Annotated in this window: 53 protein-coding genes and 1 tRNA gene (1 of these 54 running past the window's edge); 28 read left to right on the top strand and 26 right to left on the bottom strand. The window is 69.1% G+C overall.

Translation table 11 applies throughout. The features are described from left to right. From ABIN76_RS04120 to ABIN76_RS04105, 4 genes are all read right to left on the bottom strand, one after another. Positions 1–1,900: the 5' portion of a glycosyl hydrolase family 65 protein gene (locus ABIN76_RS04120; protein WP_346958450.1), read on the bottom strand. It extends 431 nt beyond the left edge of the window; the window shows 1,900 of its 2,331 coding nt (coding positions 1–1,900); the start codon lies at positions 1,898–1,900; its stop codon lies off the left edge, out of view. A gap of 53 nt (positions 1,901–1,953) precedes the next feature. Then, positions 1,954–2,700, bottom strand: coding sequence for an HAD-IA family hydrolase (locus ABIN76_RS04115; protein ID WP_346958449.1), 747 nt, complete (start codon positions 2,698–2,700; stop codon positions 1,954–1,956). Positions 2,701–2,806: 106 nt separating this feature from the next. Then, entirely contained in the window at positions 2,807–3,817 is a 1,011-nt protein-coding gene (locus ABIN76_RS04110; RefSeq protein ID WP_346958448.1) for a LacI family DNA-binding transcriptional regulator, read from the bottom strand. 207 nt (positions 3,818–4,024) lie between these two features. Continuing rightward, entirely contained in the window at positions 4,025–4,642 is a 618-nt protein-coding gene (locus ABIN76_RS04105) for a phospholipase (protein WP_346958447.1), read from the bottom strand. A 355-nt stretch (positions 4,643–4,997) separates the two neighbouring features. Between ABIN76_RS04105 and ABIN76_RS04100 the strand changes: the two genes are divergently transcribed. From ABIN76_RS04100 to ABIN76_RS04070, 7 genes are all read left to right on the top strand, one after another. Continuing rightward, the gene (locus tag ABIN76_RS04100) at positions 4,998–5,261 is read left to right on the top strand and encodes a DUF6458 family protein (protein ID WP_346958446.1); all 264 of its coding nucleotides are present in this window, start codon (positions 4,998–5,000) and stop codon (positions 5,259–5,261) included. Between the two features lie 553 nt (positions 5,262–5,814). Continuing rightward, entirely contained in the window at positions 5,815–6,639 is an 825-nt protein-coding gene (locus ABIN76_RS04095) for a DeoR/GlpR family DNA-binding transcription regulator (RefSeq protein WP_346958445.1), read from the top strand. Beyond that, a complete protein-coding gene (locus ABIN76_RS04090; RefSeq protein ID WP_346958444.1) occupies positions 6,636–7,622 on the top strand; it encodes a 1-phosphofructokinase family hexose kinase in 987 nt (328 codons plus the stop codon). Before ABIN76_RS04095 ends, ABIN76_RS04090 begins: the two co-directional genes overlap by 4 nt. A 2-nt stretch (positions 7,623–7,624) precedes the next feature. After that, a complete protein-coding gene (locus tag ABIN76_RS04085; RefSeq protein ID WP_346958443.1) occupies positions 7,625–9,715 on the top strand; it encodes a fructose-specific PTS transporter subunit EIIC in 2,091 nt (696 codons plus the stop codon). 58 nt (positions 9,716–9,773) lie between these two features. Continuing rightward, a complete protein-coding gene (locus tag ABIN76_RS04080) occupies positions 9,774–10,052 on the top strand; it encodes an HPr family phosphocarrier protein (RefSeq protein WP_138767728.1) in 279 nt (92 codons plus the stop codon). 444 nt (positions 10,053–10,496) lie between these two features. After that, positions 10,497–11,000, top strand: coding sequence for an SRPBCC family protein (locus ABIN76_RS04075; RefSeq protein WP_346958442.1), 504 nt, complete (start codon positions 10,497–10,499; stop codon positions 10,998–11,000). A gap of 2 nt (positions 11,001–11,002) precedes the next feature. Next, positions 11,003–11,290 (top strand): Rho termination factor N-terminal domain-containing protein, encoded by a 288-nt coding sequence (locus tag ABIN76_RS04070; RefSeq protein WP_346958441.1) that lies wholly within the window; start codon positions 11,003–11,005, stop codon positions 11,288–11,290. A 37-nt stretch (positions 11,291–11,327) separates the two neighbouring features. Here the strand turns inward: ABIN76_RS04070 and ABIN76_RS04065 are convergent, their stop codons facing one another. After that, positions 11,328–12,467, bottom strand: a complete 1,140-nt coding sequence (locus ABIN76_RS04065; protein WP_346958440.1) for a Ku protein — start codon at positions 12,465–12,467, stop codon at positions 11,328–11,330. Positions 12,468–12,507: 40 nt separating this feature from the next. Here ABIN76_RS04065 and ABIN76_RS04060 point away from each other — a divergent pair, with 40 nt between their 5' ends. Further along, positions 12,508–15,111 carry an ATP-dependent DNA ligase gene (locus tag ABIN76_RS04060; RefSeq protein WP_346958439.1) on the top strand — a complete coding sequence of 868 codons (2,604 nt, stop codon included), beginning with the start codon at positions 12,508–12,510 and terminating at the stop codon, positions 15,109–15,111. A 29-nt stretch (positions 15,112–15,140) separates the two neighbouring features. On the opposite strand, the gene ABIN76_RS04055 is transcribed toward ABIN76_RS04060, so the two are convergent. Then, entirely contained in the window at positions 15,141–15,398 is a 258-nt protein-coding gene (locus tag ABIN76_RS04055; RefSeq protein WP_346958438.1) for a hypothetical protein, read from the bottom strand. Between the two features lie 72 nt (positions 15,399–15,470). Further along, a complete protein-coding gene (locus tag ABIN76_RS04050) occupies positions 15,471–15,701 on the bottom strand; it encodes a hypothetical protein (protein ID WP_346958437.1) in 231 nt (76 codons plus the stop codon). A gap of 114 nt (positions 15,702–15,815) precedes the next feature. Between ABIN76_RS04050 and ABIN76_RS04045 the strand changes: the two genes are divergently transcribed. The 3 genes from ABIN76_RS04045 (at position 15,816) to ABIN76_RS04035 (ending at position 19,435) form a co-directional block, all read left to right on the top strand. Then, on the top strand, positions 15,816–16,334 hold the full coding sequence (locus ABIN76_RS04045) for a GNAT family N-acetyltransferase (protein WP_346958436.1): 519 nt from the start codon (positions 15,816–15,818) through the stop codon (positions 16,332–16,334). A 253-nt stretch (positions 16,335–16,587) separates the two neighbouring features. Then, on the top strand, positions 16,588–18,177 hold the full coding sequence (locus tag ABIN76_RS04040; RefSeq protein ID WP_346958435.1) for an MFS transporter: 1,590 nt from the start codon (positions 16,588–16,590) through the stop codon (positions 18,175–18,177). Between the two features lie 190 nt (positions 18,178–18,367). Continuing rightward, on the top strand, positions 18,368–19,435 hold the full coding sequence (locus ABIN76_RS04035) for an FUSC family protein (protein WP_346958434.1): 1,068 nt from the start codon (positions 18,368–18,370) through the stop codon (positions 19,433–19,435). A gap of 11 nt (positions 19,436–19,446) precedes the next feature. Here the strand turns inward: ABIN76_RS04035 and ABIN76_RS04030 are convergent, their stop codons facing one another. The 5 genes from ABIN76_RS04030 to ABIN76_RS04010 form a co-directional block, all read right to left on the bottom strand. Further along, positions 19,447–20,235, bottom strand: a complete 789-nt coding sequence (locus tag ABIN76_RS04030; protein ID WP_346958433.1) for an SDR family oxidoreductase — start codon at positions 20,233–20,235, stop codon at positions 19,447–19,449. Between the two features lie 32 nt (positions 20,236–20,267). After that, positions 20,268–21,044, bottom strand: coding sequence for a hypothetical protein (locus ABIN76_RS04025; RefSeq protein ID WP_346958432.1), 777 nt, complete (start codon positions 21,042–21,044; stop codon positions 20,268–20,270). An 83-nt stretch (positions 21,045–21,127) separates the two neighbouring features. Beyond that, the gene (locus ABIN76_RS04020) at positions 21,128–21,472 is read right to left on the bottom strand and encodes a GNAT family N-acetyltransferase (protein WP_346958431.1); all 345 of its coding nucleotides are present in this window, start codon (positions 21,470–21,472) and stop codon (positions 21,128–21,130) included. Further along, positions 21,469–22,824, bottom strand: a complete 1,356-nt coding sequence (locus ABIN76_RS04015) for an acyltransferase (protein WP_346958430.1) — start codon at positions 22,822–22,824, stop codon at positions 21,469–21,471. The genes ABIN76_RS04020 and ABIN76_RS04015 overlap by 4 nt, the downstream gene beginning before the upstream one ends. Positions 22,825–22,946: 122 nt before the next feature. Then, the gene (locus ABIN76_RS04010) at positions 22,947–23,204 is read right to left on the bottom strand and encodes a metal-sensitive transcriptional regulator (protein WP_138767747.1); all 258 of its coding nucleotides are present in this window, start codon (positions 23,202–23,204) and stop codon (positions 22,947–22,949) included. Positions 23,205–23,426: 222 nt separating this feature from the next. On the opposite strand from ABIN76_RS04010, the gene ABIN76_RS04005 reads away from it, so the two are divergent. The 5 genes from ABIN76_RS04005 (at position 23,427) to ABIN76_RS03985 (ending at position 26,678) form a co-directional block, all read left to right on the top strand. Continuing rightward, positions 23,427–24,275, top strand: a complete 849-nt coding sequence (locus ABIN76_RS04005; protein WP_346958429.1) for an SGNH/GDSL hydrolase family protein — start codon at positions 23,427–23,429, stop codon at positions 24,273–24,275. Positions 24,276–24,365: 90 nt separating this feature from the next. After that, on the top strand, positions 24,366–24,575 hold the full coding sequence (locus ABIN76_RS04000; protein ID WP_346958428.1) for a dodecin: 210 nt from the start codon (positions 24,366–24,368) through the stop codon (positions 24,573–24,575). 18 nt (positions 24,576–24,593) lie between these two features. Next, the gene (locus ABIN76_RS03995) at positions 24,594–25,565 is read left to right on the top strand and encodes an aldo/keto reductase (protein ID WP_346958427.1); all 972 of its coding nucleotides are present in this window, start codon (positions 24,594–24,596) and stop codon (positions 25,563–25,565) included. Between the two features lie 218 nt (positions 25,566–25,783). Beyond that, the gene (locus ABIN76_RS03990; protein ID WP_175322464.1) at positions 25,784–26,047 is read left to right on the top strand and encodes a GlsB/YeaQ/YmgE family stress response membrane protein; all 264 of its coding nucleotides are present in this window, start codon (positions 25,784–25,786) and stop codon (positions 26,045–26,047) included. 106 nt (positions 26,048–26,153) lie between these two features. Then, on the top strand, positions 26,154–26,678 hold the full coding sequence (locus ABIN76_RS03985; RefSeq protein WP_346958426.1) for a hypothetical protein: 525 nt from the start codon (positions 26,154–26,156) through the stop codon (positions 26,676–26,678). Between the two features lie 36 nt (positions 26,679–26,714). On the opposite strand, the gene ABIN76_RS03980 is transcribed toward ABIN76_RS03985, so the two are convergent. Continuing rightward, a complete protein-coding gene (locus ABIN76_RS03980; RefSeq protein ID WP_346958425.1) occupies positions 26,715–27,557 on the bottom strand; it encodes a putative protein N(5)-glutamine methyltransferase in 843 nt (280 codons plus the stop codon). Positions 27,558–27,921: 364 nt separating this feature from the next. Here ABIN76_RS03980 and ABIN76_RS03975 point away from each other — a divergent pair, with 364 nt between their 5' ends. Beyond that, on the top strand, positions 27,922–30,921 hold the full coding sequence (locus ABIN76_RS03975; protein WP_346958647.1) for an alpha-amylase family glycosyl hydrolase: 3,000 nt from the start codon (positions 27,922–27,924) through the stop codon (positions 30,919–30,921). Between the two features lie 97 nt (positions 30,922–31,018). On the opposite strand, the gene ABIN76_RS03970 is transcribed toward ABIN76_RS03975, so the two are convergent. The 4 genes from ABIN76_RS03970 to ABIN76_RS03955 all read right to left on the bottom strand — a co-directional run bounded on the left by ABIN76_RS03970 (position 31,019) and on the right by ABIN76_RS03955 (position 33,060). Next, positions 31,019–31,936, bottom strand: coding sequence for a serine/threonine-protein kinase (locus ABIN76_RS03970; protein WP_346958424.1), 918 nt, complete (start codon positions 31,934–31,936; stop codon positions 31,019–31,021). After that, positions 31,933–32,235 carry a hypothetical protein gene (locus tag ABIN76_RS03965; protein WP_346958423.1) on the bottom strand — a complete coding sequence of 101 codons (303 nt, stop codon included), beginning with the start codon at positions 32,233–32,235 and terminating at the stop codon, positions 31,933–31,935. Before ABIN76_RS03965 ends, ABIN76_RS03970 begins: the two co-directional genes overlap by 4 nt. Before the next feature lie 110 nt (positions 32,236–32,345). After that, entirely contained in the window at positions 32,346–32,849 is a 504-nt protein-coding gene (locus tag ABIN76_RS03960) for a MarR family transcriptional regulator (protein WP_346958422.1), read from the bottom strand. Between the two features lie 138 nt (positions 32,850–32,987). Continuing rightward, positions 32,988–33,060: transfer RNA gene (locus ABIN76_RS03955), tRNA-Lys, on the bottom strand. A gap of 203 nt (positions 33,061–33,263) precedes the next feature. On the opposite strand from ABIN76_RS03955, the gene ABIN76_RS03950 reads away from it, so the two are divergent. From ABIN76_RS03950 to ABIN76_RS03940, 3 genes are all read left to right on the top strand, one after another. Then, entirely contained in the window at positions 33,264–33,920 is a 657-nt protein-coding gene (locus ABIN76_RS03950) for a hypothetical protein (protein WP_346958421.1), read from the top strand. 352 nt (positions 33,921–34,272) lie between these two features. Beyond that, positions 34,273–34,890: a nuclease PIN gene (locus ABIN76_RS03945; RefSeq protein WP_346958420.1), complete on the top strand. Its 618-nt coding sequence runs from the start codon at positions 34,273–34,275 to the stop codon at positions 34,888–34,890. 1 nt (position 34,891) lies between these two features. Then, positions 34,892–35,908, top strand: a complete 1,017-nt coding sequence (locus ABIN76_RS03940; RefSeq protein WP_346958419.1) for an inorganic phosphate transporter — start codon at positions 34,892–34,894, stop codon at positions 35,906–35,908. 10 nt (positions 35,909–35,918) lie between these two features. On the opposite strand, the gene pstB is transcribed toward ABIN76_RS03940, so the two are convergent. The 4 genes from pstB to pstS all read right to left on the bottom strand — a co-directional run bounded on the left by pstB (position 35,919) and on the right by pstS (position 40,079). Beyond that, positions 35,919–36,698: a phosphate ABC transporter ATP-binding protein PstB gene (gene pstB, locus ABIN76_RS03935; RefSeq protein WP_346958418.1), complete on the bottom strand. Its 780-nt coding sequence runs from the start codon at positions 36,696–36,698 to the stop codon at positions 35,919–35,921. A 46-nt stretch (positions 36,699–36,744) separates the two neighbouring features. Then, positions 36,745–37,854 (bottom strand): phosphate ABC transporter permease PstA, encoded by a 1,110-nt coding sequence (pstA, locus tag ABIN76_RS03930; protein ID WP_346958417.1) that lies wholly within the window; start codon positions 37,852–37,854, stop codon positions 36,745–36,747. Next, entirely contained in the window at positions 37,855–38,787 is a 933-nt protein-coding gene (pstC, locus tag ABIN76_RS03925; RefSeq protein ID WP_346958646.1) for a phosphate ABC transporter permease subunit PstC, read from the bottom strand. Between the two features lie 173 nt (positions 38,788–38,960). Then, positions 38,961–40,079, bottom strand: a complete 1,119-nt coding sequence (gene pstS, locus ABIN76_RS03920; protein ID WP_346958416.1) for a phosphate ABC transporter substrate-binding protein PstS — start codon at positions 40,077–40,079, stop codon at positions 38,961–38,963. Positions 40,080–40,338: 259 nt separating this feature from the next. Between pstS and ABIN76_RS03915 the strand changes: the two genes are divergently transcribed. From ABIN76_RS03915 to ABIN76_RS03890, 6 genes are all read left to right on the top strand, one after another. Further along, on the top strand, positions 40,339–41,466 hold the full coding sequence (locus ABIN76_RS03915; protein WP_346958415.1) for an FUSC family protein: 1,128 nt from the start codon (positions 40,339–40,341) through the stop codon (positions 41,464–41,466). 86 nt (positions 41,467–41,552) lie between these two features. Then, complete coding sequence (gene radA, locus ABIN76_RS03910) at positions 41,553–42,926, top strand: DNA repair protein RadA (RefSeq protein ID WP_346958414.1); 1,374 nt, start codon at positions 41,553–41,555, stop codon at positions 42,924–42,926. A 150-nt stretch (positions 42,927–43,076) separates the two neighbouring features. After that, the gene (locus ABIN76_RS03905) at positions 43,077–43,370 is read left to right on the top strand and encodes an SHOCT domain-containing protein (RefSeq protein ID WP_346958413.1); all 294 of its coding nucleotides are present in this window, start codon (positions 43,077–43,079) and stop codon (positions 43,368–43,370) included. Then, entirely contained in the window at positions 43,370–44,866 is a 1,497-nt protein-coding gene (locus ABIN76_RS03900) for a multicopper oxidase family protein (protein ID WP_346958412.1), read from the top strand. Before ABIN76_RS03905 ends, ABIN76_RS03900 begins: the two co-directional genes overlap by 1 nt. Positions 44,867–44,978: 112 nt before the next feature. Further along, positions 44,979–47,084, top strand: a complete 2,106-nt coding sequence (locus tag ABIN76_RS03895) for a copper-translocating P-type ATPase (RefSeq protein ID WP_346958411.1) — start codon at positions 44,979–44,981, stop codon at positions 47,082–47,084. Beyond that, on the top strand, positions 47,081–47,731 hold the full coding sequence (locus tag ABIN76_RS03890) for a methyltransferase domain-containing protein (protein WP_346958410.1): 651 nt from the start codon (positions 47,081–47,083) through the stop codon (positions 47,729–47,731). Before ABIN76_RS03895 ends, ABIN76_RS03890 begins: the two co-directional genes overlap by 4 nt. 47 nt (positions 47,732–47,778) lie before the next feature. Here the strand turns inward: ABIN76_RS03890 and ABIN76_RS03885 are convergent, their stop codons facing one another. Together ABIN76_RS03885 and ABIN76_RS03880 are read right to left on the bottom strand one after the other, a co-directional pair. After that, positions 47,779–48,987 (bottom strand): acyl-CoA desaturase, encoded by a 1,209-nt coding sequence (locus ABIN76_RS03885; RefSeq protein ID WP_346958409.1) that lies wholly within the window; start codon positions 48,985–48,987, stop codon positions 47,779–47,781. A gap of 11 nt (positions 48,988–48,998) precedes the next feature. Next, on the bottom strand, positions 48,999–50,072 hold the full coding sequence (locus ABIN76_RS03880; protein WP_346958408.1) for a ferredoxin reductase: 1,074 nt from the start codon (positions 50,070–50,072) through the stop codon (positions 48,999–49,001). A 98-nt stretch (positions 50,073–50,170) separates the two neighbouring features. On the opposite strand from ABIN76_RS03880, the gene ABIN76_RS03875 reads away from it, so the two are divergent. Further along, positions 50,171–51,373: a helix-turn-helix domain-containing protein gene (locus ABIN76_RS03875; RefSeq protein ID WP_346958407.1), complete on the top strand. Its 1,203-nt coding sequence runs from the start codon at positions 50,171–50,173 to the stop codon at positions 51,371–51,373. A 2-nt stretch (positions 51,374–51,375) separates the two neighbouring features. On the opposite strand, the gene ABIN76_RS03870 is transcribed toward ABIN76_RS03875, so the two are convergent. Together ABIN76_RS03870 and ABIN76_RS03865 are read right to left on the bottom strand one after the other, a co-directional pair. Continuing rightward, positions 51,376–52,734, bottom strand: a complete 1,359-nt coding sequence (locus tag ABIN76_RS03870) for a GAF domain-containing serine/threonine-protein kinase (protein ID WP_346958406.1) — start codon at positions 52,732–52,734, stop codon at positions 51,376–51,378. 169 nt (positions 52,735–52,903) lie between these two features. Then, complete coding sequence (locus tag ABIN76_RS03865) at positions 52,904–54,517, bottom strand: peptide chain release factor 3 (RefSeq protein ID WP_346958405.1); 1,614 nt, start codon at positions 54,515–54,517, stop codon at positions 52,904–52,906. Positions 54,518–54,849: 332 nt separating this feature from the next. Between ABIN76_RS03865 and disA the strand changes: the two genes are divergently transcribed. Further along, positions 54,850–55,926, top strand: a complete 1,077-nt coding sequence (gene disA, locus ABIN76_RS03860) for a DNA integrity scanning diadenylate cyclase DisA (RefSeq protein ID WP_346958404.1) — start codon at positions 54,850–54,852, stop codon at positions 55,924–55,926. A 70-nt stretch (positions 55,927–55,996) separates the two neighbouring features. Here the strand turns inward: disA and ABIN76_RS03855 are convergent, their stop codons facing one another. Then, positions 55,997–56,680, bottom strand: a complete 684-nt coding sequence (locus ABIN76_RS03855; protein WP_346958403.1) for a hypothetical protein — start codon at positions 56,678–56,680, stop codon at positions 55,997–55,999. Positions 56,681–56,899 lie beyond the last annotated feature (219 nt).

The raw sequence follows: 56,899 nt of genomic DNA, 5'->3' as shown, positions 1-56,899 counted from the left end.
ACCCCACCTCGGCGGCCATGATGCCCTGCACGCAGGCGGACAGGGTGGAGTCGCCGGTGGTGATGGGGTCATAAAAGTCGAAGGCGCGGCGCTTTTCCTCGGCGGTGAAGTCCTGCCACTGCAGGAACATCGCCAGCACCGTGTCGGCCTGTTTGAGGACCTGGTGCCGGTAGATCACCAGCGGGTGGAAGTTCAGCAGCAGCGGGTACTTGGACCGCGGCGTGGTCCAGTCCCACGGTTCCAGGGTCATGAAGTCGTTGTCCTGCGAGTGGACCTGGAGGTCCTCGTCGAAGGGCAGCTGCATCCGGTTGGCGGCCTGCTCCCAGACTTCCCGCTCGGCGTCGTCGATCGCGGGGTGGTCCAGGGCCGCGGCGGCGCGCAGGTTAAAGCGGGCCATGACGTTGGTGTAGAGGTTGTCGTTGACGACGGCGGTGTACTCGTCCGGGCCGGTGACGCCGTGGATATGGAAGAGCCCGTCCTTGCCGAAGAAACCCAGTGACGCCCACATCCGTGCGGTCTCAATCAGCAGTTCGGAGCCCAGGGTTTCCTTGAACCCGGTGTCCCCGCTGGCCCAGATGTAGCGGTTCGTGGCGAAGGCGATCGCGGCGGCGATGTGGAACTGGGCAGTGCCGGCGGCGTAGTAGGCGCTGGCCTCCAGGCCGTTAATGGTGCGCCACGGGAAGAGGGCACCGTCCACGCTGAGCTCCTTGGCGCGGACCCTGGCTTCGGGCAGCAGGTCATGGCGGAATTCGAGGACCTGGCGGGCGTTGCCCGGGCTGGTGTAGGTCAGGTACGGCAGCAGGTACACCTCCTGGTCCCAGAAGTAGTGCCCGTCGTAGCCCGAGCCGGACACACCCTTGGCCGGGATGCCGGCCACGTCGGCGCAGGCCGTGGCCTGCGCCAGCTGGAAAAGGTTCCAGCGGACGGCCTGCTGCAGCTCGGCCTGCCCGCCCACCACGATGTCGCTGGTGGTCCAGTACTCGCGGTAATGCGCCTCGCTTTGGGCGAAGATCTCGGCCAGCGGCAGCAGTGACCTCTCGGCGGTGTCCGCGAGGTCCTCGTCCGGGGATGGCCCCACCGCGTAGCTGACGCTTTTCTCCAGCACAAACGGTGCGTCCGCGCTGACGGCGAGGACGTAGCGGACGCTGCTGTCGTCCTGGTCCACCTGCGTGTCGAACGGCTGGACCCCGGCCGAGGTCCAGTGGTCCACGGCCATGCCGAGCCGCTGCTTGGACTCGGCGGCCTCCCAGGACAGCCGGAGCGAGCCGTCGCCGCCGTCGAGCCTTACCGGGAGCAGCACCCGCCCGGCGTGCCGGCCAGCGCGGCGCGGGTCATGGGCGGAGTGGTCTTCCACCGGCTGGTCCTGCCGGTTCACGACGGCGGAGGTCACGTCGGCGGAGATGTCCCGGTCGGCCGCGACTTCCAGGGAAATGCCGAGGGCGCCGCGCGCCTGGTACCCCACCGCGCGGCGTTCCGTGGTGGTCACGGTCGCGCCGGAACGGCACTGCCAGACGATCCGGCATTCGTAGACGCCGGTCGCGAAGTCCACGCTGCGCCGGTAGTCGAGCACGGTCGATTCCTCAAGGCTGAGCATCTCGCCGTCGATCACCACAACGAAGTTGTTGGCATCCGGGACGTACAGAATGCGCTGGCCCGTGCGGGCGAAGCCGTAGGCGTTTTCCGCATGCTTGATGTCCCAGATTTCGTGGAAGCCGTTGATGAAGCTGCCCGGAAGCTCTGCGTCGGCGGCGGCCCAGTGCGCACCCCGGATGCCGAGGTGGCCGTTGCCGAGGCTGAAGAGGGTCTCCAGCGTCCCGGCATTGCCCGGCAGGTGGACGGTTTCCACGAGCTGCCAGGGGTCGTTGGGGAACCTGGCGCGGTCCGAGGTGATGAGAGCCATGGTTGGGGTCCTTTGGCGGTGACGGTGTGCGGGTGGGGGGTGGCGGCGGCCGGCTAGAGCAGTTCGGCCAGATCGTTGACGACGATCGTGGCGCCGGCGTCGAGCAGGGTCTTCCGGCCCGCTCCGCGGTCCACGCCGATGACCGAATGGAAGCTCCCCGCGCTTCCAGCCTGGACACCGGAGACGGCGTCCTCGACGACGACGCACTCTTCACTGGGCAGGCCCAGCAGCCGGGCGGCGTACTGGTAAGTGGCCGGGCTGGGTTTGCCCGGCAGGCCCTCCGACACGGCGACGACGCCGTCCACCACTACCGGGAAGTAGTCCGACAGGCCGGCTGCCTTGAGCACCGGGACGGCGTTGCGGGAGGAGGAGACGACGGCGAGCTTGAGTCCGCGCTGGAGCGCGGCCTCGATGAAGCGGACGGAGCCCTCGAAAGGCGTCACGCCGCCGGCGGCGACGATGTCATTGAAGACCTTGTTCTTGCGGTTGCCGAGGCCGTGCACCGTGTCGTGCGCCGGGTCGTCGTCGGCCGGCCCCTCGGGCAGCACGATGTTCCGCGAGGCGAGGAAGTCGCGGACCCCGTCGAAGCGGGGCTTTCCGTCGATGTGGTCAAAGTAGTCGCTCTCGCGGTAGCCCTGCGCCTCCGGCACGCTCTTGAGGAAGCCGTCGAAGAGTTCCTGCCAGGCGCGCTCGTGCACCACCGCGGTGGGGGTCAGGACGCCGTCGAGGTCGAAGAGGATGGCGGAGGCGCCGGCAAGCACGCCGGCGTGGCCGGGCGTGGCGGGGGAATTCTCGGTCATGGATTGGGGGTCCTTTCAGACGGGTCCGGTAAAGCCTTGGGAAGGGTGGTGGCCCCGCGGGACGGCGCTCCGGGGCCGGGCGCTTTTCTGGGGGCGTTGTCCGGCATCAGCGCCGGCGGCGGGTGGTCCTGCGCTCGACCAGCTTGGTCTCCAGCAGGTGCGTGGCGGGGGGATTCGGAAGCCCCGAGCGGTGCAGCCTTTCGATCAGCAGGTTGGCGGCGAACGCGCCCTGGTCGGCGACCGGCTGGGCAATAGTGGTCAGCCCGAGGAACCAGCTCATCTGATGATCGTCTATTCCAATGATGGAGACGTTTTTCGGCGCTGACAAGCCGAGGTCCCGCAGGGCCATCAGCGCCCCGAAGGCAGTCTCGTCGCAGCCGGCGAACACTGCGGAAGGCATCCGGCGGTTTTCGATCAGCTCCGTCATGGCGCGGCGTCCACCCTCGATGCTGGAGCCGGCGTCGAGCACCAAGTCGGGGTCGACGGTCAGCTCGTGCTCGGCCAGGGCCAGCTCGAAGCCGCGCCGCCGCGCGTCCGCGGTGTCCACCGAGCGGTCCCCGGGCTCGCGGCCGGCCAGCATCGCCAGGTCCCAGTGACCCAGGCCGAGCAGGTGGCCGGTGGCTTGCCGCGCGGCCTCTTCGTTGTCGATTCCCACGTTGTCCCACGGCACGCCGCGCATGCCCACGCTCGCGACGGCGAGGCCGGAGGCTTCGAGGGCGGCTATCTCGTCGCCGTCGAGGGCGACGTTCAGCAGCAGGACCCCGTCCACCCGCTGGGCCAGGCCGGCCAGGTCGCCGAAGAGCTTGCGCTGCACGCTGGGCCGGTTCCGCAGGCTGATCAGCACGGTGTCGAAGCCGCTGTCGGCGAAGACCTCCTCGGCGGCCTCGACGGCCCGGGCGAAAAACCAGGCCGTGGCGGTGGGGGTGATGATGGCCACGGACCCCGTGCTGCCGCCGGCCAGCCGCGCGGCCGCGGGTGAGGCCTTGTAGCCCAGCTTGGCGGCCGCGTCGGCGACCTTGGCCTGGGCCTTTTCGGACACTTTGGGGAGGTCGCGGAGGGCGCGGGAGACGGTGCAGATGGAGAGCCCGGAAAGGGCTGCGACGTCCTGGATGGTCACGCGTGGAGCCTTAGCCATGCGACACGGGCCTGGACCTTTCTTCCCCCTGCAGTAGTGGGCCGATCAAATTGGCCAAAGATGAGTGTAAGCGCTTATAAATTCGGCGCGCAAGTGGCCTCGGTGTTCCATCGAATGGACTTGTCCGGCGGGCGCGGGATCCGGCGTCGGGCGCCTCGGGAGACGGCGTCGGACGCCTCGGGAGGAGCCTCAGCGCAGCACGTAGTGGCGCAGGAACGCGCCGACGTCCACGAGTTCGGCCGGGGAGATCGAGTGGCCCATTCCGGGGTAGCTGCGCGCCGTGAGTTGGGTGTTCCGGTGCAGCCAGTCCTCGGTGTGCGCCGTCGCGGCGTCGTTGATCACCGGATCCGCCTTATCCCGCCCCCAGAAGAACGGGGGCCGCGCGTCGAAGGCCTCGCTCATGGCGAGCAGTTCGTTGTCCAGCACAAAGCCGGACAGCCCGACGACGGCGCGGAAGCCCTCCGGCCGCAGCCGCAGCAGGGTGCTCGCCATCGCCATGCCCTGGGAGTAGCCGAGCAGGCTGACGCTGCTGTGCCGGTCCTTGACGGAGTCGATCCAGCTGAAGACCGAATTCGTGGCGGCGATGACGTCCGCGAAGTCGTGGGTGAGGAAGTAGTCCAGCAGGAACCAGCCGTAGTGGTCGCCGATCACCTTAGGCCCGCGGAGGGCGGCGCAGGTGAACGCGGGCGGCAGGTTGGGAAACAGGGCCGCCATGCGGGTCTCGTCCGTGCCGTAGCCGTGCAGCATCACCAGCAGCGGCGTGCCGGCGCGCTCGGCCTCCGGCTTTGACCAGACCACAGTATCCATAGGGACAGCCTAGCCAGCCCGGCCGGGCCGCCGGCGCGCCAGGACCGGCACCGGGCTACCGGGTCCCGCCACGGGTTGCGCCACGGGCTTGGGTTTCCGCTCCGGCCACGGATTTCCGCTGCGGATTCGGACAGATGCACCCCGGACCCGCGCCGCGCCCGTCCGGAAACGACGCCGTCGTCCGGAAACGCCGCGGAAATGGACCCGGCATGGCCCGATTCAGCCCCTCACCTGCGGATTCCCCCGGCGGGGCGGCCGCGGAATCGTTGAAAGGACACGTACGTGGCTGTAGCGTGACGCTTGACAGCATGCTTAGCAATACCTATCGGTCCCACCGGACACCAAGGAGCAAGTCATGAGAATCGGTTCCTCCATCTTCCTCATCGCCATCGGCGCCATCCTGGCCTGGGCCATCGCGCCCGGCCTGATCCCCAACGTGGACCAGACCATGGTCGGCTACATCCTGATGGCGGTGGGCGTCATCGGGCTGATCGCGTCCCTGATCCTGGCCTCCCCCGGCCGCGGCCGCACCCGCCGCGTCAGTGAAACTCGCTCCGTCGTCGACCCCAACACCGGCGAGACCATCACCCGCAATGAGAGCCGCGACGCCGGGATCTGATCCCGGACGCAGCAACGCGCTACGAAACTGACCCGGACGCCGGGCCGGACCTCTCAGGTCGGGCCCGGCGTCCTGCGTTTAAGCTGCAGCCGCCGAACGCCCCCCGTCGGGACATGCCCAGCCTCGGACGCGGTGAGTGGACAGGACCAGCCCCGGACAAGGCGAATGGACATGCCAACCCTTCGGCCCGACAGCCAGGCTCAATCCCCTGTATTACGTCCGCACATGCCCAACGCTCGTCCGGACATGCGCAGCCTCGGACGCGGCGAGTGGACATAGACCCGAAATGCCCACGTTTCGACCCGAGGGATGAGCATGTCCCCAACTGCACCGCGCGAGGAATGGGCATGTCCCCTTCAAAGCGCCCGAACTGGGCATGTCCCCGGACCCATCCGAGATCCCTTTCTGCGTTCATGTGGTCTTTCGTTGACAAAGCCACATGAACAAAGATAAAGTCAATCAATTCCACTTCATGTGATGGGGGTCACCGAAGCAGCCGGAGCCCCGGCACGTGGAGCAGCAGCACCCGATTAAACGTCGCAATGGAGGGCAAGTGTTCGCCGAGGAACGCCAACAACTGATCGTGGAGCTCGTCGCCGCCAGCGGCCGAGCCAGCGTGACCGACCTCGCCGAGCGCTTCAGCATCACCACCGAAACCGTCCGCCGCGACCTGGCCGCCCTCGAGATCGCCGGCACCGTCCGCCGGGTCCACGGCGGCGCGGTCTCCCCCGAGCGCATCAGCACCACGGAAGAAAGCATCCTCGAGCGCACCGTGCAGCGGCAGCCCGAGAAGACCCGGATCGCCGAGGCGGCCTTGGCCCTCATTCCGCAGGGCCGGTCCGGCAGCATCCTGATCGACGCCGGCTCAACCACCGAGGCCCTCGCGGATCTGCTCGCGGCCCGCACGGCCGCGGCCGGATCCGCCGGAGCGGCGGCCGCCACTGGCGCCGCGGGCGACGCCGAACTCGTGGTTATTACCCACGCCCTGCCCATCGCGGCGAAGCTGTCCGGCGGCCCCGGCATCGCCCTGCACCTGCTCGGCGGCAAGGTCCGCGGCCTGACCCAGGCCGCCGTCGGCCAGTCCACCGTCGAAGCCGCCGGGCGGATCCGGCCCGACATCGCGTTCATCGGCACCAACGGCATCTCCGCGGCCTTCGGGCTGAGCACTCCCGATCCTGAAGAAGCAGCCGTCAAGGCCGCCTTCGTCCATTCAGCGCGCCGCATTGTGGTGCTGGCTGATTCCTCCAAGCTGGACGCGGAAACGCTGGTTCAGTTCGCCTCCCTGAAAGACCTGGACACCGTGATCACAGACACGACACCCAGCCCGGACCTCGCCGCGGCCCTCGCGGACGCCGGAGTGGAGGTGGTGGTCGCATGATCGTCACCCTCACGGCCAATCCCAGCCTGGACCGCACCGTGGCGCTGCCCGGCCCCCTGCTCCGCGGCGAAGTCCAGCGCGCCATTTCCGTCCGGCAGGAGTCCGGCGGCAAGGGAGTCAATGTCTCCCGCGCCCTCGTGGCTTCCGGCCTGAAAACCCTTGCCGTGCTGCCGGGAGCGGACGCGGACCCGGTGCTCGCCGGGCTGCGGGACAGCGACGTGCCGTTCGCCGCCCTGCCCATCGGCGAGCCGCTGCGCAGCAACGTGGCGCTCACCGAGCCCGGCGGCGTCACCACCAAGATCAACGAGCCCGGCCCGGCACTGAGCGGCGAACAGCAGGAAGCCCTGATCGGGCTGCTGCTGGACTCCTCCCGCGGCGCCAGCTGGGTTGTCCTGGCCGGGTCCCTTCCGCCCGGAGTCCCGGCCGACTTCTACGCCACCGTGACCCGGCGGCTGCGTTCCCTGCACGACGGTACCGAGGCACCCCTCATCGCCGTCGACTCCTCCGGCGAACCGCTTGCCGCCGCGATCTCCGGGGACGCCCTGGGGAAACCGGACCTGCTCAAACCCAACGCCGAGGAACTGGCGGAGCTGGCTGCCGCAGCCGGGTTCGCCACGGATAAGTCCGCCGAGGAACTCGAGGCCGATCCGGAGGCTGCCGCGGCAGCCGCCGCCGCCGTCGTGCGTTCCGGGGTGGGTGCCGTGCTCGCCACCCTCGGTTCCAAGGGTGCGGTGCTTGTGACGGCCGACGGCGCGTGGCTGGCCACGCACCCGCCGGTCAATGCGGTCAGTACGGTCGGCGCCGGCGATTCCTCGCTGGCCGGCTACCTGCTCGCCTCCAGCCAGGGCGCCGCCCCGGCCGATTGCCTGCGTCAGGCGGTGGCCCATGGTGCCGCCGCTGCTTCCCTGCCCGGTTCCACCGTCCCGGCAGTGCACCAAACAACCCCCGCCGCCGTAACCATCACGGCCCTGAAAAAGGATTGACAGTGACCCAGCTCATTACTACCGAACTGGTCGAGCTCGACCAGAATCTGGGCTATACGCCCGAGGACGTGATCCGGCGCCTGGCAGGCAGAGTTGCAGCCAACGGCCGCGCCACCGAAGTCGAAGGGCTTTTCACCGACGCCTTCGCCCGCGAATCCAAGACCGCCACCGGGGTGCCGGGCGGCATCGCGATCCCGCACTGCCGTTCGACGGCGGTCACGGAAGCGACGCTGGCCATGGCGCGGCTGTCCCAGCCGGTCGATTTCGGCGCCAAGGACGGCCCGGCAGACCTGATCTTCTTCATCGCGGCCCCGGAAGGCGCGGACCAGGAGCACCTCAAGCTGCTCTCCAAGCTGGCCCGGTCGCTGATCAAAAAGGACTTCACCGCGTCGCTGCGGGCCGCCGCCACGCAGGCCGAGGTGGTGGAGCTGGTCGAGGGCGCGCTGGCGGACAAGCCCGCCAGCCACGCCGCCACCGTCCCCGCCGCCGCAGTCGCGACGGCCGGAGCAAGCGCGCCACCGGCCGGTGCCAGCGGTTCACCCGCCGCGGCTGAAGCAGCCGCCGGGGCTCCCCGCACCAAACGCCTCGTCGCGGTCACGGCGTGCCCCACCGGCATCGCCCACACCTACATGGCCGCCGACTCCCTCGTGGCGGCCGCCAAGGAAGTCGGGGTGGACCTGCAGGTCGAGACCCAGGGCTCCTCCGGCGCCAAGGCACTGGATCCGGCCGTGATCGCCGCGGCTGACGCCGTGATCTTCGCCGTCGACGTCGACGTGCGCGGCAAGGAGCGCTTCGCCGGCAAGCCGGTGATCAACGCCCCGGTCAAGCGCGGCATCGACGAGCCGGACAAGATGGTCCAGGAGGCCCTCGCCGCGGCGGACAACCCCAACGCCCGGCGCGTGCCGCACTTCGGCGCCGAAGAACAGGCCCAGAACGAGGCCGAGGAAAAGGGCGAGCACATCGGCCAGAAGCTCAAGAAGGCCCTGCTCACCGGCGTCAGCTACATGATCCCGTTCGTGGCCGGCGGCGGCCTGCTGATCGCGCTCGGCTTCCTGATGGGCGGCTATCTGATCACGAATTTCGCCGATGACATCGTGGTGCAGAACAGCCTCTTCAACCTGCCCACGGAGTTCCCGGACAACGCCTGGGGCCCGCTGGGCGCCTACCTCGGGGCGGTGCTGTTCAAGATCGGCGCGCTCTCGCTGGGCTTCCTGGTTCCGGCCCTGGCCGGCTACATCGCCTACGCGATCGCCGACCGTCCCGGCATCGCCCCCGGCTTCGTCGCCGGTGCCGTGGCCGGATTCATGGGCGCCGGCTTCCTCGGCGGCATCGTCGGCGGCCTGCTCGCCGGCTACATCGCCCTCGTGATCGGCCGGCTGCAGGTGCCCCGCTGGCTGCGCGGCCTGATGCCGGTGGTTATCATCCCGCTGCTGGCCTCAATCGTCGCCTCGGGCCTGATGTTCCTGATCCTCGGCGGCCCGATCGTCGCCATCACCAAGGGCCTGAACGCGTGGCTCTCCGGACTGACCGGTGCGGGTGCAATCGCCCTCGGCGTGATCCTGGGCCTGATGATGTGCTTCGACCTCGGCGGCCCGGTCAACAAGGTTGCCTACTCCTTCGCCGTCGCCGGGCTCGGCGCCGCATCCCTGGACAACCAGGCCCCGTGGCAGATCATGGCGGCCGTGATGGCCTCCGGCATGGTGCCGCCGCTGGCCATGGCCCTTGCCTCCACCGTGCTGAACAAGAAGCTGTTCAGCCTCGCCGAGCAGGAGAACGGCAAGGCCGCCTGGCTGCTGGGCGCCTCCTTCATCTCCGAAGGCGCCATCCCCTTCGCCGCGGCCGACCCGCTGCGCGTCATCCCCGCCAGCATGGTGGGCGGCGCGGTGACCGGCGCCATTTCGATGGCGGCCGGCGTCGGTTCCAAGGCTCCGCATGGCGGCATCTTCGTCTTCTTCGCGATCGACAACTTCCTGATGTTCGTCGTCTCGATCCTGGTCGGCACGGTGGTCACCGCGCTGTCCGTGATCGCGCTCAAGCGCTGGGCAGTCAAGAAGACCGTTGATACGGTTGAACCGGTTCCCGTAACCGTCTGAGCCGGTCCAAACAGACCTTCCCAAGCTGATCATCCAAAGCTGAAATCAAGGAGCAGAAATGACCGAACGTAACGCCACCATTGCCAGCCGCGTGGGGCTCCACGCCCGTCCGGCCGCCATCTTTGCCGAGGCTGCAGGCGAGTTCGATCTCGAAATCACCATCGCCCGGCTCGGCGAACCGGAAGACGAGGCCATGGACGCCGCCAGCATCCTGTCGCTGATGAGCCTCGGCGCATCGCACGGCGAGGTTGTGGTGTTGCGTGCCGAGGGCGATGGCGCCGACGCCGCCCTGGACCGCCTCGTCCAGATCCTCGAAACGGACCACGACGCCGAATAGCGGCCCGCCGCGGCGGCCCGGCAGCACCCTTCGCGGGGTGGTGCCGGGCCGCCGTCGTTTCCGCCGACGCCGGCCCGAGGGACATGTCCATCCTTGGCCGCGGCGCGTGGTCATACGGGCACAGTGTCCATCGACGGACCTGACCGGAGGGCATGTCCCGTGGGCACAGTGTCCAGCGCCGGACCTGACCGGAGGGCATGTCCCGTGGGCACAGTGTCCATTGGCGGACCTGACCGGAGGGCATGTCCCGTGGTGGCACCGATGACGGGGTAGTGACGGGCTAGCACCGGGCCGCCGTCGTTTCCGCTCCCGGCCACTCCCCCGCAGCATCCGTAAGGGGCCTTAGTAGATGCTTGTGTTCCCCTCCCCGCGTCGATAGCTTGGAAAACGCGGCTGCCGGACGGGCAGCCGCCAGGACCAGTTCCCGCCTTAAGGAGACGAACCGTGGCAAGCGTGCAGGAGAGCATCGACGTCGACGTCCCCGTGTCGACCGCGTACAACCAATGGACCCAGTTCGAGACCTTCCCGGTGTTCATGAGGGGCGTTGAGGCCGTGGAGCAGATCGACGAGACCTCCCTCCAGTTCCGCACCGACATCGCCGGCGTGCGGCGCGAGTATCTGGCCCAGATCACCGAGCAAACACCGGACCACCGGATCGCCTGGGTTAGCACGGACAAACCCCGCAACGCCGGCACCGTCACGTTCGACTCCCTCGGCGCCGACCGCACCCGCGTCAGCGTCGAACTGGAGTGGGAGCCCGAAGGCATGGTGGAGAAGGCCGGCTCCGCGCTCGGTGCGGACAGCCGCCAGGTCGGCGCGGACCTCGGCCACTTCAAGGAGTTTATCGAGTCCCGCGGCATCGAAACCGGCGGGTGGCGCTCTTCCGTTGACCGCGGCGAGGTCGACGACGTCCAGCCAGCTGATCCCGCCGACGGAGGGCCGCGGTAGCCATGCCCACGAAGAAAGGTGAGCCGAGGGGTTCCGAAAGCCCCAGCATCAAGGACCCGGAACTCTACGAGGCCCTGTTGGACGACGGCGCCTCGAAGCAGAAGGCTGCCCGGATCTCCAACGCGGCGGCGAAGCGGGGCCGGTCCTCGGTGGGCCGCAAGGGCGGCAAATCCGGCGACTATGAGGACTGGACGGTCGCGCAGTTGAAGGAAAAAGCCAAGGAAATCGGGCTCAAGGGCTACTCGGCGAAAAAGAAGAGCGAACTCATCTCCGCGCTGCGGAACTCCTGAGCCGATGACGGCAGCGCCGCAGGCGGCTACCCCCGGCTCAGGCGCCCTTGCGCGCCGCCCCCTTTGTCGCAGCTGTCTTCGCCGCGGTCGTCTTGGCGGCGGTTGTCTTGGCGGCAGCTGTCTTGGACGTGGCGGTTTTCGATGCGGCACTCTTCGACGCCGTCGCCTTGGCCGCGGGGGTCTTCGCGGAGGTCGTCTTGGACGCCCTGCCGGTACCGCCGGAGGCCGCTTTCGCGGTGGTTTTGGCGGCTGCCTTCGGGGCCGCCTTGGACCGGGTTGTCCGGGCCGCGGCAGCTTTCGCCTTGCTGCCGGCCGCCGCGCCGTCGTCCTCCCCTGCACCACCGTCGTCGTCTGCAGCGTCGTCCGCAGCGGCGCGGGAACCGGCAGCGGCTCCGCGCTTGCGCTCGAGGCTGCGCTTCAACGCGTCCATCAGGTCGATCACCTCGCCGGTCCCGGCCTCCGCCGCCGGGGCGCCGAAGGTCTCCTCCGTATCCAGCGACTCGCCCTGTTCGATCTTGGCATCGATCAGCTGCCGCAGCTGGAGCTGGTACTCGTCCGTGAACTGCTCCGGCTCGAAGTCCGCCGCCATCGAGTCCACCAGGGCTGCGGACATTTCCCGCTCCTGCGCCGAGATCCGCACGCTGGTTTCAAGCGCGGGGAAGCTCGCCTCGCGCACCTCGTCGGACCAGAGCAGCCCCTGCAGCACCAGCACATCGCCGCGGATCCGCAGCGCCCCCAGCCGGGTCTTTTCCCGCAGCGCGAACTGCACGACGGCCACCCGGTCGGTGTCTTCCAGCGCCCGGCGCAGCAGCACGTAGGCCTTGGGCGACTTGGCGTCCGGTTCGAGGTAGTAGCTTTTCTCGAACATCATCGGGTCGAGCTGCTCGGCGGGCACGAACTGCACCACTTCGATCTCGTGGCTGTTCTCCGCCGGGATCGACTTGAGTTCCTCGCGGCTGAGGATCACTGTGCGGCCCTCGTCCTCGTAGGCCTTGTCGATGTCCTCGTAGTCGATGATCTTGCTGCAGACTTCGCACCGGCGCTGGTAGCGGATCCGGCCGCCGTCGGCGTTGTGGACCTGATGCAGGCTGATGTCGTGGTCCTCGGTGGCGCTGTAGACCTTCACCGGCACGTTGACCAGCCCGAACGCTATTGCGCCTTTCCAGATGGCTCTCATGGCTCAAGTGAACACCAGAGCCGGACGGAGGTGAAGTGTTTTGGCTGACAGCAAGGAACGCGTCCGCGTTGACGGCCGGGAACTGGTGCTGACCAACCTGGAGAAGGTGATGTACCCGGAGACCGGGACAACCAAGGCCGATGTACTCGCCTACTACGCCGCGGTGGCCCCCGTCCTGATCCCGGCCGCGGCGAACCGTCCGGCCACCCGGAAGCGCTGGGTCCACGGCGTGGGCACCGCCGGCGCGCCGGGCGAGATGTTCTTCCAGAAGAACCTGGACCACTCCACGCCGGGGTGGGTACCGCGGGCGTCCATCACGCACAAGGAGCGCACCATCCAGTACCCGCTGGTCAACGATCCGGCCACGCTCACCTGGCTGGCCCAGATTGCGGCGTTGGAGATCCATGTGCCGCAGTGGCGGGTGGATTCGCACGGCAACGCCATGCCGCCGGACCGGCTGGTGCTGGACCTGGATCCCGGCGACGGCGCAGGCCTGGCCGAGTGCGTGGAAGTCGCCAAGCTGGCCCGCAGCATCCTGCAGGACGTGGGCCTGGAGCCCGTGCCCGTGACCAGCGGCAGCAAGGGCATCCACCTTTACGCCGCGCTGGATGGGACCCAGAGCTCGGACCAGGTCTCCGAATTCGCCCACGAACTGGCCAGGGCGCTGGAGGCGGACCACCCGGACCTGGCGGTCAGCGACATGAAGAAGACCCTGCGCACCGGCAAGGTGCTGGTGGACTGGAGCCAGAACAGCGCTGCCAAGACCACGATCGTCCCCTACTCGCTGCGCGGCAGGCTCCGGCCCACCGTGGCGGCGCCGCGGACCTGGCGGGAGCTCGCCTCGCCGTCCCTGCGCCAGCTCGACTACCGCGAGGTGATGAAACGGGTGCAGGCGGGCAAAGACCCGTTCGCGGCCATCTCCGGCGGCGCCCACGCGGCCCATTCCGCCGCTCACCCCGGCGCGCCGGCTGCCGGCGCTGGGGCCGGCGCCGGGGCCCGGTCCGGGGCCGACGCCCACACCGCGGACAATACCGGCGACGGCGGCGACACCGACCCCCGGCTGGAGACCTACCGGGCCAAGCGGGACGCGGCGGCCACGCCGGAGCCGTTCACGGCCGAACAGCACCGCGGCAGGACAGACGACGGCACGCTCCGGGAAAGCTTCGTCATCCAGGAACACCACGCCAGCCGGCTGCACTTCGACTTCCGCCTCGAGCGCGACGGCGTGCTGGTGTCCTGGGCGCTGCCCAAAGGCGTTCCCACCACCAAGGCCAAAAACCACCTCGCCGTCCAGACCGAGGACCACCCGATGGACTACGCGGACTTTGAGGGCACCATCCCCAAGGGCCAGTACGGGGCGGGCACCGTCAGCATCTGGGACCGCGGGCACTACGAGTGCGAGAAGTGGATCGCGGGCAAGGAGGTCATCGCCACCCTCACCGGAGCGGAGGGCGGCGGGCTGGGCGGCACCCGGAGGTTCGCGCTGATCCACACCGGCCAGGCCAACGACCAGTGGCTCATCCACCTCATGGACACCCCCGACGCCGGGCCCGGCCGCCAACCGGCCCCGGCGGGCCACCAGCCGGCGGCGGCAGGCCCCCCGGCGGCTGCAGACCCCCCGGCCGGGTCCGCCCGCGGCCCTGCCGCCGCCGGCCCGGCCGGCTCCGCACCGGACCCGGCGGAGCTCGCGCCGATGCTGGCGAGTGCCGGTACCCCTGCGGACCTGGCGGACAAGGACTGGCAGTTTGAACTCAAATGGGACGGTATCCGGGCGCTGATCCTCGGCGACGCGGACCGCATCCGGCTGATCAGCCGGAACGGCAAGGACATGTCCGCCAGCTACCCGGAGCTCACGGAGCGCTCCTGCTGGCCGCCGCAGGACTTCGCCGCCGACGGCGAGATCATCGCCGTCGGACCGTCCGGCCGCCCCGATTTCGGGCTGCTGCAGGGGCGGATGAAGCTGAGCAAGGCCGCCGACGTCGCGAAGGCGCGGGCTTCCACCCCGGTGCGCCTGATGCTTTTCGATCTGCTCACCGAGCGCGGGGAGGACCTGCGGCGCCGGCCCCTCCGGGAGCGGCGGGACCGGCTGGAGGCCTTCTTCGGGGCCGGTTCCCGCGACGGTGCCTGCCCGGTTGAACTGTCCGAGGTGATCGACGCCGACGTCGGGCACATCCTGGAAAGCGCCGAGGAGCTGGGGCTCGAGGGCGTGATGGCCAAGCGCACCGGCGGGCGCTACGTCGGCCAGCGAAGCCGGTCCTGGCTCAAACTCAAGCTCGGGAAGACCCAGGAAGTGGTGGTGGGCGGCTGGCGGCCAGGCAACGGCGGGCGCCGCGACACGGTCGGTTCGCTGCTGCTGGGCATCCCGGAGGGGACGAAGCTGCGCTACGTGGGCCGGGTGGGCAGCGGTTTCAGCGGCCGCGAACTCAGGGAACTGCGCCAGCAGCTGGATGCTTTGCCGCGCAAGACCTCGCCCTTCGCGGAGGTCCCCGCCGAAGACGCCTCGGACGCCCAGTGGGTGTCCGCCAAGCTGGTGGGCGAGGTGACGTTCGGCGAATGGACAGCCGGCGGGAAGCTCCGCCACCCGGTCTGGCGCGGCTGGCGCCTGGACAAGGCCCCGGCCGACGTCGTCGTCGAACATGGCTGAGGGCCCGCCGTGGCGGACCCCCAGGGTGTTTAGTCGTGATGCGGGATCTGCGGGCGGCTCTGCCGGTGGATGGCCGCGTCTGCCACCTGCTGTGCCTGCTGACCGCGGACAACATCGCGGTCCTTGGGATGACGGTGCTTCCCGCTGCCGTCAGGCCACTCATGGCCGTCCGCGGGCGACGGCGGTTCCGGGCGCTTGCTCTCGGGCCCGGGCACCTCGTCCATGGACTCCGCCAGGTGACCTGCAACCTCCGGCTCGATCTCTTCTTTCGAGTGATGATCCGCCATGGCTCTTCCTTTCTGCGATGAAATGAAGCGTCCCCCAATCGTAGGTCGGCGCCGTTGAGATGTCTCTAGGTCCTACCAGCGGACTTTCTTCTGCGCGGGACCCTGCTTGCCGCTGGCATGGGTGGGCTTATGGCTGCGGCCGACACTGGGCAACCCGGCCCCGCCGCGGGACTTGCTGGCCAGCATTTCCCGCTGGGCATCGGTGAGGCGGGATTTGACGCCCTGTTCCGGCTTTGCCGCGGCGCCGGGTTCATCCGCGCCGGGCGTTCCGGGCTCTTCGCGCTTGCCGGTGTTCTCTGTCATGGGAAGCTCTCCTCGGCTCGGCTGTTGCCAACACCGGCAACGACGCCGGCGATGAGTCAACCATAGGCGGCGTCCGCACCCGTTGGACAGAGACAGGAAAAGTTAGGCTGGGGCATGGATTACACCATTCGTCACGCCACTGCCGACGACGCCGATGCCTTGGTCCGGATGCACACCCTGGCTCACGAGCAGTGCTACGCAGCCCAGCTGCCCGCGGCGTTCTTTGAAGCCCGGCGCGCCAACCTCCTCGAGCGGGTGGAACGGCGCCGGCCCCACCTGGACGGTGCCGAGCCCCGGATCATCGCCGTGGACGCCAGCGACAACATCATTGGATTCGCCGACGCCGGACCGGGGCGGGACGCGGACCGGCCCCGGGAATTGGAGCTGTATTCCCTCTACACGCTGACCCACGCCTACGGCAGCGGGCTCGGCGCCGCCCTGCTGGAAGCCGCCATCGGCCACTCCCCCGCCTACCTGTGGTTGCTCGAAGACAACCCACGGGCCCGGGCCTTTTACGCCAAGCACGGGTTCCGGCCCGACGGGGAACGCAAACTGCTGCCGGCCGACTGGTTCGAACTGCCCGAGATACGTCTGGTGCGGCCGGCCGGAAGGCCCCGAAAGGCTGCCGGATAGTCCCGAAAAGCGCCCAAATGCGGGCCGATGCGAAAAAACTTGGCGGAAAGTTCCGGGACACGGCTTCTTCCCAAGAGCGGCGCGGATAAATCCGGCACGAAGTCACCGCCGATAGTGCCCCTTTGGCGCCGGAATCGGCTGATCATACGGCACCAGAATCGGAAACGCCATGGAAATCGCGTAAAATTGAAAGCCTGCCCGGAGCGGGGCAGCTACAAGTCGCAAGCAAATGACCTCCACAGGAGTTGCCCAAATGCCCAAAGACCGAAGCACGACCGACTCTTCAGCTGGCGTTTTGAACGCCAGCGGAACCAACCAAGGCGCACCCAGGGGCGCCAAGAAACCAAAGCTGCGCCGACGTCGGCTCCGTGAGTCCGACGTCAACGTCGTCGACCAGCCGATGCTGAAAAAAGCGCTCGGCGGCACCATCGTGGGTAACACCATGGAATGGTACGACGTCGGCGTGTTCGGCTACCTGATCACCACCATGGGGCCGGTTTTCCTGCCCGAGGCGGACAAGTCCGTCCAGACCCTCTTCCTGCTCGGCACCTTCGCCGCCACCTTCATCGCCCGCCCTCTCGGTGGCGTGGTGTTCGGGTGGCTTGGCGACAAGATCGGCCGGCAGAAGGTCCTCGCCGCGACCCTGATGATCATGGCCGCCAGCACCTTCGCCGTCGGCCTGCTGCCCGGCTACGCCCAGATCGGCATCTGGGCCGCGGTCCTGCTGGTCCTGTTCAAGGTCATCCAGGGCTTCTCCACCGGCGGCGAGTACGCCGGCGCCACGACTTTCGTGAGCGAGTACGCCCCGGACAAGCGGCGCGGATTCTTCGCCAGCTTCCTGGACATGGGCAGCTACCTCGGCTTCGCGGCCGGCGCCGCCCTGGTTTCCGTGCTGCAGCTGACGCTCGGCCAGGACACCATGGAGCAGTGGGGCTGGCGTATCCCGTTCCTGCTGGCCGGTCCGCTGGGCCTGATCGCCGTCTACTTCCGGAGCAAGATCGAGGAATCCCCGCAGTTCCAGGCCACCCTGGACGCCCAGGAAAACCTCGCCAAGGACGCAACCGCCGCCGACGCGGCCGCATCCAAGGGCCCGGTGGGCATTGTGAAGGCCTACTGGCGCTCTATCATCGTCGCGATGATCCTGGTAGCCGCGGCCAACACCGCAGGCTACGCCCTGACCTCGTACATGCCGACCTATCTCACCGAGTCCAAGGGCTACGACGAGCTGCACGGCACCTTGCTGACCATCCCCGTGCTGGTCATCATGAGCCTCTGCATCCCGCTCACCGGCAAGCTCTCCGACCGGATCGGCCGCCGCCCCGTGCTGTGGATCGGCGCCCTGAGCACCGTCGTCCTGGCCACCCCCGCGTTCCTCCTGATCGGCGTCGGTGAGATCTGGTCCACGCTGGCCGGCCTCGCCCTGATCGCCTTCCCGGTGACGTTCTACGTGGCCAACCTGGCGTCCGCGCTGCCGGCCCAGTTCCCGACGGCCAGCCGCTACGGCGCCATGGGAATTGCGTACAACTTCTCGGTTGCGATCTTCGGCGGCACCACCCCGTTCATCGTCGCCGCGCTGATCAACGCAACCGGCAACGACATGATGCCGGCCTACTACCTGATGGCCACCTCGGCGATCGGCGCAGTGGCGATCTACTTCCTGAAGGAATCGGCTCAGATGCCGCTGCCGGGTTCCATGCCGAGCGTCGACACCCAGGCCGAGGCCCGCGAACTGGTCGAGACGCAGGACGAGAACCCGCTGATCGACCTGGAGCACATGGACATGCCGCTCACCTCGGCCGACGCAAACGGCCCAGACGCCGGCAAGGTTCCGGCCCGGGCCTAGTCCGGGCCCGCCGGCCCGGAACGCCCTAACCAGCGCCCCGCCCAGAGAGGCCTGTCCCGCGTACTTTTCCATTGGGGGAAGCACCCGGGGCAGGCCTTTGGCGCGTTCGCTGGCCGCCGCCAGCGTCCCAGGCGACACCCCTCCCCAACCGCCCCATCCCCACCCCGATCCGCACCCCGAGGAGGTCCGCGTGCAGTCCCTGTTGCGGCACGTCCGTGTCCTGCACCGCCTAGGCCCGGCGAACCGCGACCGCGTCTCGGCGCTGCGCGTCGCCGTCAGTGTGGCGGTGCCGTCCCTGGCGCTGCTCGCGGCCGGGCGACCGGACCTCATCATCTACGCCGTGTTTGGCGCCCTCACCGGGATGTACGGCCGCTCGGAGCCGCACCAGCTCAGGCTTAAGCACCAGCTGCAGGCGGCCTTCGTTCTGGTGGGCGGGCTGGGCGTCGGCGTCCTGCTCTCGGTGAACCAGCTCCACTCCTGGGCCCTCGTGGCCGTGGAATCGGTCCTGGCCTCCGCGGGATCCCTGTTCGCGGACAGGGTCGGGCTGCGGCCCAACGGCCCGTTCTTCGGCATCCTGGCGCTGGGGGCCTGCGCCTCCATCCCCACCGCGGACCCGTGGCCGCTCGCCGTCCTGATCGGCGCGGGGTCCGCGGCATTCGCCATGGTGGTCGGCTTCGGCGGCTGGGTCCGCGGCCGGGCCTGGCAACGCGGCGCGGAACGCGACGTACCGCCGCTGCGCGGAGTCCGCCGCCGCGCAGCCTGGATCCACGCGGCGCGGTACCTGGCCGCGGTAGCGGCGGCTGGCAGCATCGGGGTGATCAGCGGCAGCGGGCACCCGCACTGGGCTATGGCCGCGGCGGCGGTCCCCCTGGCGGGCGCGGACCTGCCCAGCAGCGTCTACCGCGGGCTGCACCGGATTGTCGGCACCCTGCTGGGCCTGGTGGTGGTCGCCGTCGTGCTGTTCCCCTGGGCGGGGTCACCGCTGCGGCTTTTTCCCGGGCACGAGACGGCGGCCGTGGCGGTCCTGGTGATCGTCCTGCAGTTCACCACCGAGCTCTTTATGGCCCGCCACTACGGCCTCGCCATGGTGTCATTCACCCCCGTGATCCTGCTGATGACGCAGCTGGCCTTCCCCGCCGACCCGCGGCTGCTGGTGGCGGAACGGGCGGTCGAAACCCTGATCGGCGCCTGCACCGGGATCGCCGTGGTGGTCCTGATCCGGCGCCGCCGGCCGGCCGCCCCGGCGACGCTCAGGTAGCGCGCCCGCGCCTACTTCGCGCGCCGCGGCGGCCCCGCGACCAGCCGGGCGGGCAGTACGCGCGTCGCAGCGGTGAGAATCTTGTAGCGCTTGCTCGGGATCGAGACGGCCTTGCCCTTTTCGTTGTCGGCGAGGCCTTCGCGGACCACTTGGTCGGCCTGCAGCCACATCCAGCGCGGCGCCACCGTCTTGTCCATGCCCATCCGGTCGTGGAATTCGGTGTGCGTGAAGCCGGGGCACACCGCCGTCACCTTCACCCCGCGCCCGGCATAGGCGAGGTTGGCCCAGCGGCTGAAGCTGAGCAGCCACGACTTCGCGGCGGAATACGTTTCGCGGGGCAGGAACGCCGCCACGGACGCCACGTTGATGATCCGGCCCGAACGCCGTTGCAGCATGCCCTGCAGCGCGGCGTGCGTCAGTTCCATGGCCGTCTCGACGTGCAGCTTGAGATGCCGCTTTTCGTCCGCGATGGCGTTGTCGGCAAAGGACTGCAGCAGCCCGATCCCGGCGTTGTTGACCAGGATGTCCACCGGCCGTGCCGGATCGCTCAGGCGTGCAACGACGGCGGCCACACCGGCGTCGTCAGCCAGGTCGGCGGCCAGTGTCTCGGCCCGGACGCCGTAGCGGTTTTCCAGTTCCGCTGCGCGGTCCCGCAGCCGCGCCTCGTCACGTGCCACGAGAACGACCGGGTGGCCCTGCTCGGCGAGCTGGCGGGCGAATTCGGCCCCGAGGCCGGCGGTAGCGCCGGTGACCAAGGCGGTGCCGGGGGTGGCTGACGATCCGTGCGCGGGTGTGTTCATAGCCACAGCCTAGCGGCGCCGCCTGCGGGGAGTCAGGCGGGCACCGGACCGGCGGCGAGTTCGCCGTCCGCCGGGCCGTCCGGGGCGCCGTTCACGTCGGCAGGGTCCTGCCCGGCGCCGGCCGCGTCCGAGGCGCGATAGCGCTGCTGCAGCTCTTCGGCGGCGAGCTCGTACCAGGTGTGCGCGCCGAAGGAGGGGCTGGGGGTGTCCAAGTGACGGTACAGCGCGTCGGCCAGCTGGCCGAGGGCCTCGTCGGAGAGTGCCTGCACGGTGGCGGCCGGATCCAGGGTCCCCTCGAAGTAATCGGAGAGCTCAAGGCCCTCGATCAACTCCGAATCGGCGCAGCCGGTACCGTCCGGCGCGGAAGCGGCGCCGTCGATGGTGTCGACTTCCGCGAGGAGCCGGCCGTTGACGGCTCCGCTGATCTCGCCGTCCAGGCCCGCGAGCGCCTCGCCGTCGGAGCCGACGTGCAGCAGGCAGATCGGCAGCTCGGCTGGTTCCTGGAGGCGGACCCGGAAGGACTCGGAGCCGCCCGGGGCGATCCCGACGGCGGCCGCCACGGCGTCCGGGGTGGCCACCGGATCCTTGGTTGCGGCGAGCTGGCGGAGGTAGAGCAGGATCTCCGGGTCGAGGTGGGAGGCACCGTGCAGATCGATGCTCACGTCCGAGCCGGCGGCCAGACGGCTGGCGCGGCGCACGATGTGCAACAGGGCGGGGTAGTTCGCCTGGGTCAGGCAACCGGTAACTTCGAGAGTCACGTGTCCGGGATCGACATCAACACGGACAAGCACACGCAGTTTGTGGTTCACGGGGTTCTCCAAATGACACGTCCTTGAGCCAACTGCATAACTCAAGCTAAACCATACGAAATTGTCGCCCCGCTCACAAGCGGCTACGCCCCTGCCGGTGCCTGTTCCGGCCAGTCGATGCACTGGTTGTAGGCGTCGTGTTTGCGCAGGTAGCGGTAGATGTAGGGGCAGTGCGGGATGATCCGCTTCCCCGAGGCCACCACATCGTCCAGGGCGAAGTGGGCGAGCACACCGGCCAGCCCCTGCCCCGTGAACTGCTCGGCCGTCTCGGTGTGGATGAAGTCCACATGGCCCGGCCGGTCAATGTAGCGCACCTGGACCGCGAGCTTGCCGCCGACGTGGAGCTCGTAGCGGTGCAGGGCGTCATTGCGGGTGGTGGAGACGTCCGGGCTGAACGTGTCTTCAGTAGCTGCCGAGTTCTCCGTCATGGTTCGAGATTGGCACTTAATGGCGGGTGTGGCAATGGCAGTCCGGATCCGTCCGGCCCGCTTGCCGTCGAGCCTCCTGCGGGGCTCCCGGCCGCCCCGCGGACCGGAACGCGGCCCAGCAACAGCACGGCGAGCGCGAAGCAGGCCGCCCCGCCGCCGAGCAGCCCCACGGTGAGGCCATTGAGCGCCGCGTCGGCCACCGGGATGAAAACGACGACGGCGGCCGTCAGCACGGCGACCGCCGGCCGCGGGCGGGACCGGCCCGGCGCCGTCGGCCGCTCCTCCAGCCGGCCGAACACCGCCAGCACCGGCAGCAGCAGGACGACGATGCCCAGCAGCACCAGCGGGCGGGTCCACCACCACACCGCGCTCCCGCCGGCCGGCTGCGGAAGGTCGGTCAGCAGCAGCAGGCCGGACATCGCTGCCAGCAGCGGCAGATGCCAAAGGTAGACGGTCATCGAGCGCCGCCCCACCCGGGCCAAGACGCTACGGATCCGGCCCAGGTCCGCCAGCCGGGAAAGCAGCGGCCGCAGCAGCTGCAGCGTGGCGGCCTGGGCGGCGGCCAGCAGGAGCAGGGTCAGGTTGGGCGGGTTGAGGTTGACCAGCATGTTCCCGGAGTACAGCCGCAGCACCACCAGGACACCGAGCAGCAGGTTGGCCGCCGCAATGATGCCGAGCAGTCCCGGCGGCGACAGGCCCTGCAGTGTCCCGTCGGCCACGAGGAAGCCGAGCTGCTGCACGGCGCACCAGAGGAAGACCATGTTGGCGTGGGCCAGCCCGGGCAGCGCGCCGCGGAGGCAGTCCACCGCCACCACAAGGGCGACGAGTCCGGCAAGGGTGGACCAGGGTGCCCGGTCATGGAGCGCGGCCAGCCAGGGCAGATTCAGTTGCGCGGCGAGGTAGGCGGCCAGGAACCACAGGGGCATGCCCGCGCCCGTGGCCAGCAGCGCGATGACTTGCGGGTCCACTCCGCTGAGCCTGGCGGCCCACAGGCCTGTGAACATGGCGGCCAGCAGCACCGCCGCCGGGCGGATCAGCCGCAGCAGCCGGCCCTGGACGAACTCGACGGCGCTGCCGCCCCGGTCGCGCAGCCGGCGCCAGGAATACAGGCCGGTGACCCCGCCGGCGACGAAGAACAACGGCATCACCTGCAGCACCCAGACCACCGGCTCGAACCAGCGCTGGTTGCCCAGGGTGTTTTCGGTGCTCACGGTGCCGTCCGGATGCAGGACCGGGCTCACCATCATCGTGTGGCCGACGACTACCAGCGCAAGGCAGAAGAAGCGGGCCAGGTCGATGACCAGGTCGCGCTCCGGCGCGGCCGCTGCCGGTCCGTCTGCGGGCTGCTGCATGGAACTCCTTAGCCTCACGGCAGGGTCACCCGGCCGCGCTTCCTCCATTGTCGGCCGTGCAGGAGGGAACGCAAGAGGCCGGGATCATCAGCTGATCCCGGCCTCTTGGCGATGGCATGCGCTTAGGCGAGCGAGAGGAAAAGCTTCTCCAGCTCGGCACGGTCCAGGCTCGGATCCTCCTGCTGCATGCACTGCTGCAGCCCGGTGGCGATGATGGAGAATCCCGCCTTGTCCAGGGCGCTCGAGACGGCGGCGAGCTGCGTGACGACGCTCTTGCAGTCCCGGCCTTCTTCGATCATGCGCGTGACCGCAGCGAGTTGGCCCTGGGCCCGGCGCAAGCGGTTAATGACGGACTTCATGTCCGTGGGATCGAGTTCCATGGCGGCCTCCCGGAGTAAATGGTTTCCTTCCTATGATATACCCCCCTTGGTATTTTCCATACCCCGTGTGGTATTAGGGGGCTCCGACTGCTCCGCAGGCGCCGCTCCGGGGCCCCACCAGGGCCGTCACGGAGCAGCGGTTGGCCAAACGGACGCGAATGCCCTCCGGTAGGGACATAAGTACCTACCGGAGGCCGGTGCGGGGGGCGTATTGCTGAAGATGTGAACGCGGCCAGCTTCGGTAATCCGGCGAGGGCCCGAAAAGGTGCCACCACCGGCCCGGGCCCCTGGAAACGCTACGTCGCCCTGGGGGATTCGTTCACGGCCGGCCTCGGCGACCCCGAGCCCCTGAGCCCCGGCGGCATGAGGGGCTGGGCGGACCGGATCGCCGAGGAACTCAGCGCCGCCCGCGGGGATTTCTCCTACGCCAACCTGGCCATCAGCGGCCTGGTGCTGCAACAGATCGTGGACCAGCAGCTCGGCCCGGCGATCGCCCTGAAACCGGACCTGGTGACACTGTCCGCGGGCGGCAATGATCTGGTGTTCCACCGCCGGGATCCCGACCGGCTCGCGGTGAGCCTTGACGCGGCCGTCGCGGCGCTCTCGGCCGCCGGGGCGACCGTGGTGCTCTTCACCGGGCCGGACTGGGGGGACACCCCGGTCTTTGGCCACATCCGGGGCAAGGTGGCCGTGTTCAACGAGAACATCCGGACCATCGCGGCCCGCCACCACGGCGTGATTGCGGACCTGTGGACGCTGCGGCAGTTGAGCGATCCCCGGATGTGGGATCCGGACCGCCTGCACTTCTCCCCGCTGGGACACCATACGATCGCGGGCATGGTCCTGGACACACTGCAGGTCCCGCACGGCCTGCAGCCGTTGCACCCCAAACCGCTGCCGGCCGGCAACTGGCGGGAGACCCGGGCCGGGGACCTGGCCTGGGCCACGCACTATCTGCTGCCCTGGATGATCCGGCGCGTCCGGCCGCGCGACGGCGACGCGCCGCCCGCACCCAAGCGGCCCCAGCCCGGGCCGGTCTTCGGCTCCCCCGCCCCTGCCGCCCACCCCTAGTCCGGCCGGGATCTGTCGGCTACTCTGCAGGGACGGCCCCCCGGCCACCGGCCGGACACAGCAGACCGATGACGATCCCGAGGAGCGAAGTTGTCTAATCACACCTACAGCATTTCTGAAATTGTTGGGACCTCGAATGAAGGCGTGGACGCCGCCGTCCGCAACGGCATTGCCGAGGCCGCCAAGACGCTGCGAAACCTGGACTGGTTCGAAGTCAAGGAAATCCGCGGGCACCTCGAGGACGGCCAGGTAGCTGACTGGCAGGTAACCATCAAGCTCGGGTTCCGGCTGGAGCGCTGACGTCCGGAAGGGCGGCGCATGCAGTACACCCAGCTGGGCCGTTCCGGCCTGAAAGTCTCCCGGCTATGCCTGGGAACCATGAACTTCGGTCCGCAGACCGAGGAGCCTGCCGCCCACGCGATCATGGACGCCGCCCTGGAGGCGGGCATCAATTTTTTCGACACCGCCGACGTCTATGGAGGCTCCAAGCACCGCGGCTGGACCGAGGAAATCCTGGGCCGCTGGTTCGCCCAGGGCGGCGGCCGGCGGGAACGGACGGTGCTGGCCACCAAGGTGTACGGCACCATGGCGGACCGGCCGAACGAGTCAAGACTCTCCGCGCTGCACATCCGCCACGCCCTCGACGCAAGCCTGCGGCGCCTCCAGACCGAGTACATCGACCTCTACCAGTTCCACCACGTGGACCGGAACACGCCTTGGGAAGAGATCTGGCAAGCCGTGGACGTCGCGGTGCAGCAGGGGAAGATCCTCTACTCGGGCAGCAGCAATTTCGCCGGCTGGCACCTGGCCCGGGCGCAGGAAGCCGCGGCGCACCGGCATTCAAACGGACTGGTCAGCGAGCAGTCGATCTACAACCTGCTGACCCGCAACGTCGAACTTGAGGTAATTCCGGCCGCGCAGCACTACGGGCTGGGGATCCTGCCATGGTCGCCGCTGCACGGCGGGCTGCTCGGCGGAGCGCTCAAGAAGGAGTACGGCGGCGTCCGCCGGGCCGAGGGCCGCGCTGCGGAGGCCCTCAAGAAGCACCGCAACCAGATCCGCCGCTATGAGGACTTCGCGGACGAGCTCGGCCACCAGCCCGGAGAACTGGCGCTGGCCTGGCTGCTGCACCAGCCCGCCGTGACGGCGCCGGTGACCGGCCCGCGCACCCGGGAGCAACTGGACGCCGCCCTCCGGTCGCTGCAGATTGACCTCGACGCCGCGGCCCTTGAGCGCTTGGACACCATTTTCCCCGGCCCTCGGACCGCCCCGGAAGACTACGCCTGGTGAGCCCCGCCGCGTCCTTTCACCCGCCTGGCGCTGGCGCCCGTCCGCGGATTACCGGCCCGCTACGGACGCGTAAATTCCCGGTGAATACAAAGGATTTTTGAAACTTTTCCGTGTGCCGAGTGGCGTTTTGATAGTAAGCATGATTAGTATTTAGGCAGAAGGATGAAGCGCACCCGGCAACCCGGGTGTCTCCTCAATGAAAGAGAAGGGCCGATAAAATGGGTTTTTTCGCATTTCTTATTCTGGGTCTTATTGCCGGCGCAATTGCTAAGGCTATCCTGCCGGGACGTCAGGGCGGTGGCTGGGTCATCACGCTGATCCTCGGTGTTGTGGGCGCCCTCCTGGGCGGCCTCATCGGCAGCGCAATCTTCGGCACGGGACTGCAGGAATTCTTCTCGCTGACGACGTGGCTGCTCGCGATCGGCGGTGCGATCATCGTACTGCTGGTCTACGGCATGATCACCAAGCGCTCGCACCGCTAAAACGGTGTGACCGGAAAACCGGTCCCGGGATTCTTTCCTGGGGCCGGTTTTTTGGTACCGGACCACTTTTCGAACTCTTCCAGAGCACCAAGAGCAGGAGTACAGCATGAAAGCCAAACTTCTTTTCGGCACCGGCCTCGCGGCAGGTTACGTCCTGGGATCCCGTTCCGGCCGGGCCGCCTACGAAAAATTGAAGGCCCGGGCAGCAGACCTCTGGCAAAGCAAGCCGGTCCAGGACAAGGTGGCGGCCGCAGCCGATGCGGTCAAGGAAAAGGCACCCGAGGTGTCCAGCCAGCTCACCGAGGCGGCCCGCCGCGCCGGCACCGTGATCAGCTCCGCGGTCCACCGGGAGGACACCCCGTCCCGCAGTGCCTCCGCCGCGGAAAGCCCGGCGAAAAGCACCGAGGCAACCCCCTCAGGCGGCGCCATCCCGGCGCACAGCACCCACCCCGGCACGGCGAACCTGGGGACCTCCGGCGGCGCCCACGTCGCCGTGGACAACAGTGCCGACGCCGCGTCGGACGTCCACTCGGATCCCGCCTTGAATGACGAGACCGGGCAGGACTGGTCCGACGAGGGCGGGGCTACCCCCGCCGGACCGGCCACCAACGTCGATCCGGACAAGCACTGACCGGGCTGGCCCCGCCACACCCGGGGACGGGCTCCCTCAGCTGCGGCCTCGGCCCGCGGCACCGGCACTGACGGCACCCAGCACCACGGTCGCGTCCCGCTTCCGGGAGCTGAGCACCTGGCCGGAAAGCCCGTTCCTGGCAAAGATCTGCACCGTCTGCGGCGCCTGCCGCGGGCTCGTCTCGATCAGCAGGTGGCCGCCCGGCGCCAGCCACTCCGGCGCCGCGGCGGCCACCCGCCGTTGAAGTTCGAGTCCGTCCGGGCCGCCGTCGAGCGAAACCCGCGGCTCGTGCAGCCGCGCTTCCGGCGGCATGGTCCCGATCATCCCCGAGGGAACATAGGGCGCATTCACGGCCAGGAGGTCCACCCGGCCGCGGAGCCGGTCCGGCAGCGCCCCGTAAAGATCGCCCTCGTGCACCTCCGCGCCCAGCGGCAGCAGGTTGCGCCTTGCGCAGGCCGCCGCGGCGGCGTCGATGTCGGCGGCATGCAGCTCCAACGGCCCGGCAGACGCGGCGAGCGCGGCGCCGACGGCGCCGGAGCCGCAGCACAGGTCGACGACGACGGGCAGCCCTCCCACCGGACCAGCTTCCCGTGATTTTCCTGCCCGCACGAGCTTTGCCCCCTGCCGGACGAGGTACTCGGTGCGGCGCCGGGGAACGAAAACGTGCGGGTCCACGGCGATGCGGAGGCCGCAAAACTCCGCCCAGCCCAGCAGCTGCTCCAGCGGCAACCCCAAGACGCGCTGCCGGACCAGCGCTTCCAGCTCTCCGTCCGTGGCCGCGGCGGCGGCCAGCAGGGCAGCCTCCTCTTCGGCGAACACGCAGCCGGCGGCGCGCAGCCGCTCGATTACACCGGACTGCGGCAAGGGCAAGGCCTGCATGGAATCACCACTTTCCGGCGCGGATAGTGCCGCGGTTCCCGCCGCGGCCCTGGAAGCCCCATGCTATCCAAGCCGCGGCGCGCAGCCCCGGCAGGCTGCCGGTATGCGGGTGGCTGCGGCCCGCGGACGCGGGTCATCAGTTTGCTGAGAATTCACTGGAAAATCCCTATGCAAGCGCTTACAATTGTGACTTGGCTCTCAGTAGCCGGTCTCCCGCATCCCTCCCTTCGTTTAGGCAACGTCGCTCACCCGGAAGGTCTCCATCGTGAACACCCGCAGCTCCAGCCTGCCCTGGCCGCCCCGTTTGAGGCGCGGCGCAGGACGCCCCCACACCGTTCGCGCCGGCGTCGCCCTGGCGGCGGCACTGGCCGCCGCCGCCGTCGGCGTCGTCCCCGCCCAAGCGGCGCCGGACCCTCGCGGGCCGGGCACCCCGTCAGCGACGCATTCCCTCCGCGGGCCGGTCACGGACGAGCGCTTCTACTTTGTGATGGCGGACCGTTTCAGCAACGGCAGCACCGCCAACGACGACGGCGGCCTGGGCGCCGACCCGATGGTCTCCGGTTTCGACCCGACGAAGAAGGGCTTCTACAACGGCGGGGACCTCAGGGGCCTGCGGGAGAAGATCGACTACATCCAGGGTTTGGGCACCACCTCAATCTGGCTGACCCCAAGCTTCAAGAACAAGGCGGTCCAGCCGGAGGACAAGTCGGCCGGGTACCACGGCTACTGGGTCACGGACTTCACCCAGATCGATCCGCATCTGGGCACCAACGATGAGCTCAAGTCGCTCATCGACGAGGCCCACGCCCGCGGCATGAAGGTCTACTTCGACATCATCACCAACCACACGGCAGACGTCATCGGGTACGAACAGGGCGACCGCGCCGCCTACAAGTCCAAGGACGCCGCCCCGTACCTGACCGCCGCCGGCGAACCGTTCGACGACCGGGACTACGCCGGCACCGGCACCTTCCCCGCCCTGGACGCGGCGAAGTCCTTCCCCTACACGCCGAAGCTGGCGCCCGGCGAGGAGAACCTCAAGGTCCCCGCCTGGCTCAACGACCCGACCCTGTACCACAACCGCGGCGACACCACCTTCGAGGGTGAAAACTCATTCTACGGCGATTTCTTCGGCCTCGATGACCTCTTCACCGAACACCCCAAGGTGGTCAACGGCATGGTCGACATCTACGAGAAGTGGATCGGCGACTTCGGCGTGGACGGCTTCCGGATCGACACCATGAAACACGTGAACGACGAGTTCTGGCAGCAGTTCGGTCCCCGGGTCCTCGACTACGCCAAGGCGCACGGCAAGGACGAGTTCTTTATGTTCGGCGAGGTCTTCGACACCTCCAAGAGCTTCACCTCGCAGTTCACCACCCGCAACAAGATGCAGGCCGTGCTCGACTTTCCGTTCCAGGAGGCGGCCCGCAACTTCGCCTCCCGCGGCCAGGGCGCCAAGGAACTGGAGACCTTCTTCGCCGGCGACGACTGGTACACCGACGCGGACTCCAACGTCTACGAACTCCCCACCTTCCTGGGCAACCACGACATGGGCAGGATCGGCAGCTTCATCAGCGCGGACAACCCGGGCGCGGACGACGCCGAACGCGTCGCCCGGGACCGGCTCGCCCACGAGCTGATGTACCTCTCCCGCGGGAACCCCGTGGTTTACTACGGCGATGAACAGGGCTTCACCGGCCCCGGCGGCGACCAGGACGCCCGCCAGACGATGTTCGCGAGCAAGGTCCCGGACTACCTCGACGACGACCTGCTGGGCACCGACGCCACGCACGCGGGCGACAACTTCAACACCGCCCACCCGCTGTACCGCGGGATCAGTGAACTCGCCGCCCTCACCACCGAACACCCGGCGCTGCGCAACGGCGCGCACCAGAACCGCTACGCCTCCGACGGGCCCGGCATCTACGCCTTCTCCCGGACCGACGCCAAGGACCAGCGCGAGTACGTGGTCTCCGTCAACAACAGCACGCAGGCCCAGACGGCGGCGGTCCCCACCTACGTGGCCAAGCGCAGCTACAACCGGATCTACGGAGCAGCGGCCGCCGAGGTCAAGACCGCCGCGGACGGGACGCTCACGGTCACGGTGCCGCCGCTCTCCGCCGTCGTCTACGAGTCGGCGGGGCGCATCCCGCATTCCAAGGCGGCGCCCACGGTAACGCTGCAGGAGCCGGCGGCCTCCGCCGCGGACAACAGCCGCGTACGGGTCGCGGCCGACGTCGACGGCAGTTCCTTCTATGAGGTCACCTTCCAGGCGCGCACGGCCGGCGGCCAATGGGCGTCGATCGGCACGGATGACACGGCGCCGTACCAGGTCTTCCACGACGTCTCGGCCCTTAACGCCGGCACCGCCGTGGAGTACCGCGCCGTCGTGCTGGACAACGGGGCGCACACGTCCGTGAGCCGGCCCCGCAGCGGCACCGTACCGGCCCCGCTGCTCAGCATCGTCAGCCCCAAGGAAGGCAGCAGCGTCCGCGGCAAGGTGGAGGTCAGCGCCGTCGCGAGTCCGGAAAAGGCCGACTACGTGGTCCGCTTCGAGCGCAGCGTCGACGGCGGAGCCTGGACCAAGTTCGGTGAGGACAGCTCCTCCCCCGCCTACAGCGCGGTGGACGACCTGGCCGCGCTGTCCGTCGCGGACGGCGCCCAGTTGCGGTACCGCGCCCTGATGACCGTGCCGGGCGCCGGCGAGGTGGTCAGCGAGGTCCGTACCGTGGTCGCGGGCGAGCTGCCGCAGCCTGATTCGGTCACCGTGGCAGGCAGCCTCAACTCGGAAATGGGCTGCCCCGGTGACTGGCAGCCGGCCTGCCCGGCGGCGTTCCTGAAGCTTGATCCGGCCGACAAGGTCTGGCGGCTGACCGTTCCCAACCTGCCCGCCGGCAGCTACGAATTCAAGGCCGCCATCAACGGCTCCTGGGACGAGAACTACGGTGCGGGGGGCGGGGCCAACGGCAGCAACATCGTCCTGAACCACCCCGGCGGAGCGGTGACGTTCCGCTACGACCACAGCACCCATGTGATGAGCGCGGCCTACGCCGCCCAGCAGCCCGCGGCGGTGGCCGTCGCCGGGGACCTCGATTCCGAGCTGGGCTGCCCGGCTGACTGGATGCCGGAGTGCCCGCAGGCCCAGCTCACGCTGGATCCCGCGGACCTGGTCTGGAAGCTGACGTTCCCGGACCTTCCGGCCGGCAACTACTCCTTCAAGGCCGCCCTCAACCGCTCCTGGGCGGAGAACTACGGCGCGGGCGGGGTTGCCGGCGGCGGCAACCTCAGCATGGTGCACGACGGCGGCCCGGTCACGTTCCGGTACGACCACTTCACGCACCTGATCAGCGCCGCGGGGTAGCACCCGGGCGCGCGGCGCCGCGACAACAGCCGAGGGCCGGCATGCACTCAGAGTGCGTGCCGGCCCTCGGCTGTGTGGCTGTAGTCGGGCCGGCGCCTCAGCCGACCAGGCGCAGCGGCGGGAGGGCCCGGGTGAGCCTGGCGGCCAGCTTGTGGGCGGCTGCCGCCGTGGGGCGGGCCGCGGGGTCCATTGCCGTCATGGCCGTCAGCAACATCACCCAGCCGGTCCCCAGTTCCGCCGGGATCTCCGGCCCGCGCAGGGTGCGCGCCACGAGCGACTCGACCGGGGTTCCGGGGTACGCCTTGACCCCGGTGAGGCACTCCAGCAGCACCAGCCCGAGCGCGTAGATGTCGGTGGCGGCGCCGAGGGGCTCGCCGGCAGCCTGCTCCGGGCTCATGTAATGCACGGTGCCCGACGATTCGCCGGGTTCAGGCGCTGCGCTGGCCTGCGTGGCGATCCCGAAGTCGGCGATTCGGACCGAACACCTCCGGAGCGCACTAAGCAGGATGTTTGCAGGCTTGATATCCCGATGTACCAGTCCGCGCGAGTGGACGTGTCCGAGCCCGGACAATGCGGCGGCTGCCCAGCCGGCCACTTCCTCCGGTCCGGACGCCCCGCCGCGGATCCGCTCCGCCAGGCTGCCGCCGTAGGCGAACTCCTCAACCAGGAACGGGCGGCCCGCCCACTGGCCACCGGGGGGCACCGTGCCCGCGGCGACGAAGCCGACAACGGCCGGGTGGTCCAGGCTGGCGAGGATATGCGCTTCCGCGTGGATCCGGCGGGCGTGCTTCTCGGTGGGACCCTGGGCCACCTTGAGGGCTACCGGCCTGCCGTTGAGCAGGTCGGTTCCGCGGAAGACCGTGGCGGTCGCCCCGCGGCCCAGGAGTTCGTGCACCAGGAAGCGGCCTTCGGGAGCCTCCGGCAGGGGCAGGATCCTGCCGCTGAGGCCGGTGGACGCCGCGTCGCCGGATGCGGGGTGGGTCTGCGCCGCCGCGGGCACGGGGACGGCGCTCACGAGAGCGCGGCGAGCGCGTTGGAGGTGTGGACGATGCCATCGAGCTGGAATCCGCAGGGGCAGCGCCACACCGGCGGGAGTCCGGCGGAGGCGAAGCCGGCGTCGAAGGTATGGACGGACATCGTATCCAGCGCCGGAGCCGTCCATTCCATCGGGGATCCGCAGTGGCTGGGCGCCTGGCTGTGCGTGCTTGGGGGCAGCGTGGGCGCAGCGGCACCCGGCTGGAGCGGTGAGCGGGGCGAGACCAGCGGGGCCGCACCGGCTCCCGGGGTTCCGGTGATCGTCAACAACTCAGCCACGACTCCTCCACGCAAAACGATTATCTGACACAAGTAGTAAGCATACATATCACTAGTCGAACTAGCTAGTTGCTAGGCGCAGATATTTCCCGCACGTGCGGGGCCCGGGGTCAGTGGCGTTCGGTGTGCTCGTTCAGCGCCTCGGTCATGCGCCGCAGGAAGGCCACGATGACGTGGCTCTCCTCCGCCGTGAGCCCCTCCGCGACCGCCAGCATCCTGCGGTGCATCTCCCCGAGGGTGGCGCGCACCTCGGAATCCGTCGCGGCGGTAGGAACGATCACCAGTGACCGCCGGTCGGTGGGGTGCGGCTCGCGGCGCACGTGGCCGCTGGCCACGAGGCGGTCAATCAGCGAGGTGGTGGACGCCGTCGTGATGCCCAGCAGGCGGCTGAGGTCCTTGGGTCCCATCCGCTCCCCGGCGGCCTCCGCGCGCAGCAGGTACCGCAGGGCCAGCAGATCGGTTTCCCCCATGCCCATGGAGTCCCGGGTGGAGCGCCGGGTGGCGACCTCGGCCGCCCGGTACCCGCGCAGGGCCTGCAGCACCGCGGTGGGCGGGTCGACCCGCTCATCGGGGCCGTACCAGTAGCCTGAGCCTGCCGCGGTATCCGAGTTCATCCGATTATCCTAGCCGAACTAACTACTAGGCAGGCTTGCTTGTCTCATGCGGGCCGCGGCTCCGGAATCCGGGCGCAAAAAACCCCCGGCTTCCTGTTGCCAGGCTGCCGGGGGTTGTTCCACTCTTCGCTAAAAGAGTGGGCCCTGTGGGGATCGAACCCACGACCCACGGATTAAAAGTCCGATGCTCTACCAACTGAGCTAAAGGCCCCAGCCGACAGCCGCAACGGGTGGAAATCCGCCCCGTTGGCAGGCGCGTCGGCCCAGTCCATTTCTGGACGTTAACACTGTACCCCAGACGCGGGCGGGCTTTGTTACCGGACCCGACACGCCGCCGTCGCGCTCCTTTCCGGCCCCCGCACGCGGGGCTACGCCGTGCTCGATTCCCTGAATGCACAGGAGTAGCGTGGTGGCATGAACGAGCAAACAGGAGCCAGCAGCCCCGGACCGCACCGTCACCACAAGCCGAAGCCCTTCGCGCCCATCGACTTCGAACCGTTCGCCGGCGGCGCGGACCCGGCGCGGGTGTCCGAGGCGGCGCACCTGGCGGCCCAGGCGCTCGTGCGCCGCGGACGGGACAGCGACGACCCCACAGTGACCCGGCGGCTGGTGAAGCTCGCCGACGAACAAGGCCTCGACGCCATCGCCGAGATGTGGGCCGAAAGCCCGGCGCGTTCGCTCCCCGGCGCCCTCTGGCGGCTCTACGCCCTCCGCGCCGCCACCATCCGGGATCCGGAACGGATTTCGGTCTACTTCAGGGCGGGCAAAGACACCGCGCAGGTCTCCCACGTGGTGGCCGGCGCGGCCGAGCCTCCCGGCGCCGAGGAGATGAAGTCCATGGCCGACGCCATCCTCTCCGGCGCCTTCGACGGCGAGTTCGACGTCGCGCTGGAACGCTCGGCGGCGTTCTGCCGGGTGGTGGCGCTGGGCCAGGCCACGCTCGCCGACGGCGCGGAGCACAGCAACGCCAACCACGCGAGCAAACTCACCCGGAATTCGCACCTTCTGGTCAAGACCGCGGAGGACCTCGAACACGCCGCCAACGCCTGGCGGCTGGGCGAACTGGACTGAGCTCTCTTGAGAGCCCGGAAGTGCCGGACCCCGGCCCCGGCGGCCCGCCTGGCGGCCCTGTCGATACACACGCCGGCGCCCGGCTGTCAATGTTGACTTGGTCCCGCCGACGTAGAAAACTAAAGGCGGTGCCGAGCCGCGAAACCCCCGGGCTTCAACAATTAGCCGCCTAGAGCGGCCTACCGCCGAGAGGCGTATCCGGTTCGGCACCATTTTCATGCCCGCCTCCGGGCGCGGTTCCCGGCGGGCGAAGTGCGGGCGGTAAAGTGATCCCCATGCGCGGGTCATCGTCACGTTCCAGGGCCGGCAGACAACGCCCGTGTAAGCCTCGTCCGGAGACCGGTAACCCCACGTGAAGCTGCGCCTTTTCCCCCAGGAGCCCGCCGGGCTGAACCTGCTTTCCCAGATGGCCCGCCAGATAGCCCTGGCCACGGGAACCCTTTCGGAGATCCTCGGCGCCCCCGCCAGTGAGCATTCGCGCCTGGTGGAGGACATGCACGACCACGAGGCGAAATCCGCGGAACTGCATTTCGCCCTCCTGACGCACATGCGGACGAGTTTCCTGAACCCGCTCCCCCGGGAGGACATGTACGCGCTCTCCCGCTACCTCAATGAGGCGATGGAGAAGCTGGACGCCGCCGCGGACCTGGTCTTCCTCTACAAGCTGGAGCGGCTGCCCAAGCGCGCCGCCGACCAGCTGGAAATCATCAGCCGGCAGGCCGAGCTCACCGTGGACGCCATGCGCCAGCTGAACAGCCTGGATGATCTGGAGGACTACTGGATCGAGGTCCTCCGCCTCACCAAGCGCGCGGAGCGCACCCACCGGGTCTGGGTTGCGGACATGCTCAAGGATATGAAATCGGCCCAGTACGCGCGCAACCGCGACATCGCGGACCAGCTCGTAGAGGTCACGAAGGACATGCGGCGGATCGCCACCCAGGTGGGCAGCATCATCGTCAAGGAATCCTGAGGTGTCCATCCTCTTCTTCGCCGTGGTGGTGGTCTTCGCCGGGGCGTTTGCGTTTCTCAACGGTTTCCGCGACGCTTCCTCCTCGGTTGCCCTCGCGGTCCGCACGCGCGCCCTGACTCCCACCGTCGCGGTGCTCCTGGCCGGGCTGTTCAACTTCATCGGAGCCGGCCTGAGCGCAGCCCTGGCGCTGGAGGTCAGCCGGACGTGGGTGGTTCTTCCGTCCGGCGGCAACGGCCTGACCATCCTGATGGCCGGGCTGCTGAGCGCCGTGGTGTGGGGCATCTACACCTGGTGGCGCGGGATCCCCTCCTCCTCGACCCACGCGCTGGTGGGCGGCCTCGCCGGCGCCGGCGTCGCCAGCGTGGCCGTCGGGGGGAACGCGGTCCTGGGCGCTGACCGGTCGCTGCTTTTCCAGGTGGTGCTGCCGCTGCTGCTCTCCCCCGTGATCGCCTTCGCCGCCGCGTACCTGCTGGTCTGGCCGGCGACCTGGGCGGCTCGTTACACCCCGCCGAGCGTGGTGAACAGCAGGTCGCGGCGCGCCCAGTCGATCGCAGCGGGCGCCGTCGCCTTTGGCCACGGCCTGCAGGACGGTCAGCGCACCAGTGCGGTCCTGATCCTGGGCATGCTCGCCGCGGGACTGCCGGTCGGCGACTCCACCCCCGTCTGGGTGGCCCTGCTGACCGCTGCCGCGCTGACGGCAGGCACCCTGGCGGGCGGCTGGCGGATCTCCTACACGATCGGCTACCGGATGATCCGGATGGATCCGCTGCGCGGGTTCGTGGCGCAGCTCAGCAGCAGCGCCATCCTGCTGGTGGGGGCAATCGGCCTGTACTGGCCGGTTTCCACCACCCACACGGTCACCGCGGCCGTCCTGGGGGCCGGCGCCAACCAGGGCTACGCGGGGACCAACCGGCGGCTGGTGCTCCGGATCCTGGCGTTTTGGGCGCTGACCCCGCTGGTCACGGCTGCGGCGGCCTTCGTACTGGAACTCGCCCTCTCGCCCCTCGCCGGGCTCTAGGCGCCCGGCTCTATCCGAAGCGGCCGGAAACGTAGTCCTCGGTCGCCTTCTCGGTCGGGTTGCTGAAGATGGTGTGGGTGTCGCCGTATTCGATCAACTTGCCGGGCTTGCCGGTCCCGGCGATGTTGAAGAACGCCGTCTTGTCCGAGACCCGGGCGGCCTGCTGCATGTTGTGGGTAACAATCACCACGGTGTATTCGTCCTTGAGCTCGTTGATGAGGTCTTCAATGGCGAGCGTGGAGATCGGGTCCAGCGCGGAGCACGGCTCGTCCATCAGGATCACCTGGGGTTCCACGGCGATGGCGCGGGCGATGCAGAGGCGCTGCTGCTGGCCGCCGGACAGGCCCGAGCCGGGCTTGGCCAGGCGGTCCTTGACCTCGTTCCAGAGGTTGGCGCCGCGCAGCGAGCGCTCCACCAGCGAGTCGGCCTCGCCTTTGGAGATCTTCTGGTTGTTCAGCTTGACGCCGGCCAGCACGTTGTCCCGGATGGACATGGTGGGGAACGGGTTGGGGCGCTGGAAGACCATGCCGATCTGCGAGCGTACCGTCACGGGGTCCACGCCGGGGCCGTAAAGGTTGTCGCCGTCGAGCAGCACTTCGCCTTCGACGCGGGCGCCGGGGATGACTTCGTGCATCCGGTTCAGGGTGCGCAGGAAAGTGGACTTGCCGCAGCCTGACGGGCCGATGAACGCGGTGACGGATTTGGCGTCGATGTTGATGTTGACGTCCTCGACGGCCAGGAATTTGCCGTAGTAGACGTTCAGGTCTTTGACGTCGATGCGCTTAGACATGCTGTTCCTTCACTTGTGGAGGTAGGGACCGGGTGCCGGCGGCGGCCTAGCGGCCGGCCTTCGGTGCGAAGATGCGGGCCACCAGCCGGGCGGCCAGGTTGAGCAGCATCACGAGGATGATGAGGACCAGGGCCGCGCCCCAGGCGCGCTGGTCGGACGGACCCGGGTTGGACGGCGACGTCGGGTTGAGGATCTGCGTGTAGATGAAGGTAGGCAGCGAGGCCATCCAGCCGCCGAACACGTTGTTGTTGATCGAGGTGGCGAAGCCGGCGGTGACCAGGATCGGTGCGGTTTCCCCGATCACCCGGGCGATGGCCAGGGTGATGCCGGAGGCGATGCCGGAGATCGCCGTCGGGATGACCACCTTGAGGATGGTCCGCCACTTGCGGACGCCGAGGGCGTACGCCGCTTCGCGGAGTTCGTTCGGCACAATCTTGAGCATTTCCTCGCTGGAGCGGACCACCACCGGGATCATCAGCACGGAGAGTGCGACGGCGGCAACGGCGCCGGTCTTGGTGCCCGGTCCGACGACGGCGAAGAAGAACGCGGCGGCGAACAGGCCGGCCACGATCGAGGGGATGCCGGTCATGACGTCGACGAAGAACGTGATGGCGCGGGCCAGCGGCCGGTCCTGGCCGTACTCGACAAGGTAGATCGATGTCAGCAGGCCTACGGGGACCGAGATGACGGTGGCCAACAGGGTGATCTGCACGGTGCCCAGCAGCGCGTGGTAGATGCCGCCCAGCACGGGGGCGCCTTGTTCGACGCTCTTGTTGTCGTAGGCGCCGGTGACGCCGTTCATCGAGGTGCTCAGGAAGCCGGGGTCCAGCAGACCGGGCAGGCCCTTGACCAGCACGGTCCAGATCACCGAGATCAGCGGCAGCAAGGCGACAAGGAAGGCACCGACCACGAGGCAGGTGACCAGCTTGTCCTTGGCCTTGCGGGAGCCCTCAACGACGGCGCTCCAGCCGACGAGGCCGGCGGTGAAGAGCAGGGCCGAGACGATGCCCCACCCGAGGGGGTTGAAGCCGACCAGGGCCAGGATGGCGGCACCGATGACGAGGGCCAGGGCCAGCACGATGTACGGCGCGGCCTTGGGCAGCTGTCCCTTGGTCAGGGCCGAGCGTTTGCGGACCGGGGTCAGGGTGGAGGTCATTTAGTTGGCTCCCGAGAATTCTTTGTGCCGGGTGATGATCCACCGGGCAATCATGTTCACGCCGAGGGTGATGACGAAGAGCACCAGGCCGGCGGCGATCAGTGTGCTGACCTTCAGGCCGCTGGCTTCGGGGAAGTTCAGGGCGATTTCGGCGGCGATGGTCTGGTTGCCGGACTGGATCAGGCTTGCCGTGAGGGCGCCGGAGGAGAGCACCAGGGCCACGGCCATGGTTTCGCCGAGGGCGCGGCCCAGGCCCAGCATCACGGCGCTGATGATGCCGGGGCGGCCGAACGGCAGCACGGCCATCCGGATCATTTCCCAGCGGGTGGCGCCGAGGGCGAGGGCGGCTTCCTCGTGCAGCTTGGGGGTCTGCAGGAAGATTTCGCGGGAGAGCGAGGTGATGATCGGCAGGACCATGACGGCGAGCACGATGCCTGCCGTCAGGATGGTTTTGCCGGTGGCCGAGGCCGGCCCCTGGAAGATCGGCAGCCAGCCCAGGTTGGTGGCCAGCCAGTTGTAGGCCGGGGAGATTTCCTTGGCCAGGAAGGCGGCACCCCAGGCGCCGTAGACCACGGACGGAATGGCGGCCAGCAGGTCCACCACGTAGCCGAGGCCGGACGCCAGCCGGCGCGGGGCGTAGTGCGAGATAAAGAGGGCGACCCCGATGGCGACCGGCGTGGCGATCACCAGGGCGATCACGGCGGCGATCAGGGTGCCGACGACGATTGGCCAGATGTAGGCCAGGAACCCCTTGCCGCCCTGGATGTCCTCGGCCGGGGCGGTGAAGGCCGGAATCGCCTGGATGACGAGGAAGAGAGCGACGCCAAACAGCACGGCGAGGATCAGGCAGCCTGCTGCCAGGGTGGCACCTGAGAAGACTTTGTCCCCGGCACGGCCTGCGCCCTGGGATTTGGTCAGGGAGGTGGAGGTCATACCTGGCCCTTCGGTGTTGATGGTGCGGATGTACTGAACGTTACCGGGCCGCACTTATCGGAAACTACGGAAACTGCGAAAACTGCGGAAAACACGGAAACTTGGGAAAACGCCGCTAAGTTCCCCGTCCCGCCAGGCGGCGGGGCGGGGAACTTAGCGGAAGAGGTCAAACGTTAGGACTTGACCTTGATGGCTTCGATGGCCTTGACGGCCTTCTCGGAGAGGGTGGCGGACAGCGGAGCCGACTTGGCGGACTCGGCAGCAGCCTTCTGGCCTTCTTCGGAGAGCACGTACTTCTCGAAGCCCTTGACCAGATCGACGGTTTCCTGCTTGTCGTAGGTGCTGCACACGATGTGGTAGGAAACCAGGACCAGCGGGTAGGCGCCGGATTCCGTGGTGGTGCGGTCCAGTTTGATGGCCAGGTCGTTGGCGCCGCGGCCCTCGACCGGCTTGCCCAGGTCCACAGCCTTGGCGGCAGCTTCCGGGGAGATCTTGACGAAGTCGGAACCGACCTTGATCTGGGCGGTGCCCATCTTGCCGCTGACGGCGGAGTCATCGGCGTAGGTGACCGCACCGGCGGTGTCGGTCACGGTCTTGACGACGCCGGAGGTGCCCTTGGCGTTCTCGCCCTTGAGCGAGGACGGCCACACACCGTCAGCCTTGTCCTTCCAGACGGCGGGGGCCGCGGCGGCGAGGTACTCGGTGAAGTTCTTGGTGGTGCCGGAGTCGTCAGAGCGGTTGACCGGGGTGACCTTGAGGTCCGGAAGCTTGGCATCCGGGTTCAGCGCGGTGATGGCGGGGTCGTTCCACTTGGCGATCTCGCCGCGGAAGATCTTGGCTGCGGTGGCGGCGTCGAGCTTGAGGTCCGTCACGCCCGGCACGTTGAACGCGATGGCGATCGGCGAGATGTAGACGGGAACCTCGATCGCGCCGTCCGGGCCGCACTGGTCCTTGGCCTTGGCGGCCTCTTCATCCTTGAGGTAGGCGTCGGAGCCGGCGAACTGGGCCGAGCCGTCGAGGATGGCCTTGCGGCCTGCGCCGGAGCCGTCCGGGGAGTACTGCACGTTGGCGCCCTGGTTGGCGGAGGCGAAGTTGGTCTTCCACACGTCCATGGCTGCACCCTGCGCGGAGGAGCCGATGCCGGTCAGCGTTCCGGTGACCTTGGGGCCGCCGGCCGACTGGGTGCCTGCAGCGGTGTTGGTTGCGTTGTCCGAGCCGCAAGCGGTGAGCGCGAGAGCGCCGGCTGCGATAACAGCGATGGCCGCGTTGCGGCCGAAGCGTGATGCCTTCACTAGATGTACCCCTTCCAGGGTTATTCAGATGCGTGTCGGACCGGAGACGTCCGAGCAGAAAAGACGGTGGATACGGTTTGTACCTTTACCGAAGTTAGGTGCCCCAGGTGAAGAGAATTGGGGTCCAAAGTGAACGGAAGGTTAACGACGCCGGGCCATTGGTCGACATCTGACGGGTCGCCATTGCGTTAGCGGCGTCCCGGTCGTAGGGCAGGGGCGAGCGGCCGTGGTACCGCGGACAGCAAATAGACTGGTGGACATGGCCTCCGCGACTGGATTCACTGCAAGCGCACGATTCCTGCGCGGCCGGGTCCGCACCGGCTTCGTCCGGAGCCGCAACTCGCTGCTGCCGGCGGTCCAGATGACGGCCTGCGCCGTGGGCGCGTACGCCTTCGCCGAGTACGTGCTGGGCCATACCGGACCGCTTTTCGCCGCCACCTCCTCCCTGATCGCCCTGGGCTTTTCCCGCGATCCGCGGCTGCGCCGGGTCGTGGAGGTGGGCTTGGGCTGCACCATCGGCATTGTGGTGGGCGACCTGCTGCTGCACTGGCTGGGCGCGGGGATCTGGCAGGCCGCCGTCGTGCTCCTTTTCTCGATTCTACTGGCCCGTTTCCTGGACAGCGGAACTATTTTTACTACGCAGCTGGGCCTGCAGTCCCTGCTGGTGGTGCTGTTGCCGGCACCGGCGGGCGGCCCGTTCACCCGGAGCATTGATGCCGTGGTGGGCGGCGTGTTCGCGCTGCTGGTGACCTTCCTGATCCCCAAGGATCCGCGCCGCGAGCCCCGCAACGACGTTAAGAAACTGCTGCATGAACTGGCGGAGGTGTTGCGCGAGTGTTCGTCGGCCCTGACCCACAGCGACTCCACCCAGGCCTGGCATGCACTGATCCGCGGCCGCAACTGCCAGCCTCTGGTTGACGCGATGCGCCAGACACTGCGCTCCTCCGGCGAGGTGGCCACCCTGGCCCCGGCCTACCGCCGCTACCGCGACGAGCTGGACCGGCTGGCGCAGTCGGTCGACTTCATTGACCTGGCGCTGCGCAACAGCCGCGTGTTCGCGCGCCGGCTGACCAGCGCGATCAACCACGCGGCGCTCTCGGACGAGGCCACCGAGAACATTGCCGAGGTGCTGCAGGAGACCGCTGCCGCGATTGATGAGCTGGGCCTGGGGTTGGCGGAGGTGCACGACGGCGTCCGCCGCGCCCACCTGCGCACGGCCAGGGCGGCGCTGAGCGAGACCGCCGGCCGGCTGCACCCGCGCCTGCTGGACGTGCAGCGGCTCGAGGGGGAAACCGTGGTGATGCTCTTCCGGCCCCTGATGGTGGACCTGCTCGAAGCCGCGGGCGTGGACCCGCACGAGGCCCGGGACATCCTGCCCGCCCTGTAGCCGTTGCGGCCGGGGTGCGGCCGGGACCTGGCCGCCTGGGCCGGGGACGGGGCCTGAATGTCAGTGCCCCCGGTTAGGGTGGACCAATGGCTACAAAGACTTCCCGCGCCGCCAAGGCGCCGGGCTATAAGTGTGCGGAATGCGGCTGGACCACGGCCAAGTGGGTGGGCCGGTGCGGTGAGTGCCAGGCCTGGGGCACGGTGGAAGAAACCGGCGCAGCCGTGGCGCGCACGACGGCGGCGACGACCGTTCTGGAGCCGGCCCGCCGGATCGCCGAGGTGGATGCCACGACGGCCGCGTTCCTGCCCACCGGCGTGGACGAACTGGACCGTGTGCTGGGCGGCGGCCTGGTTCCCGGCGCGGTGATCCTGCTGGCCGGCGAACCCGGTGTGGGCAAGTCCACGCTGCTGCTGGACGTCGCGGCCAAGTTTGCCCGCACCGCGCAGGATGTCCTCTATGTCACCGGCGAGGAGTCGGCGGCCCAGGTGAAGCTGCGCGCGGACCGGATTGACGCGGTCGCCGAATCGCTGTACCTGTCCGCCGAAACGGATCTGGGCCAGGCGCTGGGCCAGGTGGAAAAGCTCGAGCCGCGGCTGCTGATCGTGGACTCGGTCCAGACGCTGAGCAGCGCCGACGTCGAGGGCAGCGCCGGCGGCGTCTCCCAGGTCCGCGAGGTCGCGGCGTCCCTGATCGCCGCGGCCAAGCGCCGCAACATGACCACCCTGCTGGTGGGCCATGTGACCAAGGACGGCTCCATCGCCGGTCCCCGCCTGCTCGAGCACCTCGTGGACGTGGTCTGCCAGTTCGAGGGCGAGCGGCACTCCCGGCTGCGGCTGCTGCGCGCCGTCAAGAACCGCTACGGACCCACCGACGACGTCGGCTGCTTCGACCTGAACGAGGACGGCATCGTGGGACTGGCCGATCCCAGCGGCCTGTTCGTCTCCCGCACCAAGGACCCCGTCTCCGGTACCTGCATCACGGTGACGCTGGAGGGCCGCCGGCCGCTGCTCGCCGAGGTCCAGTCCCTGCTCGCCGAAAGCGCCAACGCGCAGCCCCGCCGGGCCACCAGCGGCCTGGACAGTTCCCGGGTGGCGATGCTGCTGGCCGTGCTGCAGCAACGCGCCGGCTGCCTGCTGCAGAAGGACGACTCATACGTGGCGACCGTGGGCGGGGTCAAACTCAGCGAACCAGCCACGGATCTGGCCGTGGCCCTGGCTGTCGCCTCGGCGAAGGCCAAAAAACCGCTCCCCCAGCGGCTCATCGCTTTCGGCGAGGTGGGCCTGGCCGGCGAGGTCCGTCCGGTGCCGGGGATCAACCAGCGCATCCAGGAGGCCCACCGGCTGGGGTTCACGCACGCCGTGGTGCCCGCCAGCCCCAACGGGCCCGGCCCCGTCCCGGCCGGCTTCTCGGTCCGCGAGGTCAGCCACCTGGCGGAAGCGCTGGGCCTGCTCATCAGCTGAGCCGCGCCGCAGCTGGTTGCGCCGCAGCCGGATCAGCCGTGCGCGCTCCCGCGCCGGGAGCATTGCGCGGGCGCGACTTAGGACCCTAGCGCCGCCGCCCCGGCGGGCGCACCATGGGAGCAGTAGCTTCCATTGGCGAAGGGAACAGTCATGATGTGGGGTTACGGGCAGAACCTGTGGTGGATGTGGCTTTGGGGCGCGCTCCTCCTCATCGGAGTCGCTGTGCTCGTGTTGCTCGCGGTGCGGGTCTTCAGCGGCACCGGCCGCGGACCGCAGCCAGGACATCCCGGGCCCTACGGCCAGCCGGGCTTTCCGGGCAGGGCGCCTGGCACACCCGGCGGCAAAAGCCCCGCCCGGCTCATCCTGGACGAGCGCTTCGCGAAGGGCGAGCTGACGGCCGAGCAGTACCGCGAGCATGTTAAGGAACTCGGCGAGGGTCCGTAGTGCCACCCATCAGCCGCCGCAGCGCCCTGCTGCTGGGCGGACTCGGAGTGACCGGCACCGTCGCCGGCGGCGTCGGGCTGTGGCGGTCGCTCAATTCGCAACCGGCGCCGGTCACCGGAGAGTCCCTGGGCCAGCCGGCCACGCTCACCAGCACGGGAGGCGCCCTGGCGGCCAGCCTTGAGGCAGCCCCGGGCCGGTTCCCGCTGGCGGGGCTGCAGGCGGGGGCCCTGGGCTACAACGGCGGCATCCCCGGTCCCACCCTCCGGCTCCGGGCCGGCGAGGCGCTGCGGCTCAAACTGGTGAACAAGCTGGCCGAACCCAGCAACCTGCACCTGCACGGGCTCCACGTTTCGCCGCAGGGCAACAGCGACAACGTGTTCGTGACCGTGGACCCCGGCAGCAGCTTCGACTACGAATACCGGCTCCCGGCCGGGCACCCGCCAGGCCTGTACTGGTACCACCCGCACCACCACGGCCGGGTCGCCGCCCAGGTGTCCGGCGGTCTCTTCGGCGCCATCATCGTCGAAGACCCCGTGCCCGTAGCCGCCGGCACGGAACGCGTGCTGCTGGTCTCGGACACCAGCCTGGACGGGGCCGGGAACGTGGCCGAGGCTTCCCTGCCGGAGCGGATGGCCGGACGCGTGGGCGCGCTCCTGCTGGTCAACGGCCAGTCCAATCCCCGCATGACGGCCCGGCCGGGGGAACGGGAACGGTGGCGGATCGTGAACTGCTGCGTGGCCCGGTACCTGCGGCTGCGGCTGGACGGGCAGAAACTCCAGCTCCTGGGCATGGACTCCGGGCGGTCCCAGTCGCCGTCGGACGTTCAGGAAGTCCTGCTGGCGCCGGGGAACCGGGCGGAGCTGCTGGTCACGGCCGCCCTCGGGCAATCCGAACTCAGGGCCGTGCCCTACGACCGTGGAGCCATGCCCGGAATGGGCCGGCGCGGCATGGGGCCCGGCGGGCCGGCGGGCCAGGAAGGGGCGGAAGATCCGGCCGGCACCACCCTGGCCACGCTGGTTGTGGCCGGCGATCCCGCCCCGCCGGCACCCGTCATCGCAGCCGGACCGGCACCGCCCGAGCTGCGCTCCGCCGCGGTCGCCGCGCGCCGGCAACTGGTGCTTGCCACGCCGATGGGGCCGGGGCAGGGCGGTGGGATGGGGCCCTTGATGGGGATGGACTTCACCATCAACGGCCTGGCCTTCGACGAGCGGAGGACGGACACCATTGTGGCCGCGGGGACAGTCGAGGAGTGGATCCTGGTCAACCGCAGCACGATGGACCACCCGTTCCATCTGCACGTGTGGCCGATGCAGCTCATCGCGGAGAACGGCCGGGCCGTGGAAAAGGCCACCCTTCGGGATGTGGTCAACGTGCCGGCCAACGGGCAGGTCACGGTCCGGATCGACTTCCGGGATTTCACCGGCCGCACCGTCTACCACTGCCACATCCTGGACCACGAGGACCTCGGCATGATGGGCGTCATCGAGGTGCGCTGACCCGGCCCGGCAGCCGCGGACTGCGCACCGGCAGTATTGCCAAGCATACCCCCCAGGGGTATGTTGGGAACTGGAATCAGGACCAGCCGCGACTTCTCCGGAGGCAGGAACCATGGAACACCAGCACAGCGTAAAGACCGACCAACTCCCGGCCGGCGCCGGCCCCGGCCACTCCGGCCACGACCACCGGCCGCAGCCCGGCGGGGACGATGAGCATCTGGTGCACAGCCACGGCCAGCACGCCGGCCACAGCGTCGCGATGTTTAAGAACAGGTTCTGGCTGACGCTGGCACTGTCGGTGCCGGTGGTGCTGTTCAGCCCGATGTTCGGGCATCTGCTCGGCTACGTGCCGCCGGTCTTCCCCGGCTCGGCCTGGATCCCGCCGGTGCTGGGAACGGTCATCTTCTTCTACGGCGGCCAGCCCTTCCTCAAGGGCGGCCTGGACGAACTGAAGAGCCGGAAACCGGCCATGATGCTGCTGATTGCCATGGCCATCAGCGTCGCCTTCGTCGCCTCCTGGGTCACCAGCCTTGGGATCGGCGGTTTCGACCTCGACTTCTGGTGGGAGCTGGCCCTCCTGGTGGCGATCATGCTGCTGGGGCACTGGATCGAGATGCGCGCCCTCGGCTCGGCGCGGGGCGCGCTCGACGCCCTCGCCGCGCTGCTGCCGGACGAGGCGGACCGGATCACCGCCGCGGGGACGGAAACCGTCAAAGTCAGCGAACTCGTCGCAGGGGACACGGTCCTGGTCCGCTCGGGCGCCCGGATGCCGGCCGACGGCGTGGTCGTCGACGGCCAGGCCGAGGTCGACGAGTCGATGATCACCGGCGAATCCAAGACCGCCCTCCGCTCACCCGGGGACAAGGTCGTCGCCGGGACCGTCGCCACGGACAACACCGTCCGCGTGCAGGTCACCGCCGTCGGGGATGACACCGCACTGGCCGGGATCCAGCGCCTCGTGGCCGAGGCGCAAGCTTCCTCGTCCAAGGCCCAGGCCCTGGCCGACCGGGCCGCAGCGTTCCTGTTCTATTTTGCCGCCGGCGCCGGCGTCATCACGTTCATCGTCTGGTCCCTGCTGGGCAGCATTCCCGACGCCGTCACCCGCACCGTCACGGTGCTCGTGATCGCCTGCCCGCACGCCCTGGGCCTGGCCATCCCGCTGGTCATCGCGATCTCCACCGAACAGGCCGCCCGGGCCGGGGTCCTGATCAAGAACCGGATGGCGCTGGAACGGATGCGGACCGTCGACGTCGTCCTTTTCGACAAGACCGGAACGCTCACCAAGGGCGAACCCGCCTTGAAGGACGTCGCGGCCGCCGAGGGCGTGGACCGGGACAGCCTCCTGGCGCTGGCCGCGGCCGTGGAGGCTGACAGTGAGCACCCGGTGGCGCGGGCCATCGTCCGGGCAGCGCGGGAGCAGGGCCTGCAGATTCCCGCGGCGACCGATTTTTCGTCCATGACGGGCCGCGGCGTCCGCGCCACGGTCGAGGGAAAAACGATCCAGGTCGGCGGCCCGGCCCTGCTCCGTGACCTCGGGGCGGAGGAACCGCAGGCACTGGCACAGGCCACCCGGGCCTGGATGGACCGCGGCGCGGCCGTGCTGCACGTCATGGACGGGCATAAAATCCTGGGGGCCGTCAGTCTCGAGGACGCCGTGCGCAGCGAGTCCCGGCAGGCCGTCAAGGCACTGCAGGACCGCGGCATCAAGGTCGCGATGATCACCGGCGATGCCCGGCAGGTCGCCCACGCTGTCGGCGAGGAACTCAACATCGATGAGGTCTTCGCCGAGGTCCTCCCGGCCGACAAGGACAAGAAGGTCGCCGAACTGCAGTCCCGCGGCCTGAAGGTGGCGATGGTGGGCGACGGCGTCAACGACTCCCCCGCGCTGGCCCGGGCCGAAGTCGGCATCGCGATCGGCGCCGGTACCGACGTCGCAATGGAATCCGCCGGCGTCGTCCTGGCCGGCAACGACCCCCGGGCGGTCCTGTCGATGCTGGACCTTTCCCGGGCCAGCTACCGCAAGATGTGGCAGAACCTCATCTGGGCTACCGGCTACAACGTCATCTCCGTCCCGCTGGCCGCCGGCGCCCTGGCCTTCGCCGGAATCGTCCTGTCCCCCGCGGCGGGGGCGGTGCTGATGTCCGCCTCCACCGTGGTGGTGGCGCTGAACGCCCAGCTGCTGCGGCGGCTGAAGCTCAATCCGGCGGAGGTCCGTTGAGCGGACAGCTGCCCATGGACGCCGGGGAGCACGCCCCGTCTTTCGGACGCTCCTACGCCCGGGTGGGGCCGCGGATGGACGCCCGGGGAGCCGCGGCCCACCGGCGGCGGCTCGTGGCGGCAGCCCACGGCGCCGTCGTCGAAATCGGGGCAGGCTACGGCGCCACGTTCCCGTTCTACCCGCCGGCGGTGTCGGGGGTGCTGGCGCTCGAACCGGACCCCACGCTCAGGGCGCTGGCCGTGGCCGCAGCGGCGTCCGCGCCGGCGCCGATCACAGTGCGGAACGGATTCGCCGAAGCGCTGCCGGCCGCGGACGCCTCGGTCGACGTCGTGGTCTCCAGCCTGGTGCTCTGCAGCGTGGCCGAACCGTCCGCCGTCCTGGCCGAAGCCATCCGGGTCCTGAAACCCGGCGGCCGCCTGCTGTTCTACGAGCACGTCCGCTCCGCCCACCGCGTGCTGGCCGCGGCCGAGGACCTGATCACTCCGCTCTGGAGCCGGTTGGCCGGCGGCTGCCACCCGAACCGGGACACCGCCGCCAGCATCGTCGAGGCGGGCCTGGCCGTGGAGGCCCTGGAGCGCTTCGGCTTCGCGGTCCTGCCCGGCAACCCGCCGCTGGCGCACGTTCTTGGGGTGGCGGTCAAGGCCTAGCCCGGCCCGGCTCAAGAACGGAACGCAGCGGCGGGACCCGCGGGGGCCTAGGCCTTTTTGGGCGGCAGGGCCAGCTTGAAGATCTTGGCCCAGGTGGAGCCGACCTGCTTCCAGATCGGGCCGGTGGTGTACGGCAGGCCGTAGCGCTTGCAGATTTCCCGGACCTTGGGCGCCACCTCGGCGTAGCGGTTGGACGGCAGGTCCGGGAAGAGGTGGTGCTCGATCTGGTGCGAGAGGTTGCCGGTCATCAGGTGCATGAACTTGGAGCCGGAGATGTTGGCCGAGCCGATCATCTGGCGCACGTACCAGTCACCGCGGGTCTCGCCGTCGACCATTTCCTCGGTAAACGTGTCCGTCCCGTCCGGGAAGTGGCCGCAGAAGATCACCGCGTGCGCCCAGACGTTGCGGACGGCGTTGGCGGTAAGCGTGCCGTACAGGGCCTGCTTGCCGGAGCCGGTGAGCATGGCGACGGCCGGCGTGGCGGCGTAGTCCTTGGTGAACTGCTTCAGGGCCTTGCGGCCGAGCGCCTTGAGGTCCTTGGTCAGGGCCTCCTTGGACTTCTTGCCCTCCTTGTAGTCCACGAGTTCGAGGTCGTAGATCGCGATGCCCCACTCGAAGACCGGGGCCAGCAGCGCGTTGTACAGCGGGTTGCCCAGGTTGAAGGGCTTCCATTCCTGCTGCGGGTCCATCCGCAGCAGGTTGTACCCAATGTCGTTGTCCTTGCCGACGACGTTGGTCCAGCGGTGGTGCAGGTCGTTGTGGGTGTGCTGCCAGGAGCGCGCCGGCGTGACGAAGTCCCATTCCCAGGTGGTGGAGTGGATGTCCGGGTCCCGCATCCAGTCCCACTGGCCGTGCAGGATGTTGTGCCCCAGCTCCATGTTTTCCAGGATCTTGGCGAAGCTCAGCAGCGTGGTGCCGGTGACCCAGGCCGCCTTGTTCTTGCTGACCAGCAGGGCGGCGCGGCCGGAGATCTCCAGGCCGCGCTGGATCTTGATCATGCGCCGGATGTAGGCGGCGTCGGAGGAGCCGCGCTTGGCGAGAATGTCGTCCTTGATGGCGTCGAGCTCACGGCCCAGCTCGGCGACCTGCTCGTCGGACAGGTGCGCCGCGGCGGGCGGGCGCAGCAGCGGGCTGCCGGTCTCGGCGAGCGCCCCGGGCCGCTTCTTTACGGCTGCGGCGGGCGTCCCGGCGGAGCCGGACTCGGTGCCAGTGCTGGAGCCTTCGGCAAGGTCCGGCTTGTCTGCAAGTGTGGTCATGTGGGTTCTCCTCAGAGGTCGAGGTTAACGGGTCCGGCGGCTGCCGAGACACACGTCTGGATTAGTTGGCCGGGCTCGCCGTGGACTTCGCCCGTGCGCAGGTCGCGGATCTGGCCGGCGCGGAGTGGGATGAGGCAGCTGTGGCAAATGCCCATCCGGCAGCCGCTGGGCATCAGCACCCCGGCGTCCTCTCCGACGTCGAGCAGGGGCGTATCGCCGTCCGCTTCGACTTCGCGGTCCGAGGCTTCGAAGGTCACCAGCCCGCCGTCGTGCCCTTCGCCGCCGGCCAGGTTGGTGCTGAAACGTTCGATCGTGAGGGTTGCGGCCGCCTCGGAGGTCCCCGGAGCCGCCTCGGCTTGCCAGAGCGCCTCGGCGTCGTCGAGGAAACCCTCGGGACCGCAGGCGTAGGCGGCACGGTCCCGCCAGTCCGGGCACAGCGCGTCCAGCCCGGCCGCGGTGCTGAAATCCAGCCGCCCGCGTTCGCCGGTGAACCAGTGCGTGACCTTGAAATTGGGGAACTGGTCCGCGAGTTCGGCCAGTTCCTCGCGGAAGATGGCGTCGGCCGCCGTTCGCGCGGTGTGGATGAGGACGACGTCAGCGTCGGGGCGGTGCGGGACCAGGGTGCGGATCATGGACATCACCGGGGTGATGCCGCTGCCCGCGGTGAGCATCAGCAGCGGGCGCGGATGCTCGGGCAGGACGAAGTCGCCCTGCGGCGGCGCGAGGAAGAGGACATCGCCCGGCTTGGTGGTGCGGACCAAGGTCCCGGAGACGGCGCCCATGTCCGTGACGGTGATGGCGGGGTCCTCGCCGGCGGGTGCGCTGAGCGAGTAGGACCGCCAGTGGCGCACGCCGTTGAGTTCGACGCCGATGCGGGCCCACTGGCCTGCGCGGTGCGCTTGCCAGCCTCGGCCGGGACGGAAGAAAATGGTGGCGGAATCGGCCGTTTCTGGAACCACCCGGGTAACCACGCCGCGTAACTGGCGGGCAGAAAACACGGGGTTGAACAGCGACAGAATGTCTTCTGGAGCTAAGGGGGTGGTCAGTAGAGATGCGGCGCGCGCCAGCTTACGGAGCCGGATCATCTACCTAGCCTATGTCAGCCTGCGTCATACTTCTTCACCCAAGGCATACGATCGACTCGAAGAAACTATCGCCGCACAACAACTTTTGGAATCCCGCCATGGAAACTTCGCCCGCCGGCCACCCCGGTTACCCCGCCTACGACCCGCCGTGGCTGGCGCTGCCCAAGGAGGTCAGCGACATGCTCCGGCCCACGATGCCCGGCATTGTGGAGGCCATCATCGAGGCCGTGCCCCAGCTGGTCCCCGCCTATGCGCGGCCGATCGAGGGCCGATTCGGGCGCGGGTTGCGCCGCGGTGTGGCGACGGCGCTGGACCGTTTCCTGCAGCTGCCCGGCACCACCCTGCCGGCGCTATCGGAGGAGAGCCGGCAGCTGGTCGCCGGCCTGGGCAGCGGCGAGTTCCGGCAGGGCAGGAGCATGGACGCGCTGCTCAGCGCCTACCGGATGGGCGCCCGGGTGACGTTCCGGGAGATGTCGAAGGTCTCGGTGGAACACCATCTGGGCCAGAACGTGGTGGTGGACCTCGGCGAATCGATCCTCGCCTACATCGACGAGCTCTCCGCGGTCAGCGCCGAGGCCTATGCCTTTGAGCAGTCCGAACGCGCCGGTGCGGTGGACCGGCGCCGCACCGAGCTGCTGGACCTGCTGCTGCTGGGGCAGGCGGACGAGGCGGCGCTGCGGCAGACGGCGGCCATGGCGGACTGGTCGCTGCCGCAGCGCATGACGGTGGTGACGCTGCCGGTGGACCGGGCCGCCGGGCTGCGGTTGCGGCTGGGCCCGGGAACACTGGTGATCGAACGCGAGACCGACGCCGTCGCGCTGGTGCCGGCGCGCAACTCCGCCGCCGCGCGGAAGGACCTGGATAAGGCGCTGCGGGGCCGCGGCGCTGCCGTGGGCCCGGCCGGCGGCTGGGAGAAAGTTCCCGAATCCCTGAGGCTGGCCGTGCTGGCCGCCTCGGTCCTGCCGCACCGGGACGGGCCGGAGGATCCGCCGATCTGGGCCGATGAGCACCTTGCGGCGGTGATCCTCGGCGCCGAGCCGTCCGCGATTACCGAGCTGGCCAACCGCCGCCTCGCGCCGCTGGAGGGGCTCCGCCCGGCGCAGCGCGAGCGGCTCGCCGAGACCCTGCTGTCCTGGCTGCGTCACTGGGGCCAGCGCGCACCCGTGGCCGCCGAGCTGGGCATCCACCCGCAGACCGTGGGCTACCGGGCGGCGCAGCTGCGGGAGCTGTTCGGCGACGCGCTGGAGGACCCGGTGGCCCGGTTTGAGCTGGAGCTCGCGCTGCACGCCGGCAGGCGCTGACGCTAGCTGGCGATCGCCTCGCGGCTCTGCAGCCGCATCTCCAGGTCGTTCATGACAATTGCGGCCAGGTCTTCGAGCGTCCGGGTGTCCTCCGCGGTGAACTCCCGCGGTTCCCGGTCCAGGATGCAGAAGGTGCCCAGGTTGTGGCCGTCCGGGGTGCGCAGCGGAACGCCGGCGTAGAACTGCAGCCCGAACTCGCCGGCCACCAGCGGGTTGGACAGGGTCCGGGGGTCCGTTAGGGCGTCCTCGACGATCCAGGGTCCGTCCTGCAGAATCGCCGAGGCGCAGAGCCCCGGGTCCCGGCCGATCTCGGTGACGTCGGTGCCGTGGTGGGCTTTGAACCAGATCCGGTCGTGGTCCACGACGCTGACGATCGCGACCGGCACCGAGAACACCCGGGCCGCGAGCGCCGCGATCCGGTCGAACGCCCCGTCCCCGGGGGTGTCGAGGATCCGGTACCGCTCGACGGCGCGCATCCGGCCCTCCTCGTCCGTCGTTGCGGCGTTAGGGAGCTGCCGGTGGCGGCCGGCGCCGTTGATGACTTCCTGGCGCAGGGCAAGGGAGACCTCGCGGGCGAGCGGCCGCGCGGCCGGATCCCGGGACAACATGGAGGACAGCAGCGCCACCCACATCGGCGCGAGCTCCTCCGGAATCTGCGGGTCGTGCAGCAACCGTGCGACGGCGGACTGGACCGGCGCGCCCGGGTAGGCCATCTTGCCGGTGAGGCCTTCGAGCAGCACGAGCCCGAGGGAGTAGATGTCGCTGGCCGGGCCGGCCGGTTCGCCGGCGGCCTGTTCCGGGCTCAGGTAGGCCGGTGTCCCGGAGGTGCCGCCGTCGTCGTCCGCGCGGTTGTGCCCCAGGATGGCGGCGACGCCGAAATCGGTCAGCTTGGCCCGGGGCCGGCGGTCGTCATTGCTGTAGTCCACCAGCAGGATGTTGGCCGGCTTGATGTCCCGGTGCACGATCCCGTGGTGGTGGATGTAGGACAGGCCGTCCGCGAGGTCGTAGCCGATGTGGGCCATGTGCGCGGCGGAGAGCGGCCCCTGCAGGCACCGGTGGCGCAGGTCCTGCCCGCGCACAAGTTCCATCACGAGGTAGGTGAGCCTGGAGTCCGGGCTGCTGAGGTCTGCGCCGGCGTCGAATAGTGTCACCAGGGCGTGGTGGCTCATTCCAGCGAGGATCCGCACTTCCTGGCCCTGCCGGCGGGTGTGCTCAAGGTCGTCCGCGTCATTGCGGAAGAGTTTGACTGCCACCTCGCGCTGCAGGAGTTCGTCGTGCGCGCGGTAAACAGTCGATTGGCTTCCCCTGCCAAGGAGGGCATCGATCCGGTACCGTCCGCTGAGCAGAAAGCCGGATTCCATAGTTATTGTCAACGAGTTTTCGTGTTCCCTCGATACGGGTCCGCACATGGAATCGGACGGATCAGTCCTCAAAGCCGGCCCCCAGCGCCAGCGCCCGCGAAATTAGCAAGGTTACTTATGATACCGCGGAATGCGGATTCAGGAAGACCTGGGGTGAGGAAGTTTCCGGCTATTTTGCGGGGTTGTGCGTGCCGATCGGCACCAGCGTCAGGTCGGGGTGGTTCTTCTCGATCCGGCGCAGGGCCCAAACGTCGTTGAACAGTGCCAGGTACTCGCCGTCGGAGCGCAGCAGCACCTCGGCGCCGGGAACGTTGGCCAGCGCCGGCATGGCGTCCGCCGTCGTGATCCGGGCCAGCGAGTACGGCAGCCGCTCGAGCCGCATCGGGGCGCTGAAGTCGTGCGCCATCCGGTCCTCGACCACCTCGAACTGCATCGGGCCGACGGCGGCCAGCACGGGGGCCTGGTCGCCGCGGATGTCGGAGCGGAGCACCTGGATCACGCCCTCGTGCTCGAGCTGCTCGATGCCGCGGCGGAACTGCTTGAAGCGGCTGGGGTCCTTGGATCGCGCCACCTGGAAGTGTTCGGGGGCGAACAGCGGGATGGCTGGGAACTCCACCGGCTTCTCCAGGAACAGGCTGTCCCCGACGCGCAGCGAGGACGCATTCACCAGGCCCACGACGTCGCCCGGGAAGGCCTCGTCGATCACCTCGCGTTCCCGGCCGAAGACCTGCTGGGCGTACTTCGTGGCGAAGGATTTCCCGGTGCGGCCCTGCGTGACCACCATGCCGCGTTCGAAGACGCCGGAGCAGACCCGGATGAACGCGACGTGGTCGCGGTGGGCCTTGTTCATGCCGGCCTGGACCTTGAAGACGAACCCGGCGAACGGGTCATCAACCGGGCGCGCGGCGCCGTCGACGTCGGGCCGCGGGGCGGCCGGCGGGGCGAAGTCCACCAGGGCGTCGAGGATTTCCTTCACGCCGAAGTTCAGCGCGGCGGAGCTGAACAGGATGGGCGTGGCCTTGCCGGCGTGGAAGGCGTCGACGTCGAACGCGAGGTTGGATTCGATCACGAGCCCGGCCTCGTCCACGGCGTTGGACCAGTCGCCGCCCTGGCTGGCGGCGGCCTCCTCCGGGGTGAAGTACTCGGTGAGCGCGATGTTGGCTCCGGCGTTGTTGCGCTTGAACTGGGCGAAGCGGTCATTGCGCAGGTCCCAGACGCCGCGGAAGTCGCCGGAGATGCCCACCGCCCAGGTCAGCGGCATGGGCTGCAGGCCGGTGCGCTCGGTGATCTCGTCCATCAGGGCCAGGGCGTCCAGGCCGGGACGGTCCCATTTGTTGATCACGGTGATTATGGGCAGGTTCCGCTGCTTGCAGACCTCGAAGAGCTTCATGGTCTGGGTTTCCAGGCCCTTGGCCGCGTCCACGAGCATCACGGCGCAGTCGACGGCGGCCAGCACCCGGTAGGTGTCCTCGGAGAAGTCCGCGTGGCCCGGGGTGTCCAGCAGGTTGATCACCGTGTCCCGGTAGGCGAACTGCAGCGCCGCGGAGCTGATCGAGATGCCGCGGTCCTTTTCCATCTGCATCCAGTCGGAGACCGTTTCCTTGCGGTTAGCCTTGCCGCTGGACGCGCCGGCGGTGCCGATCACCTTCGCGTGCAGGGCGAGCGCCTCGGTCAGCGTGGACTTGCCGGCGTCGGGGTGGGAGATCACTGCGAAGGTCCGGCGCCGGGCTGCCTGCTTGTGAATCTCCTGGACTCGGGCGGGGCTGTGGACTTCTTGAGACACGGTGCTACTTTCGCTGCGGCTGTGGACGGGTCACGGCGCGGAGAGCCCGCGGTACACCCAAGACTCCAAGTTTATCGCAGGCCGCGGCAGGCCCGGACTGGCCGGCGAAAATGCGGTTTCCAGCTTCTACGCGGATACCCGTCTGCGCGGTGCCCCGGGCACGGCGGGAATGGGCCACTTTGAGGCTTGACCGTGCGGAAACCGCCCGCCGTTGCCCCTATGATGGTGCATACGGGAAACCGGGCACTTTTGTTCTTGCCGGCCAGCGGTGGAAAACCGATAAAAACCGGTGTACTTGCGGGCATCGACCTGCACCTTTGAAGGGAAAACCTATGGCTCGGAGTCCCGAGGATGCGCTGAAGGCGACGCTGGCCAGGGTGGCACCGGGCACTGCCCTGCGGGACGGACTGGAGCGCATCCTCCGCGGCCGCACCGGCGCCCTGATCGTGCTCGGCATCGACCGGACCATCGAATCCATCTGCTCCGGCGGCTTCGAGATCGGCATCGACTTCTCCCCCACCAGGCTGCGGGAACTGGCCAAGATGGACGGCGCCATTGTCTGTGACAAGGACGCAAGCAACATCCTGCGCGCCGGAGTCCAGCTGGTCCCGGATTCAAGCATCGAGACCCAGGAGACGGGAACCCGGCACCGGACCGCCGAACGCGTCGCCATCCAGACCGGTGTTCCGGTGATCTCGGTGAGCCAGTCGATGCAGATCATCGCGCTCTACGTGAACGGCCTGCGCCACGTCCTGGAGGGCTCCGAAAAGGTCCTGGCCCGCGCCAACCAGGCCCTTGCCACCCTGGAACGCTACCGCTCGCGCCTGGACCAGGTCACCAGTTCGCTCTCGGCCCTGGAGATCGAGGCCATGGTGACGGTCCGCGACGTGGCCGTGACCCTGCAGCGCCAGGAGATGGTGCGGCGCATCTCCGAGGAGATCTCCCAGTACGTGCTGGAACTCGGCGAGGACGGCCGCCTGCTCTCGCTGCAGCTCGACGAACTGACCGTGGGACGCGGGCCGGGCAGCGACGTGATCATCCGGGACTACTCGGGTCCCAGCGCGTCCGCCGCGGACATCGACAACGCCGTCAAGGCCCTCGTGAACCTGGGCCCCACCGAGCTGATCGACCTGGGCAAAATCGCGGGGATCGTCGGCTTCGCCGGCGGCGAGGCGAACCTCGACGCCGTGGTGCAGCCGCGCGGATACCGCCTGCTTTCCGGCCTCAAGGCGGTGCCGAAGGCCGTCGCCGACCGGCTGGTGGACCACTTCGGCGGGCTGCAGTTCCTGATGGCCGCCACCATTGATGACCTCATGACAGTGGACGGCATCGGCGACCAGCGTGCCCGGACCGTCCGCGAGGGCCTGAGCCGGATGGCCGAGGCCAGCCTGCTGGACCGGTTCCTCTAACCCCCGCCGGCTGCTCCGTAACCGCCCTTTTGGACCGCCAAAACGGCACCTGCGGAGCAATCGAAGAGGCTTAACCGAGCTGGAAGACGGCCCTGGGGCTGGTCTTGTTTCCCAGCCGGGCGGTGAAGACGTAGGTTCCTCCCGCGGGTTTCGCGTCGACCGCGGCGCAGCCCTGGACCGTGCGGTTGCGCTGCCACGGGAAGTTCGCCGTCTCGCTGCGGCCGGGGCGGATGGTCTTGACCAGGTCGCTGCTTTCCGCCTGGCAGTCTTTGGACGAGAAGATCCGGTCCGAGCCGCTCGTGACCAGGTATTCCATCTGCGAGGTCCCGATGTTGACCTCACAGGGCACCTGGTTTCCGTTGGTGACCTTCAGGGTGAGCAGCGGGTTCTCACCTGCCGCGTAGGCGGCCTTGTCCGTGGCCGCGGAGACCGTCAGCAGCTTCTGGTCGCAACCGGCGCTCGGGCTGGACGTCGCGGAGGCCTGCGGGCTTGCGGTGCCGGTAATCACCGGCGTTTCGGGCCGGGGCGAGCCGCTGGCGGCGGGCTGCGGTGTTGCCCCGTTCATGGCGTTTGAGATCGCGGCAAATCCACCCACCGCGAGGGCAAGCACCAGCAGCAGGATCGCCGCGGCGAAGAGCCGGCGACGTCGGTAAACGGGGCTGACGGGCTTCCGCGCCTGCCTGCCGCTGGCCTTTGCCTTGGCGGAAGCCTTCGGTCCCCAACCGCGAGTTCCTGAATTGCCTTGCCTGACCATCCTCCTAGGTTAGAGAACGCCGCGGCCCGGGCTGGCCCACCACGCCGCCGGCCGCACTATGGTCCGCATCTCTATTAAGCTGGTTCGATCAAAGCCTTAGCCGATTCCCCCGCCCTCCCGGCCGCCGCCACCGCCCCCGGCCCCGTCCCCGCCCAGCCGGCCGTGCCGCTCCAGGAACTGCACGCCGCCCTGGCGTCCTGGTTCGCCGACACCGCGCGG

The sequence above is a fragment of the uncultured Arthrobacter sp. genome, from assembly GCF_964021775.1.
Taxonomy (GTDB): Bacteria; Actinomycetota; Actinomycetes; order Actinomycetales; family Micrococcaceae; genus Arthrobacter.
The sequence above is the reverse complement of the archived record's forward strand: the minus strand, read 5'-3'. Positions and strand labels throughout refer to the sequence as shown.

Coding starts and splice junctions, on each gene's coding strand:
- ABIN76_RS03985 (WP_346958426.1), top strand. CDS start 26,154: ATGAAAGCCAAACTTCTTTTCGGCACCGGCCTCGCGGCAGGTTACGTC.
- ABIN76_RS03950 (WP_346958421.1), top strand. CDS start 33,264: ATGAACGAGCAAACAGGAGCCAGCAGCCCCGGACCGCACCGTCACCAC.
- disA (WP_346958404.1), top strand. CDS start 54,850: ATGGCTCGGAGTCCCGAGGATGCGCTGAAGGCGACGCTGGCCAGGGTG.
- ABIN76_RS04020 (WP_346958431.1), bottom strand. CDS start 21,472: ATGACGGAGAACTCGGCAGCTACTGAAGACACGTTCAGCCCGGACGTC.
- ABIN76_RS04080 (WP_138767728.1), top strand. CDS start 9,774: ATGACCGAACGTAACGCCACCATTGCCAGCCGCGTGGGGCTCCACGCC.
- pstA (WP_346958417.1), bottom strand. CDS start 37,854: ATGACCTCCACCCTGACCCCGGTCCGCAAACGCTCGGCCCTGACCAAG.
- ABIN76_RS04115 (WP_346958449.1), bottom strand. CDS start 2,700: ATGACCGAGAATTCCCCCGCCACGCCCGGCCACGCCGGCGTGCTTGCC.
- ABIN76_RS03915 (WP_346958415.1), top strand. CDS start 40,339: ATGGCCTCCGCGACTGGATTCACTGCAAGCGCACGATTCCTGCGCGGC.
- ABIN76_RS03995 (WP_346958427.1), top strand. CDS start 24,594: ATGCAGTACACCCAGCTGGGCCGTTCCGGCCTGAAAGTCTCCCGGCTA.
- ABIN76_RS03960 (WP_346958422.1), bottom strand. CDS start 32,849: ATGAACTCGGATACCGCGGCAGGCTCAGGCTACTGGTACGGCCCCGAT.
- pstB (WP_346958418.1), bottom strand. CDS start 36,698: ATGTCTAAGCGCATCGACGTCAAAGACCTGAACGTCTACTACGGCAAA.
- ABIN76_RS04015 (WP_346958430.1), bottom strand. CDS start 22,824: ATGCAGCAGCCCGCAGACGGACCGGCAGCGGCCGCGCCGGAGCGCGAC.
- ABIN76_RS04070 (WP_346958441.1), top strand. CDS start 11,003: ATGCCCACGAAGAAAGGTGAGCCGAGGGGTTCCGAAAGCCCCAGCATC.
- ABIN76_RS03870 (WP_346958406.1), bottom strand. CDS start 52,734: ATGGAATCCGGCTTTCTGCTCAGCGGACGGTACCGGATCGATGCCCTC.
- pstC (WP_346958646.1), bottom strand. CDS start 38,787: ATGACCTCCACCTCCCTGACCAAATCCCAGGGCGCAGGCCGTGCCGGG.
- ABIN76_RS04040 (WP_346958435.1), top strand. CDS start 16,588: ATGCCCAAAGACCGAAGCACGACCGACTCTTCAGCTGGCGTTTTGAAC.
- ABIN76_RS03980 (WP_346958425.1), bottom strand. CDS start 27,557: ATGCAGGCCTTGCCCTTGCCGCAGTCCGGTGTAATCGAGCGGCTGCGC.
- ABIN76_RS03855 (WP_346958403.1), bottom strand. CDS start 56,680: ATGGTCAGGCAAGGCAATTCAGGAACTCGCGGTTGGGGACCGAAGGCT.
- ABIN76_RS03990 (WP_175322464.1), top strand. CDS start 25,784: ATGGGTTTTTTCGCATTTCTTATTCTGGGTCTTATTGCCGGCGCAATT.
- radA (WP_346958414.1), top strand. CDS start 41,553: ATGGCTACAAAGACTTCCCGCGCCGCCAAGGCGCCGGGCTATAAGTGT.
- ABIN76_RS04030 (WP_346958433.1), bottom strand. CDS start 20,235: ATGAACACACCCGCGCACGGATCGTCAGCCACCCCCGGCACCGCCTTG.
- ABIN76_RS03885 (WP_346958409.1), bottom strand. CDS start 48,987: ATGACCACACTTGCAGACAAGCCGGACCTTGCCGAAGGCTCCAGCACT.
- ABIN76_RS03895 (WP_346958411.1), top strand. CDS start 44,979: ATGGAACACCAGCACAGCGTAAAGACCGACCAACTCCCGGCCGGCGCC.
- ABIN76_RS04065 (WP_346958440.1), bottom strand. CDS start 12,467: ATGAGAGCCATCTGGAAAGGCGCAATAGCGTTCGGGCTGGTCAACGTG.
- ABIN76_RS04100 (WP_346958446.1), top strand. CDS start 4,998: ATGAGAATCGGTTCCTCCATCTTCCTCATCGCCATCGGCGCCATCCTG.
- ABIN76_RS04055 (WP_346958438.1), bottom strand. CDS start 15,398: ATGGCGGATCATCACTCGAAAGAAGAGATCGAGCCGGAGGTTGCAGGT.
- ABIN76_RS03875 (WP_346958407.1), top strand. CDS start 50,171: ATGGAAACTTCGCCCGCCGGCCACCCCGGTTACCCCGCCTACGACCCG.
- ABIN76_RS03905 (WP_346958413.1), top strand. CDS start 43,077: ATGATGTGGGGTTACGGGCAGAACCTGTGGTGGATGTGGCTTTGGGGC.
- ABIN76_RS03880 (WP_346958408.1), bottom strand. CDS start 50,072: ATGATCCGGCTCCGTAAGCTGGCGCGCGCCGCATCTCTACTGACCACC.
- ABIN76_RS04090 (WP_346958444.1), top strand. CDS start 6,636: ATGATCGTCACCCTCACGGCCAATCCCAGCCTGGACCGCACCGTGGCG.
- ABIN76_RS04105 (WP_346958447.1), bottom strand. CDS start 4,642: ATGGATACTGTGGTCTGGTCAAAGCCGGAGGCCGAGCGCGCCGGCACG.
- ABIN76_RS04045 (WP_346958436.1), top strand. CDS start 15,816: ATGGATTACACCATTCGTCACGCCACTGCCGACGACGCCGATGCCTTG.
- ABIN76_RS04010 (WP_138767747.1), bottom strand. CDS start 23,204: ATGGAACTCGATCCCACGGACATGAAGTCCGTCATTAACCGCTTGCGC.
- ABIN76_RS04050 (WP_346958437.1), bottom strand. CDS start 15,701: ATGACAGAGAACACCGGCAAGCGCGAAGAGCCCGGAACGCCCGGCGCG.